46 protein-coding genes, 3 tRNA genes and 1 pseudogene (2 of these 50 only partly in view) are annotated in these 57,671 nt (G+C 70.4%); 15 read left to right on the plus strand and 35 right to left on the minus strand.

Annotated features, from left to right (window positions below; all coding sequences use genetic code 11):
* Nucleotides 1-557: the 5' end (the start) of an adenylate/guanylate cyclase domain-containing protein gene (locus CYJ26_RS03700; protein WP_024035872.1), read on the minus strand. The gene continues 616 nt to the left of window position 1, outside the view; 557 of the gene's 1,173 nt are visible here — the first part of the coding sequence; its start codon is at nt 555-557; its stop codon lies off the left edge, out of view.
* 90 nt (nt 558-647) lie between these two features.
* On the minus strand, nt 648-1,649 hold the full coding sequence (locus CYJ26_RS03705) for a biotin--[acetyl-CoA-carboxylase] ligase (protein ID WP_244902011.1): 1,002 nt from the start codon (nt 1,647-1,649) through the stop codon (nt 648-650).
* Nucleotides 1,650-1,715: 66 nt separating this feature from the next.
* On the opposite strand from CYJ26_RS03705, the gene CYJ26_RS03710 reads away from it, so the two are divergent.
* Together CYJ26_RS03710 and CYJ26_RS03715 are read left to right on the plus strand one after the other, a co-directional pair.
* A complete protein-coding gene (locus CYJ26_RS03710) occupies nt 1,716-2,429 on the plus strand; it encodes a Maf family protein (RefSeq protein ID WP_048683452.1) in 714 nt (237 codons plus the stop codon).
* Nucleotides 2,426-6,301, plus strand: a complete 3,876-nt coding sequence (locus CYJ26_RS03715) for a carboxyl transferase domain-containing protein (protein ID WP_101637969.1) — start codon at nt 2,426-2,428, stop codon at nt 6,299-6,301. The genes CYJ26_RS03710 and CYJ26_RS03715 overlap by 4 nt, the downstream gene beginning before the upstream one ends.
* On the opposite strand, the gene CYJ26_RS03720 is transcribed toward CYJ26_RS03715, so the two are convergent.
* From CYJ26_RS03720 to CYJ26_RS03745, 6 genes are all read right to left on the minus strand, one after another.
* A complete protein-coding gene (locus CYJ26_RS03720) occupies nt 6,275-6,913 on the minus strand; it encodes a MarR family winged helix-turn-helix transcriptional regulator (protein WP_244902012.1) in 639 nt (212 codons plus the stop codon). The two genes, CYJ26_RS03715 and CYJ26_RS03720, sit on opposite strands and share 27 nt — an antisense overlap.
* Before the next feature lie 233 nt (nt 6,914-7,146).
* Entirely contained in the window at nt 7,147-7,926 is a 780-nt protein-coding gene (locus tag CYJ26_RS03725; RefSeq protein WP_145990759.1) for a hotdog family protein, read from the minus strand.
* A gap of 31 nt (nt 7,927-7,957) precedes the next feature.
* On the minus strand, nt 7,958-8,128 hold the full coding sequence (gene rpmG / locus CYJ26_RS03730) for a 50S ribosomal protein L33 (protein WP_006548990.1): 171 nt from the start codon (nt 8,126-8,128) through the stop codon (nt 7,958-7,960).
* Between the two features lie 56 nt (nt 8,129-8,184).
* Nucleotides 8,185-8,258 (minus strand) — tRNA-Met (locus CYJ26_RS03735).
* 41 nt (nt 8,259-8,299) lie between these two features.
* Nucleotides 8,300-8,372: transfer RNA gene (locus CYJ26_RS03740), tRNA-Thr, on the minus strand.
* A gap of 125 nt (nt 8,373-8,497) precedes the next feature.
* Nucleotides 8,498-8,579: transfer RNA gene (locus CYJ26_RS03745), tRNA-Tyr, on the minus strand.
* 186 nt (nt 8,580-8,765) lie between these two features.
* On the opposite strand from CYJ26_RS03745, the gene CYJ26_RS03750 reads away from it, so the two are divergent.
* Entirely contained in the window at nt 8,766-9,263 is a 498-nt protein-coding gene (locus tag CYJ26_RS03750; protein WP_101637972.1) for a YajQ family cyclic di-GMP-binding protein, read from the plus strand.
* 115 nt (nt 9,264-9,378) lie between these two features.
* On the opposite strand, the gene htpX is transcribed toward CYJ26_RS03750, so the two are convergent.
* From htpX to ndhC, 17 genes are all read right to left on the minus strand, one after another.
* Entirely contained in the window at nt 9,379-10,242 is an 864-nt protein-coding gene (gene htpX, locus CYJ26_RS03755; RefSeq protein WP_006548988.1) for a zinc metalloprotease HtpX, read from the minus strand.
* 126 nt (nt 10,243-10,368) lie between these two features.
* Entirely contained in the window at nt 10,369-11,868 is a 1,500-nt protein-coding gene (locus CYJ26_RS03760; protein ID WP_101637973.1) for an FAD-dependent oxidoreductase, read from the minus strand.
* Nucleotides 11,869-12,002: 134 nt separating this feature from the next.
* On the minus strand, nt 12,003-13,109 hold the full coding sequence (locus CYJ26_RS03765) for a polyprenyl synthetase family protein (RefSeq protein ID WP_006548986.1): 1,107 nt from the start codon (nt 13,107-13,109) through the stop codon (nt 12,003-12,005).
* Nucleotides 13,106-14,668, minus strand: a complete 1,563-nt coding sequence (gene nuoN / locus CYJ26_RS03770; RefSeq protein ID WP_101637974.1) for an NADH-quinone oxidoreductase subunit NuoN — start codon at nt 14,666-14,668, stop codon at nt 13,106-13,108. The genes CYJ26_RS03765 and nuoN overlap by 4 nt, the downstream gene beginning before the upstream one ends.
* The gene (locus tag CYJ26_RS03775) at nt 14,665-16,221 is read right to left on the minus strand and encodes an NADH-quinone oxidoreductase subunit M (RefSeq protein ID WP_006548984.1); all 1,557 of its coding nucleotides are present in this window, start codon (nt 16,219-16,221) and stop codon (nt 14,665-14,667) included. Before CYJ26_RS03775 ends, nuoN begins: the two co-directional genes overlap by 4 nt.
* A gap of 16 nt (nt 16,222-16,237) precedes the next feature.
* Nucleotides 16,238-18,241, minus strand: a complete 2,004-nt coding sequence (gene nuoL / locus CYJ26_RS03780) for an NADH-quinone oxidoreductase subunit L (protein ID WP_006548983.1) — start codon at nt 18,239-18,241, stop codon at nt 16,238-16,240.
* Nucleotides 18,242-18,254: 13 nt separating this feature from the next.
* Nucleotides 18,255-18,560, minus strand: coding sequence for an NADH-quinone oxidoreductase subunit NuoK (gene nuoK, locus CYJ26_RS03785; protein WP_006548982.1), 306 nt, complete (start codon nt 18,558-18,560; stop codon nt 18,255-18,257).
* Complete coding sequence (locus CYJ26_RS03790) at nt 18,557-19,531, minus strand: NADH-quinone oxidoreductase subunit J (protein ID WP_101637975.1); 975 nt, start codon at nt 19,529-19,531, stop codon at nt 18,557-18,559. Before CYJ26_RS03790 ends, nuoK begins: the two co-directional genes overlap by 4 nt.
* Nucleotides 19,531-20,229, minus strand: a complete 699-nt coding sequence (gene nuoI / locus CYJ26_RS03795; protein WP_006549931.1) for an NADH-quinone oxidoreductase subunit NuoI — start codon at nt 20,227-20,229, stop codon at nt 19,531-19,533. The genes CYJ26_RS03790 and nuoI overlap by 1 nt, the downstream gene beginning before the upstream one ends.
* Nucleotides 20,222-21,625, minus strand: coding sequence for an NADH-quinone oxidoreductase subunit NuoH (nuoH, locus tag CYJ26_RS03800; RefSeq protein ID WP_101637976.1), 1,404 nt, complete (start codon nt 21,623-21,625; stop codon nt 20,222-20,224). Before nuoH ends, nuoI begins: the two co-directional genes overlap by 8 nt.
* Complete coding sequence (locus tag CYJ26_RS03805; RefSeq protein WP_101637977.1) at nt 21,622-24,348, minus strand: NADH-quinone oxidoreductase subunit G; 2,727 nt, start codon at nt 24,346-24,348, stop codon at nt 21,622-21,624. Before CYJ26_RS03805 ends, nuoH begins: the two co-directional genes overlap by 4 nt.
* A 3-nt stretch (nt 24,349-24,351) precedes the next feature.
* Nucleotides 24,352-25,626, minus strand: coding sequence for an NADH-quinone oxidoreductase subunit NuoF (nuoF, locus tag CYJ26_RS03810; protein ID WP_050765679.1), 1,275 nt, complete (start codon nt 25,624-25,626; stop codon nt 24,352-24,354).
* 80 nt (nt 25,627-25,706) lie between these two features.
* Nucleotides 25,707-26,429, minus strand: a complete 723-nt coding sequence (gene nuoE / locus CYJ26_RS03815; protein WP_034236816.1) for an NADH-quinone oxidoreductase subunit NuoE — start codon at nt 26,427-26,429, stop codon at nt 25,707-25,709.
* Complete coding sequence (locus tag CYJ26_RS03820) at nt 26,429-27,823, minus strand: NADH-quinone oxidoreductase subunit D (protein ID WP_006548976.1); 1,395 nt, start codon at nt 27,821-27,823, stop codon at nt 26,429-26,431. Before CYJ26_RS03820 ends, nuoE begins: the two co-directional genes overlap by 1 nt.
* The gene (locus tag CYJ26_RS03825; RefSeq protein ID WP_006548975.1) at nt 27,823-28,584 is read right to left on the minus strand and encodes an NADH-quinone oxidoreductase subunit C; all 762 of its coding nucleotides are present in this window, start codon (nt 28,582-28,584) and stop codon (nt 27,823-27,825) included. The genes CYJ26_RS03820 and CYJ26_RS03825 overlap by 1 nt, the downstream gene beginning before the upstream one ends.
* Entirely contained in the window at nt 28,581-29,174 is a 594-nt protein-coding gene (locus CYJ26_RS03830; RefSeq protein ID WP_048683524.1) for an NADH-quinone oxidoreductase subunit B, read from the minus strand. The genes CYJ26_RS03825 and CYJ26_RS03830 overlap by 4 nt, the downstream gene beginning before the upstream one ends.
* Before the next feature lie 81 nt (nt 29,175-29,255).
* On the minus strand, nt 29,256-29,615 hold the full coding sequence (gene ndhC / locus CYJ26_RS03835) for an NADH-quinone oxidoreductase subunit A (RefSeq protein ID WP_006548973.1): 360 nt from the start codon (nt 29,613-29,615) through the stop codon (nt 29,256-29,258).
* A gap of 288 nt (nt 29,616-29,903) precedes the next feature.
* Here ndhC and CYJ26_RS03840 point away from each other — a divergent pair, with 288 nt between their 5' ends.
* On the plus strand, nt 29,904-30,620 hold the full coding sequence (locus CYJ26_RS03840; RefSeq protein ID WP_006548972.1) for a demethylmenaquinone methyltransferase: 717 nt from the start codon (nt 29,904-29,906) through the stop codon (nt 30,618-30,620).
* Between the two features lies 1 nt (nt 30,621).
* Nucleotides 30,622-32,061: an isochorismate synthase gene (locus CYJ26_RS03845; RefSeq protein ID WP_081944984.1), complete on the plus strand. Its 1,440-nt coding sequence runs from the start codon at nt 30,622-30,624 to the stop codon at nt 32,059-32,061.
* Here the strand turns inward: CYJ26_RS03845 and CYJ26_RS03850 are convergent.
* The 4 genes from CYJ26_RS03850 to argF form a co-directional block, all read right to left on the minus strand.
* Nucleotides 32,058-33,845, minus strand: coding sequence for a trypsin-like peptidase domain-containing protein (locus CYJ26_RS03850; RefSeq protein WP_229083505.1), 1,788 nt, complete (start codon nt 33,843-33,845; stop codon nt 32,058-32,060). The genes CYJ26_RS03845 and CYJ26_RS03850 overlap by 4 nt on opposite strands.
* A gap of 95 nt (nt 33,846-33,940) precedes the next feature.
* A complete protein-coding gene (gene menD / locus CYJ26_RS03855) occupies nt 33,941-35,794 on the minus strand; it encodes a 2-succinyl-5-enolpyruvyl-6-hydroxy-3-cyclohexene-1-carboxylic-acid synthase (RefSeq protein WP_101637978.1) in 1,854 nt (617 codons plus the stop codon).
* Entirely contained in the window at nt 35,791-36,906 is a 1,116-nt protein-coding gene (locus CYJ26_RS03860; protein WP_024035459.1) for an o-succinylbenzoate synthase, read from the minus strand. The genes menD and CYJ26_RS03860 overlap by 4 nt, the downstream gene beginning before the upstream one ends.
* A gap of 48 nt (nt 36,907-36,954) precedes the next feature.
* On the minus strand, nt 36,955-37,950 hold the full coding sequence (gene argF / locus CYJ26_RS03865; RefSeq protein WP_034236865.1) for an ornithine carbamoyltransferase: 996 nt from the start codon (nt 37,948-37,950) through the stop codon (nt 36,955-36,957).
* Nucleotides 37,951-38,237: 287 nt separating this feature from the next.
* Between argF and CYJ26_RS03870 the strand changes: the two genes are divergently transcribed.
* From CYJ26_RS03870 to CYJ26_RS03895, 6 genes and pseudogenes are all read left to right on the plus strand, one after another.
* Nucleotides 38,238-39,536 (plus strand): ROK family transcriptional regulator, encoded by a 1,299-nt coding sequence (locus CYJ26_RS03870; RefSeq protein ID WP_244902013.1) that lies wholly within the window; start codon nt 38,238-38,240, stop codon nt 39,534-39,536.
* A 766-nt stretch (nt 39,537-40,302) separates the two neighbouring features.
* Nucleotides 40,303-42,504, plus strand: coding sequence for a 1,3-beta-galactosyl-N-acetylhexosamine phosphorylase (gnpA, locus tag CYJ26_RS03875; RefSeq protein ID WP_006548964.1), 2,202 nt, complete (start codon nt 40,303-40,305; stop codon nt 42,502-42,504).
* Nucleotides 42,505-42,542: 38 nt separating this feature from the next.
* Nucleotides 42,543-42,866 (plus strand): annotated as a pseudogene (locus CYJ26_RS03880) (carbohydrate ABC transporter permease); the annotation flags it as partial.
* A 53-nt stretch (nt 42,867-42,919) separates the two neighbouring features.
* On the plus strand, nt 42,920-44,356 hold the full coding sequence (locus CYJ26_RS03885; protein ID WP_006548962.1) for a phosphohexomutase domain-containing protein: 1,437 nt from the start codon (nt 42,920-42,922) through the stop codon (nt 44,354-44,356).
* A 23-nt stretch (nt 44,357-44,379) separates the two neighbouring features.
* Complete coding sequence (locus CYJ26_RS03890) at nt 44,380-45,210, plus strand: nucleotidyltransferase family protein (RefSeq protein WP_006548961.1); 831 nt, start codon at nt 44,380-44,382, stop codon at nt 45,208-45,210.
* Nucleotides 45,207-46,454 (plus strand): galactokinase family protein, encoded by a 1,248-nt coding sequence (locus CYJ26_RS03895; RefSeq protein ID WP_034236812.1) that lies wholly within the window; start codon nt 45,207-45,209, stop codon nt 46,452-46,454. The genes CYJ26_RS03890 and CYJ26_RS03895 overlap by 4 nt, the downstream gene beginning before the upstream one ends.
* Nucleotides 46,455-46,612: 158 nt before the next feature.
* Here the strand turns inward: CYJ26_RS03895 and CYJ26_RS03900 are convergent, their stop codons facing one another.
* Together CYJ26_RS03900 and CYJ26_RS03905 are read right to left on the minus strand one after the other, a co-directional pair.
* Entirely contained in the window at nt 46,613-48,181 is a 1,569-nt protein-coding gene (locus CYJ26_RS03900) for a Mur ligase family protein (protein ID WP_052039876.1), read from the minus strand.
* A gap of 87 nt (nt 48,182-48,268) precedes the next feature.
* Nucleotides 48,269-49,687 (minus strand): arginine deiminase, encoded by a 1,419-nt coding sequence (locus tag CYJ26_RS03905; RefSeq protein ID WP_239668753.1) that lies wholly within the window; start codon nt 49,685-49,687, stop codon nt 48,269-48,271.
* A 79-nt stretch (nt 49,688-49,766) separates the two neighbouring features.
* Here CYJ26_RS03905 and CYJ26_RS03910 point away from each other — a divergent pair, with 79 nt between their 5' ends.
* Nucleotides 49,767-50,942: a 1,4-dihydroxy-2-naphthoyl-CoA synthase gene (locus tag CYJ26_RS03910; RefSeq protein WP_006548956.1), complete on the plus strand. Its 1,176-nt coding sequence runs from the start codon at nt 49,767-49,769 to the stop codon at nt 50,940-50,942.
* Between the two features lie 177 nt (nt 50,943-51,119).
* The gene (locus tag CYJ26_RS03915) at nt 51,120-51,707 is read left to right on the plus strand and encodes a YagU family protein (RefSeq protein WP_101637979.1); all 588 of its coding nucleotides are present in this window, start codon (nt 51,120-51,122) and stop codon (nt 51,705-51,707) included.
* Nucleotides 51,708-51,929: 222 nt separating this feature from the next.
* Here the strand turns inward: CYJ26_RS03915 and CYJ26_RS03920 are convergent, their stop codons facing one another.
* Both CYJ26_RS03920 and CYJ26_RS11125 read right to left on the minus strand, forming a co-directional pair.
* Nucleotides 51,930-52,829 carry a 1,4-dihydroxy-2-naphthoate polyprenyltransferase gene (locus CYJ26_RS03920; protein WP_006548954.1) on the minus strand — a complete coding sequence of 300 codons (900 nt, stop codon included), beginning with the start codon at nt 52,827-52,829 and terminating at the stop codon, nt 51,930-51,932.
* Nucleotides 52,830-53,014: 185 nt separating this feature from the next.
* Complete coding sequence (locus CYJ26_RS11125; protein ID WP_276327959.1) at nt 53,015-54,466, minus strand: AMP-binding enzyme; 1,452 nt, start codon at nt 54,464-54,466, stop codon at nt 53,015-53,017.
* Nucleotides 54,467-54,618: 152 nt separating this feature from the next.
* Here CYJ26_RS11125 and CYJ26_RS03935 point away from each other — a divergent pair, with 152 nt between their 5' ends.
* Nucleotides 54,619-55,086 (plus strand): PLD nuclease N-terminal domain-containing protein, encoded by a 468-nt coding sequence (locus CYJ26_RS03935; RefSeq protein ID WP_006548952.1) that lies wholly within the window; start codon nt 54,619-54,621, stop codon nt 55,084-55,086.
* A gap of 756 nt (nt 55,087-55,842) precedes the next feature.
* On the opposite strand, the gene CYJ26_RS03940 is transcribed toward CYJ26_RS03935, so the two are convergent.
* Together CYJ26_RS03940 and CYJ26_RS03945 are read right to left on the minus strand one after the other, a co-directional pair.
* Nucleotides 55,843-56,646, minus strand: a complete 804-nt coding sequence (locus CYJ26_RS03940; protein WP_101637981.1) for a hypothetical protein — start codon at nt 56,644-56,646, stop codon at nt 55,843-55,845.
* A complete protein-coding gene (locus tag CYJ26_RS03945) occupies nt 56,643-57,329 on the minus strand; it encodes a histidine phosphatase family protein (protein ID WP_034236801.1) in 687 nt (228 codons plus the stop codon). Before CYJ26_RS03945 ends, CYJ26_RS03940 begins: the two co-directional genes overlap by 4 nt.
* A gap of 73 nt (nt 57,330-57,402) precedes the next feature.
* On the opposite strand from CYJ26_RS03945, the gene dapD reads away from it, so the two are divergent.
* Nucleotides 57,403-57,671: the start of a 2,3,4,5-tetrahydropyridine-2,6-dicarboxylate N-succinyltransferase gene (dapD, locus tag CYJ26_RS03950; RefSeq protein ID WP_006548949.1), read on the plus strand. Its footprint extends 715 nt past the window's final position; only the first 269 of its 984 coding nucleotides appear in the window; its start codon is at nt 57,403-57,405; its stop codon lies beyond the right edge, outside the window.

Raw genomic sequence — 57,671 nt, forward strand, 5'->3', positions numbered from 1 at the left:
CGCAGCGGCTCTAACAGCTCCTCGATCCGGTCCAGCGCCACGAGCCGGGCCGAGGTGTCATCAAGGTCGTAACGCTGGGCGACGTCGGAGACGAGGGTCTCCAGCTGCCACAAGACCAGGCGGTCCATCGTGTAGGACTGGGCACGCAGCATCTCCAGTGCGCTGGAGGTGGCCAGGCCGCCAACAGCCCCCTGGCCGCCGACGCATCCTGAACCGTCCTGCGAGGCCTGCCCACCCAGGCCAACCACCTCGGCCAGAGCCCGCAGTGCCTCGACGTCAGCCTCAGTGAAGCGCACGGCGTCCGGCTGGGCGTCAGCGAAGCCCATCGCCCTCCAGAAGCGGCGCGCCAGCTCCACGCCGGTCCCGGCCTCCTGAGCCACCTGCTGGAGCGTGAGGCTGGGCACGGCCCCGAGCAACCGCTTCTCGTGACCGCTGATCGTGTCCCAGGCGGCCGGGTGCGGCGCAGTTCCATCAACGCCAACACGGTCAGGGGCACAGGCACCGATGCCGGGTGAGGGCGTCTCCGGCAGGTCTGAGGTCTGCGGACGGGAAGGCATGCGGGGCCCGCCTCCTACGGGCTGGTGGGGCTCAGGCTGGTCAGTCACCACGCAACAGTAGCGCAGATCACATGAGAACGCTCACCCGGGCTACTCGCCCTCCCGAGCCTCCTCCACGTCACCGGCCTGGACCAGGACCTCGCCCTGCGCGCCTCGCAGCACGAGGCCAGGGCGCAGGTCGATCACCTCGCCACGCACCACCCCGGCGGGGGTGCGCACACGCACTCGCCGGCCCAGGCTCCAGCACACCTCGCGCAGCCGCCCACCCAGGCCCGCGTGCCGGCCCTGGCGGTCCGGGTCGCCGTCGTCCGCCTCCCACTGGTCCACGAGCCGCGCCAGGTGAGCGGCCAGGCGCTGCGCCACCTCCTCAACCTCCACCTGCCAGCCGGCAGCCGCCAGGGAGATCGCCCAGTCCACCGGCAGCTGCTCCGGGCGCTGACCCACGTTGAGCCCGATGCCCAGGACGACGGCGGGCGCTTGGTCCCGCTTCTGCGGGCGCCAGGCGTCATCCGCCTTCCCCAGTGCCTCGGCAGGCAGGACGAGCTCCGTGAGGACCCCGGCCACCTTGCGCGCCCGCCCCCAGCCAGGCACCTGGTCCAGGCCGGCACAGGTGCTCTCAGGCGCAGGAAGGAGGACGACGTCGTTCGGCCACTTCGTGGCGACCCTCCAGCCGCGCTGGGCCAGGCAGGCGTCCTCGGTCAAGGCGTCGTGGATCGCCAGGCCGGCCAGAAGCGGCAGCCAGGCCAGGCGGTCCAGGGGCACCACGGGCCGCAGCACGAAGGAGATGGTCAGCGCACCACGCGGCGGGGTGGTCCACACGTGTGCGCCTCGGCCTCGGCCCGCCGTCTGCTCCACGGCTCGCAGGCTGGACAGGTGCGGCCAGGCACGGGCCGCTCGCAGGTCCAGTAGGCCGTCCACGCCCGTCAGCGCCGAGCGCAGGTCGTCATTGGTTGACCCGGTGCGTGGGACCAGGACGTGACGAGGAGCGCGCGGCGCAGCCTCGTGCCCTGCCAGCCGCCCGGTCAGCTCCTGGACGGCAGTGCGCGCCGGGGCGTCAGGCTCATCCGGGTCAGTCGGGCAGGAGTGGTGCACACCCTGACCCTAGTGGCCCACCTTCACGCCGCCGAGGATGTCTCAGCCCCTCACTAGGCTGGGGCCGTGATTCTCCTCGCCTCGAAGTCAGCCGGTCGCCTCGCTACCCTGCGTGCCGCTGGGATCACCCCACGGGTCCAGGTCTCCGAGGTTGATGAGCCGGCGGTGCTCACCAAGCTCGCTGCCGCTGCCGCCCGGAGCGGGGCTCCTGCACCGGGTCCTGCCGAGCAGGTCCAGGCCCTGGCACGGGCCAAGGCTCACGCAGTCGCCTCCACGCTCAGCCCGGAGGACCTGGCCGGCGACCCGGCGCTGATCGTGGTGGGCTGCGACTCCATGCTGGAGATCGACGGCCAGGTGATCGGCAAGCCGCGCAGCCCGCAGGCAGCCCGCGAGCGCTGGCTGGCCATGCGCGGTCGCATCGGGGTGCTGCACACCGGTCACACCGTCATCCGTGGCCGTGACGGTGAGAGCGTGGAGGGCGTGTCCTCCACGATCGTCCACTTCGCCTTCCCCTCCGAGGCGGAGATCGAGGCCTACATCGCCACTCAGGAACCGCTGTGGTGCGCCGGCGCCTTCACGATCGACGGCCTGGGAGGAGCCTTTATCGAGGGGGTTGAGGGTGATCCGCATGGCGTGGTCGGGCTGTCCCTGCCGCTGCTGCGCCGCCTGGTCTGCGAGCTCGGCGTGACCTGGACGGACCTGTGGGACCTCGGCGCCGGCACGCCGGGCACGCAGCCGGCGGCCTTTGACGCACCGGCCTCGCGCGAGGCACGCCCGTGACTCGCCTGCTCGTGGCCGCGCGTGCCACCACGGCGGCGCGTGTGGCCCGCAGCGCCCGCCGGCACGGCCTGAGCCCCGTCGGGGTCTTCACCCAGACCGAACGTGACGCCCGCTGGCTGAGCCTGCTCGACGACGCCGCCGAGGTCCCCTCCTATGACGACGTCCCTGCCCTCCTGGCCGCCGCCAGGCAGACAGGGGCGAGCGTGCTCCACCCCGGAGTCGGCTTCGCTGCCGAGTCGGCCGCCCTGGCACGCGCCTGCCTGGAGGCAGGACTGACCTGGGTGGGCCCTAGCCCACAGGCACTGGAGCTGGTGACGGACAAGCTGGCCCTCTCACGCCGAGCCGCAGAGCTCTCGGTGCCGGTGCCACTCACACTCGGCCCGGTCACGAACCTGGAAGAGCTCGCCCAGGCCGCCACCCAGGTGGCGGGGCCCGCCATGCTCAAAACGGTCCACGGCGGGGGCGGTCGCGGAGTGCTCCCGCTGCCTGGGTCCAGCGCCGGCCAGCTGCGGAGAGCCTGGCAGAGCCTGGCGGGCCTGGGTCCCCTCCTTCTTCAGGCTGACGTCCCCAACGCCAGGCACATTGAGGTCCAGGCCCTGGCCGACGGCGCAGGCGGGGTGATGACCCTGGGCACGCGTGAGTGCTCGCTGCAGCGTCGGGCCCAGAAGATCATGGAGGAGGCTCCTGCGCCTTTCCTGGCTGAGGACCTGGTCCAGGAGCTGGAGGACTGGACGTGCCTGGTGCTGGGCTCGGCGGGGCTGCAGGGTGTGGCGACCTGCGAGTTCCTCCTACCCCACGCTGGCACGCCCGTGCTCCTGGAGGTCAACGCCCGCCTCCAGGTTGAGCACGCAGTGAGCGAGGAGGTCAGCGGCATGGACCTCGTGCGTGCCCAGCTGGTCCTGGCTCAGGGGGGCGACCTGGATGAGGTCCTGGCAACCTGCGGGGGAAGCCCGCTGCCCTCCAGCCGCGGCGCCGGAACGCGCCTGCGCGTGGACGGGCACGCCGTCGAAGCCCGCCTGTACGCCGAGGACCCAGACACGCTGCTGCCCTCCCAGGTGGCGCTACGCGCCCTCTCGATCCCTCTGTCAACGCCCGATGAGCGCGCCGAGGTGGCCTCGCACCGCCCACCGAGCCTGCCACGCCTGCGGGTGGAGCGAGGCACCTACCCAGGCGACGCGCCCCAACCCGCCTTTTCCGAGCCGCTTGCGCTGGTATCCGCCACCGCCGCTAGCCGCGAGGAGGCGCTGGCCACCCTGGACGCAGCGCTGGAGCAGGTTGAGGTCCAGGGACCGGCCACGCTGGTTCCTCTGCTGCGCCAGGCACTCGCCGATCCGGAGATGCGTGAGCCCATGGACTATCGCGTCACCACGCGCTGGGTCGAGGAGCACCTGCGCCCCGACGCCGCGGGCGCCGGCTTGCCGCAGGAGGCTCCTGAACCAGCCAAGGCGGCCCCCGCCCCTGCCGTACCCGTGACCGCGCTGCGCGCGCCCATGGCTGGAACCCTGGTCATGGCGGCCCGGCCCGGTCCCGTCAGTGCCGGCCAGAGCGTCGCGGTCATTGAGGCCATGAAGATGCGGCTTCCCGTGCCCGCCCCCGGCAGCGGGACGATCGAGCCGGCCGAGCCTGCCATGGAGGCCGGGCGCACCGTTCGAGCAGGCGAGGTCCTGGCCCGGCTGGTCCCGGACGGCCTGACCCGCGAGCGCGCGAGCGAGCCGGTGGCTGCCCTCTCCCCCACCACCGAGGCAGGATCGGCCGGCGCGCGGGTCACACCGGCGCCCCGACGCTATCGTCCCAGCGCCGCCGAGCGCGTGGCCGAGCTGGTTGACCCTGACAGCCTGCACCAGCTCGTGGACGAGGACGCCGTCCTTACTGCCTGGGCGCGGCTGGAGGGGCGTGAGGTCGCCGTATGGGCGCAGGACCCCAGCGTCCTGGGAGGCACCATCGGCCTGGCCGGGGCCCGGAGGGTGGCGCGGCTCATCGACCAGGCCGCCAGCCGCACCATTCCCGTCATCAGCCTGCTCGACGGCGGAGGGGCCCGCGTGCAGGAGGGTGTGGACGCGCTGGCCGGAGTCGGCCTCATCCTGGCAACCGAGACCCGCGCGCGCGGGCGCACCCTCCAACTCGGCCTGGTCCTGGGACCGGCGGCCGGAGGGGCGGCGTACGCCCCGGCGCTGACGGACCTGCTCGTCATGGTGGAGGGAGCTGGCGAGGTCTTCCTCACCGGTCCTGCGGTCCTGGCCTCCTCAACCGGCGAGCGCACGAACCCCGAGGCCCTGGGCGGCGCCGACCTCCATGCCCGCCGTGCTGGCACCGCGCACCTGACGGTCCCGGATGAGTCTGCCGCCTGGCAGGCTGCCCGGAGTCTGGTGAGCATGGCCCCGGTCGCCACCGACCGGGGACCGGCGCTGCCGCTGCGCACCGGGGGTGCCGGCACCCAGGTCACTCCTGGGGACCGGTTCACCGCCCGGACTGTCCCTGCCGACCTCGCCGAGCCCTATGACGTGCGCTCGCTGCTGCGGCGGCTGACGGACCGCGGGGAGCTGATCGAGCTGCGTGAGGCCTGGGCGCCGAATGTGGTGACCGCCCTGGCACGCGTGGAGGGGGTCCCGATCGGCGTCGTGGCGACCCAGCCCGCGGTCCTGGCCGGCTCGCTTGATCCTCTCTCCTCCCAGAAGCTCACCGAGCACCTTGAGCTGTGCTCCCGGCTGGGGCTACCACTGCTCACGATCGTGGACACCCCGGGGTTCCTGCCTGGGATCGAGGCTGAGGAAGCCGGAACGGTGCGGCAGGGAGCACGGGTGGTGGCCGCCTACGCCAGCTATGAGGCCCAGGCCGGTCCTCTGCTCACGCTGGTGACCCGCCGGGCTTATGGCGGCGCCTACGTCGGGCTCGGCTCCCGGGGACTGGCTGGTGGACGCACCGGAGTATGGCCCGGCGCGCGCATCGGCGTCATGGACGCCTCCAGCGCCGTCGACCTCATCCACCGGCGCCGGCTGCGCCAGGCGCGGCAGGATGGTGAGGACGTGCAGGAGCTGCGCCGCTCGCTGATTGAGGACACGCTGGAGGGCCAGACCGGGCAGAACGCTGTGTCCCGAGGATGGGTGGATGAGTTGGTCGCGCCGGAGCAGACCCGTTCCTGGATCGCTCGCTGCCTGGCCCACGCCGCTGATCGGTCCAGGCAGTCCAGCCATGACCCCTCCCTACCGGGAGACGCACTCCCTGGCACCCGTGACGACGTCGCCACTGATGACGACATCCCAGCCGGCACGGGCGCTGTGCTGAGGCTGACGGGTCCTGGCGGCCTGCGACACCTGGGCGACGGCTGGGTGGAGTGCACCTGCGGCTCGCGGCACTGGGGCATGAACGGAGCGGCTGGGCTCCTGGTCTGGCGAGCGGCACGCCCCGAGCCGGTCCGCAGGGGCAGCGCCGGCCAGGCGGTCCACGATGGCATCGAGGTCCTCCTTCAGCTGCGCGCCGGCTGGACCCACCAGGGCGGGACCTGGGGACTGCCAGGGGGCGCCGTTGCCGACGGGGAAACGGCCGCCGAGGCTGCCCTGCGTGAGTGCGAGGAGGAGGCCGGCCTGCCGGCGCGCGTGCTCCACCTGGGGACGGCACAGGTGCAGGAGCACGGTGCGTGGCGCTACTCCACCTTCGTTGCCCAGGCGCCGGCCGATCCGGCGTGGGACCGGCTGATTGCCGTCGACGGCGAGTCGACGCGGCTGGAGTGGGTCAGGCTGGAGCCCAGCGGCCAGTCCTGGCAGCAGCCGGGAGCTGGCAGCCTGCCGCTCCTGCCCGCGCTGGGCACCGTGTGGCCCGAGCTGGCTGGCCTGCTACCGGCTCCGGGATCACAGCTGCTCGTCGGGGTCGGCTAGCGCCGTCAGCATCGAGGTGAACTGCTCCAGCTCAGCGGGGTCGAGCCGCTCGATGAGGTGGCGACGCACGCCGTCGAGGTGGATCGGGGCCGCGGTGCGCAGGAAGTCCAAGCCAGCAGGCGTGAGGTGGCAGTTGACGCCGCGGCGGTCCGAGGAGCACGAGCTGCGCTCGACGTAGCCCTCCTTCTCCAACCGTCCCACCGTGTGGGTCAGACGCGAGCGGGAGTGGGAGACGTGGTCAGCCAGGGCGGACATCCTCAGGCTGTGGTCGGGAGCCTCGGACAGGCGCACGAGGATCTCGTACTCATACATGGAGATACCGGCGCCGGCCTCCAGCTCGTGGTTGAGGCTTGCGGTCACACCGATGGAGGCGGCCAGGAAGGCGCGCCACGCGGCCATCTCCTGGGCGTCGAGCAGGCGGGGTGAGCTCTGACCGCAGGAGCCGGCACTCTCTTGCCCGCAGGCCTGCGCCGGTGGGGCGCTTTCCTGGCCGCACGAGCCCGTCTCGGCCGCCTCCTGGCTCGGGGCGAGGTCCTGCCCGCAGCCGGTCACCGTCGCCGACCCAGCATCGCCCTGTGAGGCCCGCTCCGAGGTCCCGTGCGCGCTGGTCATGTCATACTCCTTCGCCTCAAGATCGTCCATGATTGAACGACCGTCCTTGTATATCACTGTCCGCGCACACACGCTGTGCGGTCGCTCACCACAACTGAGGACCTCGTGGCCGCGCGGGAGGGGATGACAGACCTGCGAGAGCCTACCCTATTGACAGGCAGACGTTATGGCCCGCCCGGTTCAGCATCAGCGCTGCCGTCTCGCCGTCACCTCGCGGCCGTTGCGAGGCCCGGTCAGGATCGACGGCGCAGCACCAGCCCGTCAGCCCCGTACAGGTCCCCATTGGGCGAGGCCCGCAGCTCAGCCGCGCCGTCGACGACGACCGGGGCGACCAGACGCGCGTCCAGGCCGTCCCGGGCCGGGACGAGCGCCAGGCTCAGGGCCGCCAGAAGCATTCCGTGCACCACCACGCCGTCATGGGCGGTGAGCCCGATCCCTCGCCCCGCTCCTGGCTCCAGATGAATCCTGTTGTCATCCCCACTCGCGCTCACCCAGGTCCACACGTCCTCATCGCGCACGAGGAGCCTGTGCCCCGCATCCCCCATCCGGCTCGGCACGGTGCCAGCGCGGGGCGAGACCTCCTGCAGCCGAGGCGAATCACCGTCCCGACGAGCCAGCCAGATCGTGGTCTGCCACCCACAGGCCGTCGCCGTGACCTCGGTGAGCTCCCACCCACCACGCCGGGCGGTCACCAGCCGTGGCTGCGCCGTCGACCGAGCCGGACCCGCCGCAGGCGGGCCAAGCCGCAGGCGCCGGTGGACCAGGCCGTCCCAGACGAGGCGGTCACTGCCGCGCAGATCACGGAGCAGCTCCAGGGCGGGACGCAGGTAGCTCACGGCGTCCCGCGCCGCGCGCTCCACCCCGCCTGGGGGCAGCGCCTCGTCCCCACAACGCCCTAGGACCGAAGAGATCACCTGCGCCAGCGCGCGATCACGAGGCGCCGGAACGCCCTCGCCACGGGCATGAGCATGACGAAACCCCGCCGACGCAGGGTCGGCGGGGTTCATGCTCATGCCCGGATGCTACCGGGTCGAGCCAGAAGACTCAGCGGGTCTCGCGGTGCTCCGTGTGCTTGCCGCAACGGGCGCAGAACTTCTTCAGCGTGAGCCGGTCGGGGGTGTTCCGACGGTTCTTCTTGGTGATGTAGTTACGCTCCTTGCACTCCGAGCAAGCCAGAGTGATCTTGGGGCGAACGTCGCTGGACTTGCTAGCCACGTGTCTCTCCTCTGATTGATCCTCGAGCCGGTGGGCGCCTTGCTCGAAACCTTGCGTAGCGGGGGAGGGACTCGAACCCTCGACCTCACGATTATGAGTCGTGCGCTCTAACCAGCTGAGCTACCTCGCCATATCAACACAATGGGGGCCGCTTGGCCCCCGCAGTGTCAGAGCCCCGAAAGGGAATCGAACCCTTGACCTTCTCCTTACCATGGAGACGCTCTGCCGACTGAGCTATCGGGGCAACGAGCGGAATCTTAAGCAGATCCGTTTTACTCTCGCAATCCGGCTCCGCGTGGCTTCGCTCACTGCGGCCCGCCCCCGTGAGGGCGGAGATCATCACCAAGCCTGTTGACCTGGCGATCATCGTGGCGGGTGAGGGATTCGAACCCCCGTAGCATTCCGCGGCTGATTTACAGTCAGCTCCCATTGGCCGCTCGGGCAACCCGCCTTGCTCCGCTCATCGATCAGGTGATCGCTGTTCGGTGCCGTGGAAGAATAGCAAGCCCGGTACCCGGGACGCCAATCGCACGCGTAGGACCCTGCTCACAGCCTGTCCGACGGCGGCCGCCGCCTTCGCCAGGTCAGCGGGCCTAGCGCCCGCGCTCACCTCGCCCACAGAAAGGACAGGACGGACATGGCCTCTGACTCCTCCTTTGACGTCGTCTCCAAGCTGGATCGCCAGGAGGTGGACAACGCCGTCAACCAGACCGCCAAGGAGATCTCCCAGCGCTATGACTTCCGCGGCGTGGACGCCGGCGTCGAGCTGGCAGGCGACACCATCACCCTGCAGGCCAACTCCGCCGAGCGGGTCCTGGCCGTGCTCGACGTCCTGCAGTCCAAGCTCTTCCGGCGCGGAGTCTCCCTCAAGGCCCTCGACCTAGGGGATAAGGAGCCCAAGCCCTCAGGCAAGATCTACAAGCTAGTGTGCCCGCTCAAGGAGGGCCTGACCCAGGAGGTCGCCAAGAAGGTCACCAAGGCCATCCGCGACGAGGGTCCCAAGGGCGTCAAGGCCACGATCCAGGGCGACGAGGTCCGCGTGTCCTCCAAGTCTCGTGACGACCTCCAGGCGGTGATCGTCCTGCTCAAGGAGCTCGACGTCGACGTCCCCCTCCAGTTCGTCAACTACCGCTGAGCTGCCCCCCCCGGTCTGCCTGCCGCAGGCCGGCGGTCCTGGCTGCCACAGGCCACGCGTGACACGGCTGCGGCCCCGGACACCACTGTGGTGTCCGGGGCCGCAGCCGTACGCGTCAGTAGCCCGCCATCTGCTCCAGGCGCGCGATGCGCTTGTCCATCGGAGGGTGCGTGGCAAACAGGCTGCGCAAGCGACCGAAGGGGTTGGCGATCATCATGGAGCTGACAGGCTCCAGCCGCGGCTCCTGAGCCATCGGCGCGGCCGCCACGCCGGTCTCCAGCTTGTGCAGCGCGCTGGCCAGCGCGAGCGGGTCACCGGTGAGGACGGCGCCGTCATGGTCGGCGTCGTACTCGCGGGTACGGGAGACGGCGAACTGAGTCAGCGTGGCAGCCAGTGGGGCCAGGATCGAGATGAGCAGCAGGACCAAGACGTTGGAGTCCCTCCGGTCCCGGCCTCCCCCGAACCACAGCACCATCTGCGCCACCGATGAGATAACGCCCGCGATCCCGGCGGCCACGGAGCCGGTGAGGATATCCCGGTTGTAGACGTGGGAGAGCTCATGGCCCAGCACGCCTCGCAGCTCGCGCTCGTTGAGCAGCTGCAGGATGCCCTGCGTGCAGCACACCGCGGCATGCTCAGGGTTGCGTCCCGTAGCGAAGGCGTTGGGGCTCATGGTCGGGGCCACGTACAGCCGCGGCATGGGCTGGCCGGCCTTGGTGGACAGCTCACGCACGACGGCGTACATCACCGGCTGCTGCTCGGGCGTGACCTCGATGGCCCCCATCGAGCGCACGGCCAGCTTGTCAGAGTTCCAGTATGTGTAGGCCGTCTGGGCCACGCCGATCGCCGGCATGATGAAGAGCCAGACGCTGGAGCCGGTGCCCTGGGCGAGCAGCCAGCCGATGAGCAGCAGGAGGCTCCACAGCCCGCCCATAAGCACGGCGGTCTTGAGCCCGTTGTGGTGGTCGGTACCGGTCATGGCGCGATTGTATGGACGCCACCTGGGAGTCCTCTGGGTCCGTCCCGCCTCCGCCAGCAAGACACGCCGCCACAGGTTTCAGACACACCCGCAGCACCGAGGCACGCCGCGAAGACGGGGCTGCGCTCAGCCCTGCGAGCCCTCCGACAGGCGGTGGGCCACACGCTCCGGGACCCGAGAAGGATCGGGCTGGCCGATGAGGTCGCAGGGCACCTGCTCCTGGCGGGAGATCGCCGTCATGGCCTCGCGGGAGACCACTTTGACGCGCTCGCGCGGCTTCAAGGCCCCGCCCGTGACCTCGACCTCGCCGTAGGCCTGGCCGAGCTCACGCTCGTAGGCGTCCAGCAGCTCCCAGCCCTCCCAGGTGGTGTAGGGCACCTGGCGGCCCTCAAGCAGCGCCAGTAGGGCGTCGTGCCCCACCTGCGACTCGTCGTCGGTCGTGGCGTGCAGCAGGCCGGCGTGGGCGTCCTCCACCAGGTGCGAGATGGTCTCCTGGGCGTCGGACTTGGTCGAGCCGATGAGGCCGACCGGCCCGCGGCGGATCCACCCGGTGGCGTAGACACCGGTGAGCGGGTTGCCGTCCTCCCCGATGACGCGCCCGCCCTCGTTGGGGATGACGTGACGGGCCTGGTCGAAGGGCAGCCCCTCGATCGGGCTGCCGGCGTAGCCAACGGCGCGGTAGACGGCCTGGGCGGGCCAGTCGCGGTACTCCCCCGTGCCGGAGACGGTGCCGTCCCCGTTCAGGCGGGTGCGCTCGGTGCGCAGGCCGCGCACGTGACCGTCCTCGTCCAGCAGCACCTCGTGGGGAGCCTGGAAGAGGTGGATGTGAATGGTGCGGGAGGCAGTCAGGTCCTCCGGCTCCTGCATGGCGTAGCCCTCCAGGGCCTTGACGACCTGACGCTGCTGGTTGGAGGAGCGCAGCGCCTCCTCGCTTCCGGCGTCGTACTCGAAGTCCTCCTCGTCAACGGTGACGTCGACGTCGGGCTGCTTGCCGAGCTCGCGCAGCTCCAGCGGGGTGAACTTGACCTGGGCCGGGCCACGGCGCCCGAAGACGTGCACGTCAGTGACCGGTGAGGTCTTGAGGACCTCGGCCACGTTGGCGGGGATCTCGGTGGTCATGAGGTCCTCAGGGTGCTTGGCCAGCACGCGCGCGATGTCCAGGCCCACGTTGCCCACGCCGATGACCGCCACCTCGCGGGCGGACAGGTCCCAGGTGCGCGGGTGGTCGGGGTGAGCGTCGTACCAGGACACGAAGTCGGCGCCGCCGTAGGACTCCGGGGCGTCGATGCCGGGGATGTCGAGGGGTGCGTCAGTGTCCGCGCCGGTGGAGAAGATGAGGGCGTCGTAGTGCTCGTGGAGCTCGGCCACCGAGATGTCGCGGCCGACCTCCACGTTGCCGATGAGCCGGATGTCCCCGCGCTGCAGGATCTTGTACAGCGCCACGATGATCTGCTTGATGCGCGGGTGGTCCGGGGCCACGCCGTAGCGCACCAGGCCGTAGGGAGCAGGCAGGCGCTCGAACAGGTCGATGCTCACGTCCAGCCCGGACTTGGACAGGATGTCGGAAGCGTAGATACCGGCGGGGCCGGCACCGATGACGGCTACTGACAGGGGACGTGTGCTCACGGTGACTTGGTTCCTGACCTCGGGTACGAATCTCGCCGGCGCCGCCTCAGGCCCCACTCAGGGCATGACGACGGCGCAGGCCATCGCACAGTCTACGGACCAAGGCCGTCCTTACCCAGGGGACGGGACGCACCTCACGCCGCGCGGTCAACCAGGAGCCGGGCGAACTGCTCCATCGCCTCGCGCACCTGCCCCACGCGCACGCGCGCGTCCGCCACGGCTGCCTCGGCCTGGGCCCCCTGGGTCCCGGCCGCCGCCAGACGCTCACGCGTACCGGTCACCACGGTCTCCTCCAGCCCACCCAGGACCGCCACGGCCTGGTCGGCCCAGGCCATCGCCATCTCGCGGGTGCGCGCCAGCACCGGGTGCTCGCGCAGGCGGGCGACGACGTCGCCGAGCACGGCGTCATCCTGGAGGTCGCCGCTGGACAGGGTCGACAGGATCGATTGCCCGGCGGCGTCGAGCTCGCCGGCAGCCAGCGCCTGGCGCAGGAGGAGGACCGGCATGGTCTCCACTCCCTCACGCAGGTCGGTGCCCGGTGTCTTCCCCGTCGTCTCGGAGTCGCTGGTCAGGTCGATGACGTCGTCGGCCAGCTGGAAGGCGACGCCGATCTTCTCGCCGAACTCCTCGACGATCCTCTCGGTCTCCTCTCCCGCCTCGGTGAGCATGGCGCCGTAGCGGGCCGAGACCGCAATGAGCGAGCCGGTCTTGTCCGCCAGGACCTGGATGTAGTGCGCCACGGGGTCCGTGCCGACCGGGCGGGGCAGGGTCTCGTGAAGCTGGCCCATGCACAGGCGCTCGAAGGTCTTGGCGTGCGCCAGCACCGCCTCCGGGCCCAGCGCCGCCACGAGTTGAGAGGCGCGCGCCACCAGGACGTCGCCGGTCAGGATCGCCGCGGAGTTGCCCCAGACCGTCTGGGCGCTGGGCGCACCCCGGCGCAGCGGGGCGTCGTCCATGACGTCGTCGTGGTAGAGCGTGGCGATATGCGTCAGTTCCACCGCCACACCGGCGTCGCGCACCTTCTCCCCAGTGGCCGTCTGCGGGTCGCCGAGCTGAGCGGTCAGGAGGGTCAGCACCGGCCGCAACCTCTTGCCGCCGGCCTCAGCCAGGTGCGAGGTGGGCGGGTTGATGGTCTCGTCGGCGTTGTTGACGACCTGGAGAAGCCTGGTCTCAACGGCCTCGAGGGCCGGAGAGATCCGGCCCTCGAGCTCAGGGGTATCCAGCGGGAACGTACCGATCACGGCACGAGCATAGCGGCGTTGCCCAGCGTGGCCAGCACCGTCTGGGGTACGACGCCCAGGGCGATGGTCAGCAGGACCGCCACACCGATCGCGGTCGAGGACAGGCCGTTGGAGGTCACCACGACCACGCGGTCCTGGGCCGGCTCACGGAAGAACATGAGCACAATGACCCGCATGTAGAAGAAGGCGGTCGCAGCCGAGGAGACAACCGCGGCGATGACGAGCCAGGTGGCCCCGCCACCGATACCGGCGACGAAGAGCTCGAACTTGGCAATGAAACCAGCCGTCAGCGGGATACCCGCGAAGGACAGCAGGAAGACCGTCAGCGACAGCGCCAGCCACGGCGAGCGCCGCCCCAGGCCGGTCAGGGCCTCCAGGTCGGTGGCCTCCGGGCCCGCGGCGCCGTCGTGGTCCACCCGCACGAGCGTGACCACGCCGAAGGCACCCACAGTCGCCACGCCGTAGGCCAGGGCGTAGAAGAGCAGCGCCCGGATACCGGCCTGGTTGAGCGCGACGATGCCGATGAGCATGTAGCCGGCGTGGGCGATCGCGGAGTAGGCGAGCATGCGCTTGATATCACCCTGGACGATACCCACGACCGTTCCCACGAACATGGTCAGGATCGAGACGGTCCACAGGAAGGGAGCCACGTCCCAGGACAGCGCGGCGCCCGCGACGTAGAAGAAGCGCAGCAGCGCCAGGAAGGCGGCCGCCTTGACGCCCGCGGCCATGAAGGCCGTCACCGGGGTCGGCGAGCCCTGGTAGACGTCCGGGCTCCAGGCGTGGAAGGGCGCGGCGGCGATCTTGAACAGCAGACCGACCGTCACCAGCGCCACACCGGCCAGCGCGAGCCAGTCCATGCCTTCCACCCCGCCGGCACCCAGCGCCTGGGCCACGGCGGAGTAGCTGACCTGGCCGGTCAAGCCGTAGAGGAAGGCCGAGCCCAGCAGCATGAAGGCCGAGGCGAAGGCGCCCAGCACGAAGTACTTCATGGCGGCCTCCTGGCTGAGCAGGCGGCGGTGACGCGCGGTGGCGGCCATGATGTACAGCGGCAGGGAGATGAGCTCCAGCATGACGAAGAGCGTGATGAAGTCGCTCGCCATCGGGAAGAGCATCATGCCGCCCAGCGAGAAGAGCATGAGCGGGAAGACCTCGGTACCCATCCAGCCGGCGTGGAGGGACTCGGCCTCCTCAGCGCTTCCGGGACGGTCCGCAGCCTGGGCCGCGAAGGCGCCGTCGCCGGCGCTGGTGCGGTCCGCCATGACCAGGATGGCCAGCAGACCGATGACGAGCATGACGCCCTGGGCCGCCACGCCGAAGGGGTCCTCGTTGAAGCCCGGCGTCAGCGCGCTTCCGGAGCCGTCGCGCACGGCGTCCCAGCGGGCTGCCAGGGCAACGGCCGATCCGACGATGGCCAGCACGCCCAGGCCCGTCTGGCAGGCCAGACGCGCCTTACGGGGCACGAAGGCCTCCAGGAGGATGCCGAGGACGGCTGCCCCCAGGATGACGATGACCGGTGAAAGTCCGGCCCAGGAGATGGTCGGGGCGGTGACGCTCACTTGGTGATCCCTTCGGAGAAGGTCGGGGCGACGACGGCGGAGGCGGCGACCGGGACGTCGGCCTGGCTCATCGTCGTGGAGACTTGGTCAGCCACGCTCTCCAGCGAGTCCGTCAGGAGCGCCGGCGCCAGTCCCAGGGCCAGCATGGCGGCGATGACGGGGACCAGGACGAGCTTCTCGCGTCCGTCCAGGTCCGTGCTGCCCACGCGGTCGGCAGCCGGAGCACCGGTGAAGACACGCTGGTAGGGCAGCAGCACGTAGACCGCGGCGATGATGACGCCGAGGACCGCGACCACGCCCAGGGCCACGGACTGGGAGAAGGTGCCAGTGAGCACCATCCACTCAGGAACGAAGCCGGAAAGGCCGGGCAGCGCGATGGAGGCCAGGCCCGAGACCAGCCAGGTGCCTGCCACGAGGGGCAGCACACGGGCCATCCCTCCCAGCTCACTGATCTGGACGGTTGAGGTGCGGCGGGCGAGGAAGCCGGTGACGAGGTAGAGACCGGCGATCGACAGGCCGTGGGCAACCATGTAGACCATGGCACCGGTGGCCGCCACCGAGGAGCCCGCGAAGATGCCCAGCACCATGAAGCCGAAGTGGCTGATCGAGGTGTAGGAGATAAGCCGGTAGAGGTTGTCCTGCCCGATGGCAGCCAGGCCTCCGTAGAGGATGCCGATGACGGCCAGAACCAGCACCACCGGAGCGGCCCAGCGCGAGGCCTCGGGGAAGAGCGGCAGGACCAGGGCGATCATGCCGTAGGTTCCGATCTTGTCCAGGACGCCGATCAGCAGCACGGAGGTGCCCGGAGTGGCCTGCTCGGCCGTGTCCGGCAGCCAGGTGTGCAGCGGAACCATCGGAGCCTTGATCGCGAAGGCGATGAAGAAGGACACGAAGATCCAGCGCGTCACCGTGGTCGAGGCGTTGATGTTGCCGACGAGGTTGTCCAGGAGGTAGGCACCCTCGCCACCGGGCCCGTAGACGTAGAGGGCGACGACACCGATCAGCATGACCAGTCCGCCAGCCAGGGAGTACAGCAAGAACTTCAGGGCCGCCCGACGGCGGTTCGGCCCGCCGAAGCGCCCGATGAGGAAGTACACCGGGATGAGCATGGCCTCGAAGCAGATGTAGAACAGCACGACGTCGCGCGCGGCGAAGATGACGACGACGAAGGCCTCCAGGACCAGGACCAGGCCCGTGAACAGTCCCTGGCGGTCGGCCGGGACCTCGCCCCAGGAGGCGAGCAGGACGATCGGGGTGAGGAAGGCGGCCAGCAGGAGCATCGCCAGGCCCAGGCCGTTGACTCCCAGGGCCCAGGACACGCCCATGGATGCGATCCAGGAGTGGGTCTCAGCGAGCTGGATGACCGAGCCCTGGGCGACGTCGAACTGCGTGGCAGCCCACACGCCCACGCCCAGCGTGGCCAGGGAGAACAGGAGCCCGACGGCGCGCGCCTGAGCCCGCAGCGGCGGGATGAGGGCGAGCAGGAGCGCTCCCGCGAGGGGAACGAGGACCATGACGGTCAGCACGGGAAAGCTTGCGGCAAGTGTCTGCATGTTATGGCGTGTCCTCTCAGAACCTGCTCGCCAGGACGGCGACGAGAGCAAGCACGGATCCGATCATCATGTACGAGGCGTAAGAGCGGACGTTGCCGGTCTCGCTGCGACGCACCAGCTGGCCCAGGCCAGCAGTGCCCTTGGCCAGGCCCTCGACCGCGCCGTCGACCACGTAGCGGTCCGAGGCGGAGGCGGCGATGACCAGGCCCTGGCCGGGGCGCATGGCCACGGCCTCGTTGATGGTGTCCTGGTACATGTCGTGGCGGGCCGCCTCGACCAGGACGTTTCCAGGCTGGACGACGGTGGGCACCTCGCGCCGGGCGTACATGAACCAGGCGGCAAGGGCACCGATGACGACCAGCGCCAGGGTCAGGCCCATGATGACCGGCACCGCGAGGACGGGCTCACCGTGCTCGGCGTGCCCGGTCACGGGCTCCAGCCAGGTGACGAAGGCGTCGTTCACGCTTAGCAGGCCACCCAGGGCGACGGAGAAGACGGACAGGATGATGAGCGGGGCGGTCATGAGCCAGCCCGACTCGTGCGGGTGGACCTCGCCCTCGATGTCCTTGTCCGTGGTCCACCGGGCCTGGCCGTGGAAGATCATGAAGAACAGGCGCGACATGTAGAAGGCGGTCAGCCCCGCGCCCACCAGCGCCACGGTCCCCAGGATCCAGGGGCGAGCGCCGTCGCCGATGAAGGCGGCCTCGATGATCTTGTCCTTGGACCAGAAGCCCGAGAAGGGCGGGATGCCCAGGATCGCGAGCCAGCCGATGCCCATGGTGACCCAGGTGATCTTCATGGCCTTGCGCAGGGCGCCAAAGCGGCGCATGTCCACCTGGTCGCTCATGGCGTGCATGACCGAGCCGGCACCCAGGAAGAGCTGGGCCTTGAAGAAGCCGTGGGTCAGCAGGTGGAAGATCGCGAAGGCGTAGCCGATCGGGCCCAGGCCCGCACCCAGCATCATGTAACCGATCTGGCTCATGGTGGAGGCGGCCAGGACCTTCTTCATGTCGTCCTTCGCCATACCGATGAGGGCACCGAGCACCAGCGTGATGGCGCCGATGACGGCGACGGCGAGCTGGGCGTCAGGAGCACCCTCGAAGACGGCTCCGGAGCGGACCATGAGGTAGACGCCGGCGGTCACCATGGTGGCAGCGTGGATGAGGGCGGAGACCGGGGTCGGACCGGCCATAGCGTCACCCAGCCAGGCCTGCAGCGGGAACTGCGCGGACTTACCACAGGCCGCCAGCAGCAGGAAGAAGCCCATGGCCGTCAGCCAGCCGGTGGACACCGCCCCGGCCTGCGCTGCGGACAGGACGTCGTTGAAGGCCACCGAGCCGACCTGGGAGACCATGGCCATCATGGCCAGCAGCAGGCCGACGTCACCGATACGGTTCATCACGAAGGCCTTCTTCGCGGCCGTGGCGTTCTCGCGGCTCTTGGCCTGCTGCGCCTGCGGGGCGTCGGCGTCGGCGGTGTTCCAGAAGCCGATGAGCAGGTAGGAGGCCAGACCCACGCCCTCCCAGCCGACGAACAGCACGATGTAGGAGCTGCCAAGCACGAGCGTGAGCATCGCGGCGACGAAGAGGTTGAGGTAGGCGAAGAAGCGGCGGCGGTCGCGGTCGTGCTCCATGTAGGCCACCGAGTACAGGTGGATAAGGAAGCCCACGAAGGTCACCAGCACCACGAAGGTCAGGGACAGCGGGTCCAGGCGCAGTCCGACGGTGACGTCAAGGTCACCAGCGCCGAACCAGCGCCACAGGTCGATCTCCAGGACCCTGGCGTCAGCCGGCAGGCCCAGGACCTGGACCAGCAGGGCGATGCCCAGGCAGGCGTCGACGGCGGCAGCCAGCAGACCGAGCAGGTGTCCCCAGCGGTCCGAGGCCCGTCCTGCCAGCAGCAAGATCGCGGCCGAGGCAGCCGGGACGGCGATGAGGAGCCAGGCCAGGCCGGCCAGGCCCGTTGCCGGCTCACCCGCGCCGACGACGGACTGCGCGGCGAGTGCGAGAGGAGTAGTCACGTCCTGTTCCCTCTCAGTTCTTGAGCAGGTTGACGTCGTCGACCGACGTGGACCTGCGGGTTCGGAAGATGGACACGACGATGCTCAGTCCCACCACGACCTCGGCGGCGGCGACCACCATGACGAAGAAGGCGAAGACCTGCCCGGTGAGGTTACCGTGCATGCGGGAGAAGGCCACGAGGACCAGGTTGACAGCGTTGAGCATGAGCTCAACACCCATGAGCTCAATGAGCGCGTTGCGGCGCAGGAGCACCGTGAGCGCGCCCAGGGTGAACAGCACCCCGGCCAGGATGACGTAGGCGGTGACGGGGAGAGTCACTTCTCCTCCTCCTTCTCCTCGGCGATGGCGGGGGCGGCCTCGTGCTCGTCCCCGGCCTCCAGCGCCGCGGGTGCGACCGGCTGGACGACGACGGGCGCGGCGGCGCCGGGCATCGAGGGCATGCCGGAGCGGGCGACGTCAGCGTCCTCGCGGCTGCGGATACGGCCGGCACGCTGGGCGGCGGCGTACTCGGGCGAGACCTCGGCAAGCTCCAGGCCCTGCCCGCGGGCTCGTAGCACGCGAGGAATCGACTCCTCGACGGTCTGGCCGGAGGCAGAGATCGCCGGGGCGGCGGCCGTGTTGGTCGAGGCGTAGACACCGCTCATGGGCTTCTGGCCCGGGTGGGCACCGCGCTCGGTGTAGGCGCGCATCTTGGCGTCCACGGTGGTGCGCTGAGTGACCTTGGCGCGGATGCGCTGGCGGTGGGTCAGGGTCAGGGCGCCGGTGGCCGCCACGATGAGCAGCAGGCCGGTCAGCTCCATGGCCACCACGTGCTGCCCGAAGAGCAGGGTGGCCAGGTCAGCCGGGGCGGCCCCCTGTCCCTGGTCCAGCCCGGCGGCGTCGGGGAACTGCGTGCGCCACACGACGCCGGCCACCAGCACTGCCAGCCCGAGGCCGAACAGGGCGATGATCCACTTCGTGGCCGTGGAGCCGGCCGAGCCGACGGGCTCGTCACCGCCCACACCCACGAGCATGACGACGAAGAGCACGAGGGTCATCACCGCGCCGGTGTAGACGACGATCTGCGTGATACCGAGGAAGGGCGCCTCGTTGGCGATGTAGAGGACCGCCAGGGCGATCATGATCGCGATCATGTTGACGGCGGCGCTCACCGCACGCTTGGCGGTGAGCAGGCCGATGCCGCAGACCACGGTGACCAGCGCGACGACGGCGAAGAGGATGGTCTCGCCGGTCGACACCGTGCCGGTCTCGGTCAAGGACGCTGGCAGGAGAGCGGTCAGGGTAGCCATCAGTGGACGGCCTCCTTCGCAAGGTCGGGTGCGGCCACGGGCTTGGCGGTCGCGAGCGTCGGGTCCTCAGGACGGTGGGCGCGCACCCAGTCGACCTGCGCCTGGGTCACGCCCGTGACGGCGCCACGGTAGTAGTCGCCGTCCTCGGTGCCCTCCACCATGGGGTGCGGTGCGTCCAGCCCGCCCTGCGGGACCGGCGCGAGCAGGTCCTGCTTCTCGTAGATGAGACCGCCACGGCTGGGACCGACGAGCTCGTCGATCTCGTGGGTCATCGTCAGCGCCCGGGTCGGGCAGGCCTCGATGCACATGCCGCAGAAGATGCAGCGCAGGTAGTTGATCTGGTAGACGCGCCCGTAGCGCTCGCCGGGCGAGTACTGGGCACCCGGGGCGTTGGAGGCGGCCTCGACGTAGATGGCGTCAGCCGGGCAGGCCCAGGCGCACAGCTCGCAGCCGATGCACCGCTCCAGGCCATCGTCGTAGCGGTTGAGCTGGTGACGACCGTGGTAGCGGGGCATGAGCACCGGACGGACGAAGGGGTACTGCTCGGTGACCGTGGGGCGGAAGATCGAGGAGATCGTCACCCCGTACCCGGCCACCGGCGCGAAGACGCGTCCCAGCGTGGAGGGGGCGTCGGCAAGCCACTGGTCGTGCTTGCTCTCCCCCTGCGGGTGGGAGGCGGGTGAGTTCTGGTCAGTCATCAGTTCCCTCCTGGACAGTCGTCTCAGTGCTGGGGGTTGACGTCGCGCCGCCGGCGAGCACCGGCGCGGCCGGCGCCCTGCGGGCACGTGGGGACAGGGGCAGGGACTGGCCCGGCAGCGGCGGGACGGGGAAGCCACCGGCGAAGGCGTCAGCCTCCTCGCCCGGTGCGACGACGTCGTCGTCCGCCACCTCGCGACCAGCCGGCGCGCCCTCGCTCTTGGCGGGCAGGAAGAACAGGATGAGCATCGCGACCAGGAAGACCAGCGCCAGGATGAGCAGCAGGCCCTGAGAGGAGACATCTGTGAAGGCCCGGTAGCCCTGGACCACGGCCACGAGCACGAACCAGGCCAGCGAGACCGGGATGAGGAACTTCCATCCCAGCTGCATGAAGTGGTCGTAGCGGATACGCACCAGCGTGCCTCGGGTGACGATCATGAAGAGCATGACGCACCACACCTTGGCGATGAACCACAGCATCGGCCACCAGCCGGTGTTGAAGCCGTCCCAGATGCTGGCCAGGATGAAGGAGCGCCAACCTCCCAGGAACAGGGTGACGCACACCGCCGAGACGTTGAACATGTTGATGTACTCGCCCAGGTAGTACCAGGCGAACTTCATCGAGGAGTACTCCACCATGTGGCCGGCCACGAGCTCGCCCTCAGCCTCGGGCAGGTCGAAGGGGAGGCGGTTGACCTCGCCGACCATGGAGACCACGTAGATGAGCAGGCTCGGGATCATCGCCAGACCCCACCACAGACGCTCCTGAGCGGAGACGATCCCGGAGGTGGACATCGTGCCCGAGGCCAGGAAGACCGTGAGGATGGACAGGCTCATGCTCAGCTCGTAGGAGATGACCTGAGCCGCGCTTCGCACCGCACCCAGCAGCGGGTAGGTGGAGTGGGAGGACCATCCACCCAGGATGAGGCCGTAGACCCCGAAGCCCGTGATCGCCAGGACGTAGAGGATGGCGACGGGGAAGTCGGTCAGCTGCAGGGGCGTGTAGTGGCCGAAGATGGACACCTCCGGCCCGAAGGGGATGACCGCGTAGATCATGAAGGAGCTGAAGGCCGTGATGAAGGGGGCCAGCAGGTAGATGAGCTTCTCAGCCCCTGAGAGCCAGAAGTCCTCCTTCATGATGAGCTTGGCAGCGTCGGCGATGAGCTGAGGCAGACCGAAGGGGCCGTTGACGTTCGGGCCGGGACGAGTCTGGATGCGTCCGAGCACCTTGCGCTCGGCCCAGATCGCGAGGATGACGCTGACGATGAGGAAGACCATGATGAACACGGCCTTGATGACGGACAGCCACCAGGTCTCCTCAGAGAAGTCCGCGGTCACACCTCCCGCCGTGGGCAGAGCCGTGGCAAGGCCCGAGGACAGCACAGTCGCGGAGTTCACCGGACCACCTCCGAGTGGCTTGAGGTAACTGCAAGGGAGAGGGAGACGGGGTCACCGTGGCCCGCGCCCAGGCTCTGACGCACGGTCGAGCCGGCCGAGCACTCCGGCAGCCACACCGTGCCGCCAGCCACACCGCCGACGACCGCCGGCAGCGTGATCTCGCCGGTGGCCGTGGAAACACTCACCAGCTCGCCGCCGGCCAGGCCCAGGCGCTGGGCGAGGTCCTCGCCCACACGCGCCACCGGACGCAGCGCCGTGGCGGCCAGGAAGGGCTCGCCGTCCTGGAGACGGCCGGCGTCAAGCATCGGCTTGTGGGTGGCTAGGACCGCATCCAGGCCCGAGACCGTGGAGCGGCCCTCGACGCTGACCTGCTCGGCCTGAGCCTCAGGAGCGTCGGTAGGAACGAAGGTGACCTCACCACGCGTGCCGGCGTACAGGCCCAGGCCGGCCAGCTCGCTGTGGAGGGTCTCCAGGGAGTCCACGCCCAGGTCCTCCCCCAGCTCCGCGGCCAGGGCGCCCAGGACCTGACGGTCGGTACGGGCGCGGGAGACGTAGGCCTGACCGAAGGGACGCACGCGCCCCTCCCAGTTGACGAAGGTGCCGTTCTTCTCCACGGCCGGAGCCACCGGCAGGACGACGTCGGCGTGCTCGCTGACCTCGCTGCGGCGCACCTCCAGCTGGATGGTGAATCCCGAGGCAGCCAGTGCCGCGCGCGCCAGACCGGGGTCCGGGAAGTCGCGCAGGTCGACGCCGCCGATCACCAGACCGCCGAGCTCGCCGTCGGTCAGAGCCGTGAGGATCTCCGTGGTGTCGCGGCCAGGCTCGGCCGGCAGGGCCGGACGGGCGTACAGGCCGGTGGTGGACACTCCCCAGGCCTCCTGGACCCGCTGGCGGGCGGCGGCGTCGGCCACCGGGAAGCCGCCGGGAAGCAGCCCCGGCAGCAGGCCGGCCTCGATGCCGCCACGCTCACCGGCGCGGCGCGGCACCCACGCCAGGCGGGCACCGGTGGCGGTGGCCAGGGCGTCGACGACGGACAGCAGGCCAGGAACCGCAGCGGCGCGCTCACCCACGAGGATCGTGGCGCCCTCGTTCTTCAGCGCCTCGACGAGCTCGGGGTGGGTCTGGCTGAGCGTGGCCACGGCGCGGGCCTCCTGGCCCGGGGCGGTCAGGATGAGCTCGGCCGAGAGCTTGCGCACCGAGCGCGAGGCGAGCGTGGTGAGGGTCGCGACCTTGAGGCCGCTTCCTCGCACGCCCTTGCGCAAGCGCAGGAAGAGCGATCCGCACTCGTCCTCGGGCTCCAGGGCCACGAGCAGGACCTGCCCGGCCTTCTCCAGGCTGGAGTAGGTCACCGCGCCGAGCCCGGTACCCGCCACGCGCTTGGCCAGGAAGGAGTCCTCCTCCTTGGAGTGGGGACGCACGCGCTGGTCGATGTCATTGGTGTGGGCGACGGTGCGCGCGAAGCGCGACCAGGCCCAGGCGTCCTCCAGCGTCAGGCGCCCGCCGGGCAGGAAGCCGACCCCGCCGTCGGCCTTGGCTGCCTCCAGGCCGCGGGCCGCGACGTCGAGGGCCTCGGACCAGCTGGTGGCAACCAGCTCGCCGGACTCCTCGTCACGCACGAGCGGCATGGTGAGGCGGTCAGGCTGGCAGGACCAGGCGAAGCCGAAGCGGTCCTTGTCCGTGATCCACTCCTCGTTGACCTGCGGGTCGTTGCCGGCCATGCGGCGCAGCACGACGCCGCGGCGCATGTCCACGCGCAGCGCGGAGCCGGAGGCGTCGTGCTCGGTCACCGAGTCGGTGGAGACCAGGTCCATCGGGCGGGAGCGGAAGCGGTAGCGGGCGCTTGTGAGCGCACCCACCGGGCAGATCTGGATGATATTGCCCGAGAAGTAGGAGGCGAAGGGACGTCCCGAGACGTCCAGGTCCTCACGGCCCGGTCCGTAGACGGCGCCGTCGACCACGCCCGGCTCGCCGGAGGGTCCGGCCAGGTCCGACTCCGGGGCCAGGTAGGCCTCGCCGCGGATGGTCTGGGTGGACACGCCCGCCAGGCCCTCAGGGTCGAAGAAGTCGAGCACCGTGGAGTCGAAGCGGCCGATCTGCTCGCCGTACAGCCCGCCGGTGACCTCGCCGCCCACGTGGCCGGCTCCACGGCCCTGCAGGGCGATGAAGGGGTCGCCCGCGATCTGGTCGGCGAAGCGCACGCAACGCTGGCACAGGACGCAGCGGTCGCGGTCCAGCAGGATGTTGCTGGTCAGGCGCAGCGGCTTGGGGAAGGTGCGCTTGACGTCGGTGAAGCGGCTGGTGGCCTGGGCGCCCGAGCCCATGAGCTCGATGGCCTGGTTCTGCAGCGGGCACTCACCGCCCTTGTCGCACACCGGGCAGTCCAGCGGGTGGTTGATGAGGAGGAATTCCATCGTGCCGGCCTGCGCCTTGGCGGCGACGGGGCTGGTGGCCTGGGTGGAGATCTCCATCCCCTCCATCGCCGTCATGGCGCAGGAGGGCTGGGGCTTGGGCATGGGGCGCACGACGCCGTCGCGGCCCGGCATGGCCACCTCCACCAGGCACTGGCGGCAGTTGGCCGACGGCGCGAGCAGCGGGTGGTCGCAGAAGCGCGGGATCCGAACGCCGATCTTCTCGGCGGCGCGGATGAGGAGCGTGCCCTTGGCGACCTCGACGGGGACGCCGTCGATCGTGATGTTGACCATGTCCACGTGGGTGTCAGTCATGTCTCACCGTGCACTTTCAACGATGGAGGAGGCCGCGTAGGGGAAGAGCACGTTGGCGGCCGTGGTGTAGCCGGCCTCGAATTCGGAGCGGAAGCGGGCGATGCCCGAGCGCACCGGCGTGGCCGCGGCGTCGCCGAGGGCGCAGAAGGAGCGGCCGGCGATGTTGCCCGCGATGTCCTCCAGCTTCTCGACGTCGCCCGGCAGGCCCTGACCGGCTTCCAGACGCAGCATGATCTGGCGCATCCAGTAGGTGCCCTCGCGGCAGGGGGTGCACTTACCGCAGGACTCGTGCTGGTAGAACTCGGTCCAGCGCGTGACCACGCGCACCACCGAGACGGTCTCGTCAAAGACCTGCAGGGCGCGGGTACCGAGCATCGAGCCCGCCGCACCCACCGACTCGTAGTCCAGCGGGACGTCAAGCTCCTCAGGGCCGAAGATCGGCACGGAGGAGCCACCGGGGACCCAGAACTTCAGCTCGTGGCCCTCGCGGACTCCACCGGCCATCTCGATGAGCTGGCGCATCGTGATCCCGAAGGGTGCCTCGAACTGGCCGGGGTGCTTGACGTGACCGGACACGGAGAAGATGCCGTGCCCCTTGGAGCGCTCGGTGCCCATCGCGTTGTACCAGTCGGCACCGCGGGCCAGGATCCCCGGCACCGAGGCGATGGTCTCGACGTTGTTGACCACGGTGGGGCGGGCGTACAGACCCGCCACGGCCGGGAAGGGGGGCTTGAGGCGCGGGTGGCCGCGACGTCCCTCCAGGGAGTCCAGCAGCGCCGTCTCCTCACCGCAGATGTAGGCGCCGGCACCGGCGTGGGCGGTGATACGCAGCGGCTGGTTGCCGTCCAGGCCGAAGCCGGTGTCCAGCAGGCCGGACCCGGTGGCCTCGCGCACGGCGTGCAGCAGGCGACGGTAGACGTGGGTGACCTCGCCGCGCAGGTAGACGAAGGCGTGGTCGCCACCGATGGCCCGGCAGGTGATCGCGATGCCCTCGATGAGGGCCTGCGGGTTGGCCATGATGGTCGGGATGTCCTTGCAGGTACCCGGCTCGGACTCGTCGGCGTTGACCACGAGGTAGCGGGGCTTGCCGTCAGGGGCAGGCAGGAAGGACCACTTCAGGCCCGTGGGGAAGCCGGCGCCGCCTCGTCCGCGCAGGTTGGAGGACTTGACGTAGTTGACCAGCTCCTCGGCGCTCATGGTCTTGGCCTTGGCCAGTCCCTCGTAGCCGCCGTTGGCGCGGTAGGCCTCCAGGGTCCAGGAGCGCTCCTTGTCCCACATGTCCGTCAGCACCGGGGTCAGGGTGCCAGGAGCGGTGAAGGCGGGAGCCTGCGCCTGCTCGGTAGGCGTGGCGTTGTCGCTCACTTGCTCTCCTCCTTCGGGGCGGTCCATCCGTTCTCACGCGCGATGCGCAGCCCGAGGAGGCTGGCCTCGCCAGCACCCACGCCCTCGTCGGCGCGGCCGTCCTCGAAGCCTGCCAGGACGCGCTCGTTCTCGCGGAAGGTCGGCAGGGTCTCGGGCCCGCGGGTGGGGGCCACGTCCTCGCCGCGCTCCAGGCGCGAGACCATGTCGACGGCGGAGGCCGGGGTCTGGTTGTCGAAGAACTCCCAGTTGACCATGACGACGGGGGCGTAGTCGCAGGCGGCGTTGCACTCGATGCGCTCCAGGCTGATCCGCCCGTCCTCGCTGGTCTCGTCGTTGCCCAGACCCGTGTGCTCGGCCACGGCCTGCCAGATCTCGTCACCACCCATGACGGCGCACAGGGCGTTGGTGCACACGCCCACGTGGTACTCGCCTGCGGGGTGGCGGCGGAACTGGCTGTAGAAAGTCGCCACCGCGGAGACCTCGGCCAGGGTCAGGCCCAGGGTCTCGGCGCACAGCGCGATGCCGCGCGGGGCGACGTAGCCGTCCTCGCTCTGGACCAGGTGCAGCATCGGGATGAGGGCGCTGCGCTCGTGCCCGGAGGGATAGCGAGACTTGATCTGCTCGATGTCGGCGCGAAGCCGGGCCTCGGTCTCAGGCGAGTAGGCGCCCTCGGAGGCTCCGGCCTGGCCGGTGCTGCCAGGAATCTGCTGGGTTGTCATCAGCGGTCCACGCCTCCCAGGACGGGGTCGATCGAGGCCAGGGAGGGAACGAGGTCGGCGATCATGCCGCCCTCACCCATCATGGCCAGGGACTGCAGGTTGGAGTAGGAGGGGTCACGGAAGTGGACCCGGTAGGGGCGGGTCCCGCCGTCGGAGACGGCGTGGACGCCCAGGACGCCCTTGGCGTGCTCGACCGTGGTGTAGACCTGTCCGGCCGGGACGTGGAAGCCCTGGGTCACCAGCTTGAAGTGGTGGATGAGGGACTCCATCGAGGTGCCCATGATCTCGCGCACGTGCTCCAGGGACTGGCCCTGGCCGTCGGTGGCGATGGCCATGCGGGCCGGCCAGGCGATGGTCGGGTCCGCGACCATGGTCGTGTTGGAGGGGTCGTCCCCGCGCGCAGAGATCTCGTCGAGGCGGTCCAGCGCCTGGGAGATGATCTTGAGGGACTGGAAGCACTCGTCGAAGCGGACGAGCTGACGGTTGTAGCAGTCCGAGCGGTCGTAGACCGGGACGTCGAAGTCGTAGGTCTCGTAGCCGCAGTAGGGCTTGATCTTGCGCATGTCCAGCGGGTAGCCAGCAGCGCGCAGGCACGGGCCCGTCAGTCCCAGGGCCAGGCCAGCGGCCAGGCTGATCTCCCCGGTGCCGATGAAACGCGACTTCAGCAGCGGGTTGGCCAGGAGCATGGCCTGCAGCTCCTGGATGTCGTTCTTGATGTCCGGCATGACCGAGCGGACGAACTCGCTGAAGCCCTCCGGCACGTCCTGGGCCAGGCCGCCGGGACGGATGTAGGCGTGGTTCATACGCAGGCCGGAGACCATCTCGAAGGCGCGCAGAATGTTCTCGCGCGCCCGGAAGGCGATGGTCAGCAGGGTCGTGCCGCCCAGCTCGTTACCACCGGTACCGATGGCGATGACGTGGGAGGAGATGCGGTTGAGCTCCATGAGGATCACGCGCATGACGGTGGCCTTCTCCGGCACGTCATCGGTGATGCCCAGCAGCTCCTCGACCGCCAGGGCGTAGCCGACCTCCTGGAAGAAGGGGGCCACGTAGTCCATACGGGTCACGAAGGTCTCGCCCTGGGTCCAGGTGCGGTACTCCATGTTCTTCTCGATACCCGTGTGCAGGTACCCGGTGCCCACGCGGACCTCGGTGACCTTCTCACCGTCGGTCTCCAGGACCAGACGGAGCACGCCGTGGGTCGAGGGGTGGACGGGACCCATGTTGACCACGACGCGGTCGTGCTCGAGGCGGTCGGCCTCGTCACGGGCGGCGATCTGCTCGGCGATCTCGTCCCAGTCCCCGCCCTCGGCGGTCCACTGGGGGGCGCCGGCGGCCAGAGCGTCGGTGGCCGGACCGGCGGCCCGGAACGTGGTGCTGTTCGCGCTAGTCATCAGCGGTACGACCTCCGGGTGTCAGCGGGCGGGGTGGTGGCGCCCTTGTACTCGACGGGGATGCCGCCGAGCGGGTAGTCCTTGCGCTGGGGGTGCCCGACCCAGTCGTCAGGCATGGCCGAGCGGGTGAGGTTCGGGTGACCGTCAAAGACGATGCCCATCAGGTCCCAGGTCTCGCGCTCGTGCCAGTCGTCACCGGGGTAGACCTCGACGATGGAGGGCACGTGCGGGTCCGACTCGGGGCAGGTGACCTCCAGGCGCAGCTGGCGCCCGCCGTGAGTCAGGGAGACGAGCTCGAAGCAGGCGTGCAGCTCTCGCCCGGAGTCGGCGGGGTAGTGGACCCCGGTGACCCCCAGGCACAGCTCGAAGCGCAGGTCCTGGTCATCACGCAGGGGCCGCACGACGTCGAGCAGGTGCTCCCGGGTGATGAACAGGGTGAGCTGGCCGTGCTCGATGACGACCTTCTCGATGGCCTCGGCCGGAGCGGTGCCAGCGGCCTGGAGGTCCTCGATGAGGATGTCGACGACCTCATCGAACCAGCCGCCGTAGGGGCGCGTAGCCGCCGGAGCCAGCGTCACGACACTCGTGGTGCCGCCGTAGCCGGTGGTGTCCCCGGCGTCGGAGGCACCAAAGTGACCGGTGTGGGTGGAGATGACCTCCAGGCGCAGCTCGGGGCGCACGGCCTGGCCGGCTACCTCGGGCACGGCCGGCGTGGCGGCGTCGACCTCGGAGCCCGGGTCGGGAAGGTTGGTGTCAGTCATGCGAGCTGGCCCTTCATCTCGTGGATCGGGGTGGCCTTGAGGGCAGCGGCCTCGACGGCGCGCGCGATCTCCTCACGGTGCTTGAAGACAGGACGACGCTCGATCTGACGGGTGAGCTCGAGCATGGCGTTGATGAGCATCTCCGGACGCGGCGGGCAACCGGGCAGGTAGATGTCCACCGGGACGATGTGGTCGCAGCCCTGCACGATCGCGTAGTTGTTGAAGATGCCGCCCGAGGAGGCGCAGGCGCCCATGGAGATGACCCACTTAGGCTCGGGCATGGCGTCGTAGACGTTGCGCACGATCGGCGCCATCTTGTGGGAGACGCGGCCCGAGACCAGCATGACGTCGGCGTGACGCGGCGAGGCGCGGAAGACCTCCCAACCGAAGCGCGAGAGGTCAAAGCGCGGGGCCGCCGTCGCCATCATCTCGATGGCACAGCAGGCCAGGCCCATGGTGACCGGCCACAGCGAGCGGGCCTGGGCCAGCGCGCTGAGCTTCTCGACGCTGGTGAGCAGGAACCCGGGGCCCTCGACGGACTCCTCGGCCTGCAGCTGCAGATCCCCCCGCTTGGAGGGGATGGTGAGCATCTTCTCCCGGTAGGCCTTGTACTCAGTCTTGTCCATGCTGCTTTCTGCCTTTGCTCGTACTGGTGGGGTCGCGGACCGGGCTCAGTCCCAGTCCAGCCCGCCGCGACGCCACTCCAGGACGTAGGGCACGGTGATGAGGGCGATGAAGACCAGGGCCGCGCTCAGGCCGAAGAAGCCGAGCTGGTGGAAGGCCGTGGCCCAGGGGTAGAGGAAGACGACCTCGACGTCGAAGATGATGAAGGTCATGCCAACCAGGTAGAAGGCGATGGGGAAGCGACCGGACTCCGTGTTGGAGGGCGTGGGGTCGATGCCGCACTCGTAGTTGGCGGTCTTGACCTTGTTCTTCCGGTTCGGGCTCACGATGGCGGACAGGGCGAGACCGCCGACGGCCACGACGAGCGCGACCGCCGCCATGATGAGGAGCGAGACGAAGGGGTTCATGCTTCGGACACCATCCCTTGGGAGAGCTGGTTGACGACCGCCCAGGACAGAGCGGACCTCGCCCGACTCTACTCACGCCGTCAGCCACTTCGAACCAGGGCCGGAGCGCTCCAGCCTTTCGGCGCGATGACGCCAGCCACCCACTCCCGCCGAGGTCAGCGGCCACAGGAAGGACCCTGGCATTTAGGCATAGTTTCCGTCACGAAATATCTCTCCTGTCTCCTGGCTCTCAGCCGACCGGCCCCTCCGTGACGTCGCAGCCGGGTCCCGGGCTGTCATGATGGGGTCATGAGCAGAGCCACCCTGGCCAAGGACCCCAGCGAGGTCGCCGGCATGTTCGACGCCGTCGCGCGCCGTTATGACCTGACCAATGACGTCATGAGCCTGTGGCAGGTGCGGATGTGGCGAGCCGTCACGCGCGCCGCCGTCGACGCCAGGCCAGGGACCAGGGTCCTTGACCTGGCGGCCGGAACCGGCACCTCCTCAGCCGAGTACGCGCGCGAGGGCGCCCAGGTCGTGGCCTGCGACTTCTCCACCGGCATGGTCGCTGAGGGCAAGCGCCGCCACCCCGAGATCACCTTCGTGGCCGGGGACGCCATGGCGCTGCCCTTCGCGGACGCCACCTTCGACGTCGTCACCATCTCCTACGGCCTGCGCAACGTCCAGGACACCGCCCTCGCCCTGCGCGAGATGGCGCGCGTGACCCGTCCTGGCGGCCGCCTGGTCATCGCTGAGTTCTCCACGCCCACGTGGGCGCCCTTCCGGGACCTGTACCGCTTCTACCTGGGCACGGCCCTACCGGCGGCCGGCCGCCTGGTCTCCTCCAACACCGAGGCCTACAGCTACCTCGGGGAGTCCATCCTCGCCTGGCCGGACCAGCAGACCCTGGCCGCCCTCATCCAGGACTGCGGCTGGAGCGAGGTGGGCTACAAGAACCTCTCGGGCGGGATCGTCGCCGTCCACCGGGCCACGCGCCCCGCCCAGGCGCCGGCCCCGAGGCCCTGAGATGCCCCAGCCCTGGCTCGAGGCCGCGCAGGTCCTTGACGGCTCAGCCGCTGCGCCGCACCTGAGCGTGCGGACCACGCCTCTAGCCCCCCGAGATGCCGCGCGCCTGGGCCTGGCCGCCACCGTGCCGCCCGCCCCCTCCGGTCAGGGCCCGCTCACCGCGGCGCCCCCCTCCCCCGCGCCCGACGCCCTGCTGCGCCTGGCCACCGGCCGCGAGGACGTCACCTCCTGGGTCCGTCACGGCCGCGGGCTCGTGGGCCTGGGCCGCACGCTGGAGCTGCGCGCCCGTGGCGCCAGCCGCATCGAGCAGATGCGAGCCGCCTGGCGCCAGGTGGTCTACGCCTCGTGGTGGTCCGACCCGCTCGTGCGGCCTGGCACCGGGCCTGTCGCCCTGGGCACGCTCACCTTCTCACCCGGCTCTGGCCAGGACTGCGTCCTGCTGGTCCCCCGCCTCCTCATCGGGTTGGACGACGACGGGGCCTGGCTGACCACCGCCGTCCTGCGGGGCGAGGAGCACCCTGACCCCGCTGAGGTCGTCGAGGAGCTCATCGCCGCCGCAGCCACCGCCCCATCTCAGGAGACGTCCGCCCAGGGCGCCCGCGCCGTCGTCGAGCCCGGCAGCCACGACCGCGACAGCTACCTCGACTGCCTGTCACGCGTGCAGGCGCGGATGCGCTCGGGTGAGGTGGCCAAGGTCGTCATCGCCCGCGACCTGCTGGTGCGCCCCGCAACCAGCCTGGGAACTCCTGAGCTGCTCGGGCGACTGGCCCAGGCCTATCCCTCATGCTGGACCTTCGCCGTGGACGGCATGGTGGGTGCCAGCCCTGAGCTGCTCGTGCGGCTGTCCGGGCGGCGCCTGACCTCCCGGGTCCTGGCGGGGACGGCGCGCCGCCACGCCACCGAGCCGGGCGCCCGCGAGCGCGAGGCCGCTCGTCTGGCGGCGTGGCTGGAGGGCTCACAGAAGAACAACCGGGAGCACGCCCTGGCCAGGGCCTCCGCCCTCAAGGCGCTGGAGCCCTTGTGCTCGGTGGTCCAGGCCCCACCTCGCCACGTCATCACGCTGCCCAATGTCCTGCACCTGGCCTCGGACGTCACCGGGGTGGTAGCCGGGGACACCGGTGCCCTGTCCCTGGTGGGCGCGCTGCACCCGACCGCAGCCGTCGGCGGCACCCCCACGCCGGCCGCGCTGGCGGTGATCGAGGCTGAGGAAGGCATGGACCGCGGCCGCTACGCCGGCCCGGTGGGCTGGGTGGACTGGCACGGCGAAGGCGAGTGGTGCATCGCCCTACGCTCGGGCCAGCTCTCCGGCGCCCCGGCCGGCCCCCAGGCCCCGGTGCGGGTCTTCGGAGGGGGCGGGATCATGCCCGACTCCGAGCCGGGCGACGAGCTGGCCGAGACCGAGGCGAAGATGCGCCCCATGCTCGCCGCCCTGGGCGCTTAGGAGTCCTCGCGCTCAGCCAGTGTCGCCTCGACCTGCTGCTCCTGGCCGGCCCGCACGATCGTGAGGGTGACGGTGTCCCCGGCCGAGTACTGACGCACGAATCCGGTCAGCGCCGCGGCCTGGCTCGTGGCCTTGCCGTCGATGGCGGTGATGAGGTCGCCCTCCTTCAGCCCTGCCTTCTCCGCCGGCGAGCCGGACTCGACCGAGCCGACCTGGGCGCCTGCGCGCGTGACGTCCCCGACCTGGGCCGCGCCGTCGCCGATCGAGACTCCCAGGTAGGCGTGAGTGGCCTTGCCGGACTCGATGAGCTGGTTGGCGACCTTGGTAGCGAGGTTGCCCGGGATGGCGAAGCCCAGTCCGATCGAGCCCGAGCTCTCAGAGACCTGGGCGATCGAGCTGGTGATGCCGATGACCTTGCCCGTCTCATCGAAGAGCGGGCCACCGGAGTTGCCCGGGTTGATCGCGGCGTCAATCTGGATGGCGTTGGTGTAGGTCTGCGAGGTCGTGGTGGTCTGCGGGCGCAGGAACTGCTCCAGCCCCTCCGGCAGCCCCGAGGACCCCTCGGACTGGGTCGGGGAGTCGTCGGACTCCTCCTGGGTGGTGACCACAGGACGGTTGACCGCCGAGACGATGCCGGTGGTCACGGTCGAGGACAGGCCGAGCGGGTTGCCGATCGCCATGACGTCCTGGCCGGTGACCACCTGGTCGGAGTCACCGAACTGTGCCACGGTGAGGTCCGAGGGGGCGTCGGTGAGCTTGATGACGGCCAGGTCCGTGGCCGGGTCGGTTCCGGTCAGCTCGGCGGCGTAGATCCGGCCGTCAGCCAACGTCACCTGGATCTGCGAGGCGCCCGCCACGACGTGGTTGTTCGTCACCACGTGCCCCTCGGAGTCGTAGATGACGCCGGAGCCCACGGCGGTGCCGGAGGCAGTCTTGACGGTGATCGAGACCACCGAGTTGGCTACGGCGTTGGTCACGGCCTCCCAGTCAGGTGCCGTCCCGGTCGAGGAGACGGTCTTGGTGGTCGAGCCGGTCGCCACGGACATCGGCGCCGAGGCCGTGGGAGAGCCGGAGGAGCCTGCGTAGTGCATGACGGCGGCGGTGCCTCCCGAGGCCAGCAGCGCCGCAGCCAGGGTCGCGGCGATGACGCCGCCCCAGCCCGGGCCACGACGGCGCCCACGCCGTCTGCCACTGGGCTGGGCGTGGGCGAAGGCGGTCTCGCCGTCGCCGCCGTCGCCTCCGGCTCCCCCGCCGTAGGGGGCGGTGGCGTAGACGCTGTCGGCAGCCGTGGCGGTGGCCGCGTAGCCGCCGGCCGAGGCCGCCTGGTAGCCCCCGGCCGCAGGAGCCGAGGTGGCTGAGGCGGCAAGGAAGGGAGACGGCGTGGAGGCCGCGGCCTGCGGGACCCCCGTGGTCTCAGCCGGCGCAGGCTCGGGCGTGGAGACGCTGGGGTAGGTGTACTGCGGCGTCGTGCCGGAGGCGTTGGGCGTGCCGGCGCCATAGCCTCCGTTCCATGAGCCGGCGGCCGAGGTCGGTCGGGTGAAGGAGTAGCCGGCCGGCGTCGCAGGAACCGAGGTGTAGGGGCTCATCGGCCGGGTCGGGGCCCCGGCCTGGGAGCCTGTGGCCGCTGCGGGAGCGGAGCCCGCGACGGGAGGCTGCGAGGTCGGCGCCGTGCCCAGGTCCTGGGTCGGCTGCGAGGCCGCGGCCGGTGCCTGCGGCTGGGTGGTCCCAGAGTCAGAGCCTCCAGGCTGAGACTGGCCAGCACCGGTGAGGTCGTTCGTGCTCATGAATCCTCCTTGGACGCACACCCTTCAACAAACGGCTTCAGCCAACACCCTCGTTCTGGAATGTGTCCGATGCTCTTCTGGAAGTTTTCTGTGAACTAGGCGCTGCGGAGGTAGACCACGCTGAGGCCGCGCACGCCCTGATCCAGGAGCCCGCGCAGCTCCTCCAACGTGGAGACCTCATGCACCCGAGCCCCCAGGGCCGCGGCCAGCGCCGGGATCCGCGCCGCCTGCGGCGTGGTGAAGAAACGCTCCATCTGGTCCGCAGGCGTGACCGCCGGGTACTCCAGGGTGGAGAAGATCGCCCCTCCGCGTGAGTCGAGGACCACCACCTGAAGGTCTGGCTCCTCCTCGCCCGCCCCGCGGCCCAGGCTCATCGCGTCGTGCAGGAAGGTCAGGTCCCCCACCAGCGCCCGCACCGGCTCACGCCAGGCGTGCCACACACCGGTCGCCGTCGCGAGCGTGCCGTCGATCCCTGCCAGCCCCCGGTTGGCCAGAGCCCGCGGCGCGGTGGCCGGGGCCGGCGCAGCCCAGCGGTCCAGCAGCCGGATGGACATGGACGAGCCGACGACCAGGCGGGGCACGGCGCCCTGCCCGGCGTCGCCGTCCTCGCCACCCCGCGGCAGACAGGACTCCCACACGGCCAGGGCAGCAGTCTCGGCGCTCAGCGTGCGCCGGTCACCTGGCACCGGCAGGCAGGCCACCGCCTCGTGCCACTGCGCCGACCACTGCGGCGGGGCAGGGCGCAGGCCGAGCCCGTGGGCCAGGCCCTGCGCCCCGGCCACCTCCAGCGGCCCGACGCCGGCCTGGGTCGGGCTCACCCAGGCCGCGGTCCCGGCCACGTCGCTCCAGCGCGCTGTCGAGGTCACGACGTCGACCGGCAGGTCCTGGCGGGCCAGCAGCGCACTGACCGGTCGGCTCAGGCTCGGGTGGCCCGCGACGACGACGTGCTGGGCCTGCGCCGCGAGCGCGGTGCCCTCAGGGCTGGCCAGCAGCTCGGCGTAGCGGGTCAGCGCCTGCCGGCCCCCGCGTGCACCGGAGGTGGGTTCAGCCAGCAAGGGCCAGCCGAGGTACTCGGCGAGCTCACGGGCGCGCGGTCCCACGCCATCGACGCTGTCTCCGGCTACGACCAGGCCCCGCTCGGTGGCCCCGTCCCCCTCCTGGCTCCGGCGTGCCGGTCGGGGCTGGTAGCCGCCGGTCCTGCGGGCCTGGGAGGACGGGGGCTTCGCGCTCGTCCCGCCCCACCGGCGGCTATCCTTACCCTCCGCCACAGCCGCCACGGCCGCCCGCAGGTAGTCGCAGGCCGCGCCGTCGTCCTCGGCCGGTAACGCCAGCGGCGGGCGGAAGCGGATATTGACCTGCGCCGGACCGGGGTCATTGGTCAGCCACCCGCGCGCGGCCTCGACGGCGCGGCGCAGCTGTCCACCAATGGCCGCTGCCCCACGCTCCTGGCCCAGGTCCGCGCTCAGGTCCGCGGGCAGGTCGACGACGGTGCGCACCGCGCGGCCGAAGATGCCGGTCTGCTCGGTGGTCTGGTTGGCCCCGGTGCCAACGAGCTCGTGAGGCCGGTCGGCGGAGATGACGAGCATGGGGACCCCGGCCGCGTCCGCCTCAGCCACGGCGGGGTGCAGGTTGGCGACGGCGGTGCCGGAGGTCGTGATGACGGCAGCCGGTCGACGCCAGTCATCCACCAGAGCGGCGCGGGCGATACCGAGCGCCACGAAGCCGGCGCTGCGCTCATCGACGACCACGCGCACGCGGACGAGCCCTGCCTGCTCGGCAGCAGCCAGGACCGGGACAAAGGGCGCGCTGCGCGAGCCTGGGGCCAGGACGACGTCATGCACGCCCAGCCGGATGAGGCTGAGGACCACCTGGAGCGCGGCGTGGACCGAGGCAGGCAGGGGCGCCGCGCTGCGGTCCGCGGCCGCCTGGGCCGGTCGCTGAGGCCTCACAGGGCCAGCCCCGCCACGGCTGTGGCCGGGTCCCGGCTCTCCTGGGCCCTGCGTGCGGCCAGGGCCCCCAGCATGTGGACCAGCCGCGCCTGCCAGCGCGAGGCCAGCTCGTCGTCAGCCATCGAGGCCGACAGCATGGTCTGGGAGACGTGGGCCGCTCGCACCGCCAGCTCGCCGCGGCGCGGGACCAGGGCGGGCACAGCAAGGTCGGACTCGAACAGGCTCACGGTGCCCAGCCCGCAGGCGCCGGCCAGCTCGGGCAGGGCGGAGGCCAGCCGCAGCCCCGCCGCGATGCCGATGGAGGTGTCTAGGGCCGAGGAGACGACGGCGGGCAGGCCCAGCCGCTCGGTCAGCGCCAGGGCACGGCGTACCCCGCCCAGCGGGGCGACCTTGACGATCGCGACATCGGCGGCCTCCAGCCTGGCCACGGCCAGCGGGTCCTCGGACAGGCGCACGGACTCGTCGGCAGCGATCGGGACGCTGACGGCCCTGCGCAACCGGGCCAGGTCCTCCACGTCCGCGCAGGGCTGCTCGGCATACTGCAGTCCCCCGGCGGCCTTGTTCATCACCGGCAAGGTGGCGCGGGCGGTCTCCAGGTCCCAGGCGGCGTTGACGTCGATGCGCACCTGTCCCTGCGCGCCCAGGGCCGCACGGACCGCCGCCAGGCGCTCCAGGTCCTCCGCGACGCCGTCGGCCGTGCCACTGACCTTGACCTTGGCGGTGGTGGCCGCCGACTGGGCCACGAGCTCGTAGGCCTGCTCAGCGGCCACAAGCGGGACAGTGACGTTGACCGGGACGCTCCTGCGGTGGGTCTCCAGGTCTGCCAGCCCGCTGACGGCCTGCTCCAGCCCGCTGGCCAGCCAGGGGGCGCTGGCTGCGGCGTCGTAGTTCCAGAAGGGTGCGACCTCTCCCCACCCGGCCGGCCCGTGCAGGGCGATGCCGTCGCGGCGCACGATGCCGCGGAAGGAGGTCCGCATCGGCAGGTCCCACACGACGACGCGGTCGATCCCCTCCAGCAGGCCGGTCGGGTCGGCACGGCGCAGCAGGTCGAGATCGAGCTCGCCGGCCGTACGCGCAGTCGCGTCAGCGCTGGGGAAGATCTGGCTCGTCATACCAGCCAGGATAGCCGCAGGCCCGGTCAGCGGCCGGGCTGGCCTGGCCTAGTCGCCCAGGGTGGCCACCATGACGGCCTTGATGGTGTGCATCCGGTTCTCGGCCTGGTCGAAGACGATCGAGCGCTCGGACTCGAAGACCTCCTCAGTCACCTCGACCCCGTCCATGCCGGTGGCCTGGTAGATCTCCTCACCGATGGCGGTCTGGCGGTTGTGGTAGGCGGGCAGGCAGTGCATGAAGCGGGCCTGGGGGCCGGCCAGCTCCATGAGGGAGGCGTTCACCTGGTAGTCGCGCAGCATGGCGATCCGCTCGTCCCACACCTCCTTGGGCTCGCCCATGGAGACCCAGATGTCGGTGTGGACAAAGTCGACGCCGGCCACGCCCTGCGGTACCGACTCCGTCACCGTGATCCGCGCACCAGTGCGCTCGGCCACCTGGTGGGCCTGGGCGATGCACTCCTCATCCGGCCACAGGGCCCGGGGGGCGACGATGCGCACGTCCGCACCGATCATGGCGCCGTTGACCAGCAGGGAGCGGCCCATGTTGAAGCGCGCGTCACCCACGTAGGCGTAGGAGATCTCGCCGGTGGGCTTGCCCGCGTGCTCGAGCATCGTCAGGCTGTCGCACAGCATCTGGGTGGGGTGCCACTGGTCCGTCAGGCCGTTCCACACCGGCACGCCGGATAGCTCTGCGAGCTGGACGACCTTGGCCTGCTCGTCCCCGCGGTACTCGATCCCGTCAAACATCCTGCCGAGCACCCGGGCGGTGTCCGCCACGGACTCCTTGTGCCCCATCTGGGAACCGGAGGGGTCGAGGTAGGTCGTCGAGGCGCCCTGGTCGGCCGCACCGACCTCGAAGGAGCAACGGGTGCGGGTGGAGGTCTTCTCAAAGACCAGGGCGATGTTGCGCCCGCGCAGGCGCTGGGTCTCGCGCCCGGCCTTCTTCTCCGCCTTGAGCTGGGCCGCCAGCTGGATGAAGGTCATCCACTCCTCGGGGGAGAAGTCGAGCTCGCGGAGGAAGGACCTCCCCTTCAGCCCGGCCAGGACGGTGGGGTCAGGTGCCGGCAGGCAGGCTGTGGGGCTGGCAGAGGTACTGGTCACGGGCGACCCTTTCAGTGGTGGGCTACAGCGCGTCGGAGGAACCGGCGGCTGACGACGCGTCCGGTACGAGCACCGGACGGTCCCTGGATCCAGTATGGCCCACGGCACCGGTGCGAGACAGGCTAGGGTGTGCCACGTCGTCGAGCCCCAGGCCGCGGTGGGCACAGGTGCCCGCCACCGCCGTCGTGAGACCACCCCTGCCCCGGTACCGTCAGCAGGAAGGAGCAAGCGTGCCAGTGGTCGGACGGACCCCGGTCGACGCTCTTGCTGCGCCCGGGTTCCCTGCAGCCTCCGGAGCCGGCGGCCCCAAGGCGCACGCAGACGTGCGTATCTCCAACATGTCCCTCATCCTGCGACACCTGCAGGCCGGGCCGCCGTGCTCGCGCACGGAGCTGGTCCGCCAGACCGGGCTGTCCAAGGCCACGGTCTCCACGCTCGTCGCCGAGCTGTGCGCACGGGGGCTGGTCAGCGAGGGCGCTCCAGACATGTCAGGCAACGTCGGTCGCCCCAGCACCGCGCTGCAGATCGCGGCGCAGGCGGTGGCCGGGGTGGGCGCCGAGATCGGCATCGACTCCCTGCTGCTGACCGTAGTGGACCTGGCAGGACGGGTCGTGACCCAGGAGTCCTGCCTTATTGCGGACCCCGCTCGCTCCTTTACCGCCGTCATCGACCAGCTCTCCGCCCTGCTGACGGCACAGCTGGAGAAGCTGCGCAGCCAGGGTGTGGCGGTGCTGGAGGTCGTCGTCGCGCAGACCGGCGCCCTGGACTACACCAGCGGCACCGTACGCTTCTCCTCCTCGCTCGGCTGGCACGACGCCCCGCTGCTGGAGGCCCTGCGCTCCGCTCTGGCGCGCGACCTTCCCGAGGACGCCGCCCTGCCGGAGCTGGCGATGGAGAACGATGCCAAGCTCGCGGCCCTGGCCGCCTACGGCGACTACGCCCGCAAGGGCGTGCGGCACCTGCTCTACCTCTCAGGCGGAGAGGGCGTGGGTGCGGGCATCATCGCTGACGGCCACCTGCTGCGCGGCTGGTACGGATCGACCGGCGAGGTTGGGCATATGCCGGTTGAGACGGACGGGCAGGTGTGCCGCTGCGGCCGGCGCGGGTGCTGGGAGACTCTCATCGGCCTGCACTCACTGACCGCGATCTACCCGCCGCAGGACCCGGTCCATGACGATGCCCGCTCCCTGGTGTCGCGTATCGCCATGCTGCGCGAGCGCTTTGACGCCGGGGACCAGGTCCTGATCGAGCGGCTGGCCCAGGCGCAGCACGACCTGGAGCGCGGCCTGGCGATCCTGGTTGACGTCCTCAACCCTCAGGTCATTGTCCTGTCAGGTTGGCTCGCCGCTTTCGATGACGTCCTCCTCGCCCCGACGGCCGCGTCGCTGGAAGCACGGCGCCTGGACGATCGTCCCGCGGTTCACCTCCTTGCCTCCCGGCTGGGCCCCTGGGCCCCGTCACTGGGAGCTGCCTTGGTCTCGCTCGAACCGGTCCTAGCCGATCCGACCGTCCTCCAGCCCCAGGACTGAGCCAGCCCAGGCCGCGTGCCAGGAGCGCCGGGGCGCGCCTCGCCGTCGTGCCCCCAACTTGCCCAAGGTCGTCGGTTCAGGCCGGCAACAGTCGGTTCGGGGCTCTCAACTTGCCCAAGGTCGTCGGTTCAGGCCGGCAACAGTCGGTTCGGTTGTGGCAAGCATGGGAATCGACGGTTAAGCACCTAAAGCGACAGATTGGAGCGGCCAGCCAGGCGAACCCAGGCCATCGGTTTAGGCCCCAAACAGTCAGTTTCGAGGTTCCGACACAACCCAGACCATCCGCCCCGGCGCTGATGAGCTCCACACTCACCCCCACTCCCATCGCTTCAGGCCCTCAACAGTCGGTTCGGTTGTGGCGAGCATGGGGATCGACGGTTAAGCACCTAAAGCGACGGATTGGAGGGGCCAGCCAGACGGACCCAGGCCATCGGTTTAGGCCCCAAACAGTCGATTCGGTTGTGGCAAGCATGGGAATCGACGGTTAAGCACCTAAAGCGACGGATTGGAGGGGCCAGCCAGACGGACCCAGGCCATCGGTTTAGGCCCCAAACAGTCGATTCGGTTGTGGCAAGCATGGGAATCGACGGTTAAGCACCTAAAGCGACGGATTGGAGGGGCCAGCCAGGTGGGCGTGGCCGGCTGAGGACCTCAACCGACCCAACAACCAAGCGGACACAGGCGAATTTGTCCTCCCCACTAGCGCGAGACGCGATCATGCTGTAGTTTGTTCGTAGTTCGAAATATTCAGCCCGAAGGAGTGCTGATGGCCCCTCAGGCCCTTGGACGCGACGACGCAGCCGGCGCCGGTCGCCTCACCCTCCCCATCCAGACCGGCATGGACGCCCAGGTGCGCGAGCTCATGGAGCGCCTGGGCGCGGACGCTGTGCGTAACTCGGACGGTACCGAGCTGCCCGAACTGGTCCACGAACTGGCCGCCAAGGTCTACTCCACCTACTTCGTCGGACGTGGGGACAACGCCTGGGCTGACGCCCACCCGGACGAGGCCACGCGGATCTTCCTGTCCTCTGACCGCGTGGTCGCCACCGACGAGAGCCCGCTGGCCATTGACCTGACCGCCTCCTGGTTCGCCGAGCAGGTCCGCCCGGACGTCACCTGTGACACCGCCCGCTGGTGGCAGGCCTACGACCGTACCGTCGGTGAGCCCCTGTCCCCCGCCGCCTGGCGCCTGGAGGAGGACGGCCACACGGTCACGGTCCTGGAGCCGCAGGCCGGCCACGCCTACACGGTCAGCTACCTGGCCACCCAGACCTGGGACCCCACCCAGATGTACAACTACCTCACCAACGGCTGGGACCAAGACCCCACGCGCGTGAAGGAGAAGCCCTTCGACGTGCGGCACGAGGCCACTTGGGCGCACGTGCGCGCCCACCTCGACGGCTGGCTCCGGGACCACCCCGAGGTCGACGTCGTCCGCTTCACCACCTTCTTCTACCACTTCACCCTCGTCTACGGCCCGGACGCCAAGGAACGCTTCGTCGACTGGTTCGGCTACTCCGCCTCGGTCTCGGTGCCGGCACTGGAGGCCTTCGAGGCCGAGTACGGCTACCGGCTCACCCCCGAGGACTTCGTCGACGCCGGCTACTACAACTCCCCCTTCCGCGTTCCGACCCGCGCCTTCCGCGACTGGATCAGCTTCCAGCACCGCTTCGTCACCTCCCGCGTGCGCGAGCTGACCGACGCCGTCCACGCCGCCGGCAAGGAGGCGATGATGTTCCTGGGGGACAACTGGATCGGCACCGAGCCCTACGGCGAGCACTTCGCCGACGCCGGCCTGGACGCCGTCGTGGGCTCCGTGGGCTCGGGCGCGACCTGCCGCATGATCGCCGACATCCCCCACGTGCGCTACACCGAGGGCCGCTTCCTGCCCTACTTCTTCCCCGACGTCTTCCACCCGGATGGGGACCCGGTGGCCGAGGCCAACGAGTCCTGGCTCCAGGCACGCCGCGCGATCGTGCGCTCCCCACTGGACCGCATCGGTTACGGCGGCTACCTGTCCCTGGCGGTGGAGCACCCTGACTTCATCGACCGCGTGGAGGAGATCGTCGCGCAGTTCCGCTCGCTGCACACCTGCAGCGGCGGCCAGCGCCCGCTCGCGGCTCCCTTCAAGGTTGCCGTCATCAGCTCCTGGGGCCGCCTGCGCTCGTGGATGACCCACATGGTGGCCCACGCCCTGTGGTATCGCCAGACCTACTCCTACATCGGCGTGCTGGAGGCGTTGTCCGGCCTGCCGCTGGAGGTCAGCTTCCTGTCCTTCGACGACCTGCGCGAGGGCGTGCCCAGCGACGTCGCCGTCCTCATCAACGCCGGAGGTACAGGCACGGCCTTCTCCGGCGGGCGCGAGTGGGACGACCCGGCCCTGGTCGAGGCCGTCAACGCCTTCATCGCCCGCGGCGGCGGCTTCATCGGCGTGGGCGCCCCCTCCGATCACCCCCGCGACGGCGTCACCTTCCAGCTGGCTGACGCGCTGGGCGTGGACCGCGAGACCGGCTGGGGCCTGAGCACCAACCGGCCCCTGGAGGTCCAGCCGGACCACTTCATCACCGCAGACCTCACCGCCAGCTTCGACGACGGCGAAGGCACCCCCGACGTCGTCGTCACCGGGCACCGTACCCAGGTCCTCGACGCCGCCGACGGCCAGGTCCGCCTGGCAGCCAGCCACTTCGGGGCCGGCCGCACCGTCTACGCCACCGGCCTGCCCTACAACGCGGACAACTCCCGGTTGCTGCACCGCGCCATCTTCTGGGCTGCCGGGGCGGAGTCGGACTTCGAGCGTTGGGCCGCCGTCGACCCGCGCGTCGAGGTCGCCACCTACCCAGGAGGACAGCTCCTGGCCTTCAATAACACCCTGGAGCCGGTGACCACCCAGGTCCACACGCCCAGGGGTCCGCGCACCATCCACCTAGAGGCAGGAGGTCAGCAGTGGCTTCTCGGCGACGACGCCTGAGATCCCGCCACCCACTACCCATCGGCCGGGCCGGGCACGCCGCCCGCATCGACGGCGCCGGCGAGTTCCGCATCTTCTTCACCATGGTGCTGCCCATCCTGGCGCCGGCCATGGTGACCATCTTCCTGTTCATCTTCGTGGCGACCTGGAACAACTTCCTGCTGCCGCTGATGATGGTGACCAACAACGTCGCCCTCAAGCCCGTCACCCTGGGCCTGTACGGCATGATGTCCTACTTTGACCCGACCTACGGCGCCGTCCTCCAGGGAGCGCTGCTCGGGGTCCTGCCGCTGGTGATCCTCTTCCTCATCCTCCAGCGCTACTGGAAGGCCGGCCTGACCGCCGGCGCCGTCAAGGGCTGAGCACCACCCAGCCTCCTAGTTGCACACCCTCCCACCTGCCACAGAAGGTAGTCATGATCCACTTCGGAACCGGCGGCTGGCGAGCCGTCATCGGCGACGAGTTCACCCGCGCCAACGTCCGTCTCCTGGCTCAGGGCCTGGCCAACCGCATCCTGGCCGAGACCTCCCCCGGCGCCCGGCCCGGCCGCGTCGTCATCGGTTACGACCGACGCTTCCTCTCCGACACCGCCGCCTGGTGGGCCACCGAGGTCCTGGCAGGCAACGGCGTGCCGGTCACCGTCATCGACCGTCCCACCCCCACCCCCACCACGATGTGGACCGTGGGCAACCTGGGGGCCGCCTACGGCATGGCCGTCACCGCCTCCCACAACCCCGCCCTGTACAACGGCATCAAGGTCTTCCTGCCCGGGGGCCGTGACGCGGACCTGGAGTTCACTGAGTCCCTCACCCAGCAGGTCAACGCCCTGGGCGAGGAGGACGTCAAGGCCCTGGAGCCCCACGAGGTCCGCGGCAGCGAGCTGGTGACCATCCAGCACTCCATCAACTGGTACCTGGACGCCATCCTGGACAAGCTCGACGTCGAGACGATCCGTCACGCCCACCTCCACCTCGTCCTGGACCCCATGTTCGGCGTGGCCCAGACCAGCCTGCAGACGATCCTGCTCACGGCCCGCTGCCAGGTTGACGTCATCAACGAGCGCCATGACCCGCTCTTCGGCGGCCGCATGCCTTCGCCGGCTAAGGGGACCCTGGCGGCCCTCCAGCACGCCGTCGTCGAGCGCGGGGCGGACCTGGGCATCGCTACCGACGGCGACGCAGACCGGCTGGGGATCATCGATGACGAGGGGCACTACCTCACCCCCAACCAGGTCCTGGTCCTCCTCTACGACTACCTGCTCACCCGCAAGGGCTGGAGCGGCCCGGCGGTGCGCAATATGTCCACCACCCACCTGCTGGACCGCGTGGCCAAGGCTCACGGCCAGGTCTGCTACGAGGTGCCGGTGGGCTTTAAGTGGATCAGCGCCAAGATGGCCGAGACTGACGCCGTCATCGGCGGCGAGTCCTCGGGCGGCCTGACCGTGCGCGGCCACATCCCAGGCAAGGACGGCGTCTACGCAGGCTCCCTGCTCGTGGAGGCGGTGGCGGCCTCCGGCAAGAAGCTCTCCGAGCTCTACGCCGACCTGGTCTCCCGCTACGGCGAGCTGGTCATGGTCGAGGAGGCTTACGGCTTCACCGCCACCCGCCGCGCTGAGCTCACGGAGCAGATCTTCACCCATCACGACCTGCCGGACTTTACGGCCCTGGGTCTGCAGACCGACCACGTCAGCTGGGCCGACGGTTGCAAGGTGTACTTCAAGGGCGATGGCTGGGTGACGATCCGCTTCTCCGGCACCGAGCCCCTGCTGCGCGTCTTCGCCGAGATGCCCGACGGCGAGCTGGCGCAGCGCACGGCCGACGCCGTCGCCTCCCACTACGGGCTCGGCCAGTAGCCCCCCCAACTCAGGAGATTCCCATGACTGAGGCTCACACCACCCCTGCCACGCAGGTACGCACCGCCGTCGTCCTGGCACGCGGTCTCGGCACCCGCATGCGCGCCGAGACCGGCGCCCAGGCCGCTCTCTCCCCCGCCCAGGCCGCCGCGGCCGCCAGCGGTTACAAGGCCCTCATGCCCATCGGCGAGCACCTGCTCGTCGACTACAGCCTGTCCGCCCTGGCCGACGCCGGGATCAGCCGGGTCGTGCTCGTCGTCGGCCCCGAGCACGAGGCCTTCGACGCCCACATCGCTGACCTCGCCCCCATGCGGCTGAGCATCGAGCTGGCCGTCCAGAGCGAGCCTCGAGGCACCGCCGACGCCGTCGCCTGCGCCGAGCAGGTGGTGGGTGAGGAGCCCTTCCTCATGGTCAACGGGGACAACTACTACCCGACCCACGGACTGCGGGCCCTGGCCGAGCACGAGGGCAACGCCCTGCTCGGATTCGACCGGGCCGCACTGGTGGCGGGCTCCAACATCCCGGCTGAGCGGGTGGCGGCCTTCGCCCTGGTGCGCGAGGCCGACGGGCTGCTGACCGAGATCGTGGAGAAGCCCGCCCCCGAGGTGGTCGATGCCGCCGGCGAGCACGCACTGGTGTCCATGAACGCCTTCGTCTTCACCCCCGAGATCTTCCAGGCCTGCTCCCGGATCGCCCCCTCGCCCCGCGGCGAGCTGGAGATCGTCGACGCCGTGCGGGCCCTGGCCAGCCCGGTCAGCGTCCTGCCCGTCCAGGGCGCGGTCCTGGACCTCTCGCGCCGCGAGGACGTCGCTGACGTCCAAGCGCGCCTGGCGCACGCGGAGGTGGCACTGTGAGCGCAGTCGGTACACGCGGCGCCTGGCGGGTGCCCGGCCGCATCGAGTTCCTCGGCAAGCACACCGACTACGCCGGCGGGAACGTGCTGGTCGGCGCCGTGGACCGGGGCGTGAGCGCCGTGGCCGAGCAGGTCGACGGCGCAGCGGGCTTCCTCTCAGCCACCACCACGGCCGGGGGCGAGCCCGTCAGCCTGCAGGCAGGCATGGACCACGGCCTTGCGGCCGGTCACTGGGGACGCTACCTGCAGACGGTGCTCGACCGCCTGACGGCGAACTTCGGGCCCAGCGTGCCCGCGCACCTGACCATCACCTCCGACCTACCCCCCGCCTCGGGGATGAGCTCCTCCTCTGCCCTCATCTGCGCCAGCGCCCTGGCTCTGGCCGACCTCAACGGCTGGAGCTCCACCGAGCTGTGGAGACGCAACATCCCCGACCGCCTGTCCCTGGCCGGGTACCTCGCCGGGGTCGAGGCGGGGCGCCCGTGGCGCGAGCTGCTGGGCGCCGAGGGCGTGGGCACCCAGGGTGGCTCCGAGGACCACACGGGCATGCTCTGCGGTGAGGCCGACACCCTCCTGCTGGCCCGCTTCGCCCCCATGGAGATCCGCGAGCGCGTCGCCTTCCCCGAGGACTGGGCCATCGTCGTCGGCGTCAGCGGCGTGCTGGCGGAGAAGACGGGAGCGGCCCTGGCCAACTACAACCGTGGCCCGCTCACGCTGCGCTCGGTCCTGGCCCGGTGGAATAAGTCCACCGGGCGCCAGGACGCCTTCCTGGCCTCGGCCGTGGCCTGCCTCATCGGCGAGGCCACCGGCGAGGAGGCGGCCGGGTCGCCCGAGCTGCACCGCCTGCTCGACCTGACTGAGCCGGGCTACGAGCGTGGCCGCGTGGAGCAGTTCCTCATCGAGTCCCTCGTCCTGGTACCGGCCGGGGCCCAGGCGGTGGCCGCCGGCGACGCCGGCGCCGTCGGCGAGGTCCTCGCTCGCTCCCACGCGCTGGCGGACTCCCGGCTGCTCAACCAGGTCCCGGCGACCAACGCCATGGTGTCCCTGGCCCGCGACCTCGGGGCGATCGGCGCCAGCGCCTTCGGAGCCGGCTGGGGTGGCTCGGTCTACGCCGTCGTCCCGGCTCCGGGCGCCGAGGACTTTGCCACGGCCTGGCTGGAGCGTTACCAGCGCGAGGCCGGTGGCCCGGCCGCGGCGACGACGATCGTCACCCGGCCAGGCGCCAGCGCCAGCCGCCTGGGCTGAGCCGCGGCCTGGCAGTAGCGGGGGCGGGGTGAGGAGCCTTTGGCTACCATCCGCGTCGCTCGTTCCTCGCGCCGCTCCCGCCAGACCCGCCACGCCTGCAGGCCCATCACCCCGCCCCCACTCAGACCTCACCGCCGTCTGGCGAGGGCTTGGGCGGCTCAGCCCAGCAGCCGGCGCAGCACGACGGCGTCGCCCTCGTAGGGCTGCTTGACGCCGTTGACGACGTTGTAAACCTCGTCGCCCTTACCGATGACGAGGATGACGTTGCGTCGTCCCGGGTACTCACGTGCCTGGGCCACGGCCGCCTCGATGGCCTTGGCCCGGGGCATGACGATCTGGGTGGAGGCCTCGGTGTCCGTGACGTAGCCGCGCATCTGGCGGGCGATCTGGGTGGCGTTCTCCCGGTCCTGATCGTCCTCGGTGAAGATGAAGGAGTCCACGCGTCCATTGGCGGCGGTGACAATGCCCTGGCGTCGGTTGACCGCCTTGCCCCCGGTCGAGCCTGACACCAGGATGATCCGCGGGTTCTCACGACCGTAGACCCGTTCGACCTCGTCGAGCAGGGAGGAGGTCGACAGGTGGTTGTGCGCGAAGTCGACATAGCCGACCACGCCGTCAGCGCTCACGAGCCGCTCCATCCGCCCCGAGACCTGAACCTGCTCAAGCGCGCGCAGCTGCGGGGAGCCGGCAGGTGATCCCAGGGACAGGGCCACGGCGACTGCTGCTGCGGCGTTGTCCTGGTTGAAGGCGCCGGCCAGGCGCAGCCGCATCGGCTGGTCAGCGGAGCCGGCGACCTCCTGACCGTGGTAGCGCAGGGTGAAGCCCTCGCCCTCCTGGGTGAGGATGAGGTCCCCGTCCTCACGCGAGACGGTGAGCGTCCTCGCCCCTGCCAGCCGCGCCTCCTCGGTCAGCAGGCCGTGATAGTCCGTGTCCGCGTTGAGCACGAGCTGCCTGCTGTGACGGATGAGCTCACGCTTGCAGAAGAAGTAATCCTCAAAGGTGGGGTGCTCGACGAGACTGATGTGGTCCTGACCGATGTTGAGGAAGACCCCCACGTCAAAGGTGAGGCCGAAGACCCGCTTGAGCTTGTAGGCCTGGGAGGAGACCTCCATGACCAGGTGCGTCATGCCAGCGTCCAGGGCCTGGCGCATCATGCGCAGGGAGTCAGCTGACTCGGGGGTCGTGAGCACCGCGGGAGTGAAGGTCCGCCCGTCCAGGCACAGGTGATTAGAGGAGAACATCGCGCTGCGCCCACCGGTGACCTGGCTCAGGACCGCGTGGACCAGGTGCGCCGTTGTCGTCTTGCCCTTGGTCCCCGTGATCCCGACGATGGTCAGCTCGCGCTCCGGGTGACCGTAGAGCTCGGCGGCCAGGAGGCTCATCGCCTCCAGGGCGTCAGTGACGATAAGGCCGGGGCAGGTGGTCAGCGAGCTGTACTCCCGCTCAGCGACGTAGGCCACCATGCCCTGCTCCTGGGCCGGGAGGAGGTAGTCCTCCTTGAAGCGGCCCTTGACCACGAGCAGCGCTCCCGGGGTGATCATCCGGGTGTCATAGACCACCGAGCTCAGCCAGAGCTCGGGCAGGTGATCGGGGTCCACGAACCACCCGTCGGTGGTGACGACCTCGCGCAGGATCCCCGCCTCATAGAGAACCCGGGCAGCCTGGGCCAGGCTCAGCTGCCGCTGGTCAGCGCCAGTGTGCTCAGCTCCGCCACCAGTGTGTCTCACGTGTCCTCCTGGCCTGGGTCCGCAGTATCCGCGGGCGAGCCTATGCCGTGGTCACTACCCGTCCCAAGCCGAGCGCCAGCAGGTGCGTCACACCGGGTCGCGGGTGACGGGGCAGGTCATGCAGTGGGCGCCGCCCCGCCCCCGCACGAGCTCGACCCCCGGGGTCTCCAGCACCTCGACGCCGGCACGGCGCAGGACGTCGTTGGCGGCCTGGTTGTGGGCATAGCCGATGACCCGTCCAGGAGCCAGGGCGACGACGTTGCATGAGTCGCGCGCCAGCTCGCGCAGCGCCTCGGCCTCGTCCGACATGTCCGGGCTGATGACGGTGAAGGAGTCGATCCCCGCGGCCCTGGCCAGGACCCTGTCCATCTCGGCGCCGTCATGGACCGTCACCCGCAGCGAGGAGCGGCCGGCGCTGCGCGCCTTGGTGGAGCCGTGGCTGGCCCCTGGCTCGATCTCGACGGTGGTGACCTCCTTGAAGCCCTCGAAGCGCAGGTAGGTGTCCGGGGCGACCATCGTCATGAGGGTGTCCAGGTGCATGACGGCGTCCAGCTCGGTGTAGAAGGCACGGTCGGGCATGTGCACGCCGATGACCCGGTCAGCCACGCCGTCGTCAAAGAGCCTAGTGGCCAGGCGCTCGACCCCAGCGGCGCTGGAGCGGTGGGACAGGCCGATCACGAGGCTGCGGTTGCCCAGGACCTGGAAGTCACCACCCTCGACCGTGGCCATCGAGGCCCCGTGCTCCTCGCTCCACAACAGGCCACGCCCGGCGAAGGCTGGGTGGTAGCGGTAGACGGCCTCATAGTTGACCGCCTCGCGGCGCCGGGGAGCCAGGGCCATGGTGTTGACGTGCTTGCCCCCGTAGAGCCAGGCCGAGGTGTCGCGGGTGAACAGGTGGTTGGGCAGCGGGGTGATGACGAACTGGCCCTCCAGGGTGGACAGGAAGGTGGTGTCGAACAGCGTGCGCGCATCCGCGGGGCTGAGTCTCTCGCGCAGCTCGGCGCGCGTGATGCCGGCCAGCAGCACCTCGGCCAGCTCAGCGTCAGGCAGGGACTGGAGGAAGTCTGTGAGGACCTGCGAGGTGGATACACCCACAGTCTGGGGACCGACTGTCTGCGCAAGGACGAGCTCGCGGGCCTGCGGGTAGGCCAGGGACTCGGTCAGCAGCTCGCGGAAGTCGTGGACGAGGACGCCCTCGGCCCGCAGGATCGCAGTCAGGGCGTCGTGCTCAGCCTGGGCCCGGTCGATATTGAGGGCGTCGTCGAAGAGAAGGGAGGGGGCGTTGATCGGCGTCAGGCGCGCGATCTCGCAACCTGGACGGTGGACGATCACCTCGCGCAGGCGCCCGGTCTCGGAGTCGACCCGGCCACCGCCGTCGCGCACGGGGATGAAGGAACGGTCCTTCCCCGCGCTGCGCCCACCAGCCAGGTCGGCTGGGACGGCGCCGTGACGGTCGTCCTGGTGCGGGCCGCCAGCAGGCCCGTGCGCGTCCTTGTGCTGCCCCATGCCCACAGGGTATCGAGGCCGCCTCCTGCGCGAGGGCCTTTGCCAGCCGCAGCCGCGCCCCTGACCTAGGCTGTGGCGCATGAGCGAGTCCTTCCCCGTGCCTGCGCGCGTGTCCGAGATCTTCGATCCCTCCCGCTGGCGTGAGGTCGAGGGCTTCCGTCACGCCCACCACCCTGCCGGCGCCCCGGGCGAGCCTGGCCCTTCGGCCAGCCACGACGTCGTCCTGACTGACGTCACCTACCACCGCGGCTGCCAGCGCGATGCCTCCGGCCGCTGGCTGCGTGACCTCCCCGTGGTGCGGGTGGCGATTGACCGCCCCGAGCTGCGCAACGCCTTCCGGCCGCGCACAGTCGATGAGCTCTACCGCGTGCTCGACCACGCGAGGATGAGCGGTGACGTGGGCGCCGTCATCCTCACCGGCAACGGCCCCTCCCCCAAGGACGGGGGCTGGGGCTTTAGCTCCGGCGGGGACCAGCGCATCCGCGGCCGCGACGGCTACCATTACGAGAGGAGCGACGACGCGCCGGGGGCTGGTGAGCGCGAGACTCACCCAGGCGACGGCGTCGATCCTGGCTCGGTCTCGGACGCTGTCCCCGCCTCAGCCTCCGTCCCCGCCTCAGCCTCCGTCCCCGCCTCAGGTGACCAGGACTCCCACGACGCCGAGGTGGCTGCACGCCAGGCTCGTATCGACGCCGCGCGGGCGGGCCGGCTGCACATCCTGGAGGTCCAGCGGCTCATTCGCACCATGCCCAAGGTCGTCATCGCGGCGGTCTCAGGGTGGGCCGCAGGCGGCGGGCACTCCCTCAACGTGGTGTGCGACCTGTCCATCGCCTCGCGCGAGCACGCGCGCTTCAAGCAGACCGACGCCAACGTCGGCTCCTTCGACGCCGGCTACGGCTCGGCGCTTCTGGCTCGCCAGGTGGGGGACAAACGGGCGCGAGAGATCTTCTTCCTCGCCCGTACCTATGACGCAGTGGAGGCTGAGCGCTGGGGCGTGGTCAACGAGGTGGTGGACCACGCCGCACTGGAGGACAAGGCGCTGGAGTACGCCGCGATTGTGGCCAGCAAGTCTCCCCAGGCCATCCGGATGCTCAAGCTCGCCTTCAACCTGGCCGACGACGGCCTGGCGGGCCAGCAGGTCTTCGCCGGAGAGGCGACGCGCCTGGCCTATATGACCGACGAGGCGGTTGAGGGCCGTGACGCCTTCCTCCAGCGCCGCGAGCCGGACTGGTCGGCCTTCCCCTACTACTTCTAGGGCGCCCCCCTTATGACTAACGATTGACATATCTCACGCACGCCTCACGTGGACGCCGCGGGCCGGCAGTGTCATGGTGGTAACGACCACGAGGGCGTGCGCCCGACGGTCTCCCGGCCCGCCGGTGGCGCCCTCCTTCCCCAGACGGCGCCGCCGTCCCGTGCCCGGAGGTCTCCCATGCCCACCTGGATCACCCGCCTGCTCGGCTCAACCGAGCCCAACCGCCGTCGTCTCGGAACGGCCGCGCTCGTCGGCCTGATCGGCGGCGTCTTCTCCGCCATCGTCAAGTTCGGCTGGGAGGTTCCCTTCCCGCCCCGCACCCCTGGGCTGCGCTCGGACACCAACCCGCCCCAGGCCATGCTGGAGTGGTTCGGCATGAGCCCGGAGACCTCGCACGCGACGGTCACCTTCTCCAACAACCCGCTGCCGATCTACTCCTTCATCGTCCACTTCAGCTTCGCAATCGTCTTCGGCCTCATCTACTGCATCGCCGCGGAGTACTTCCCCAAGATCAAGCTGTGGCAGGGCGCCGTCTTCGGCATCTCCGTCTACGTCTTCGCCCACGTGATCTTCATGCCGATCATGGGCTGGGCCCCCAACCCCTTCCCGTGGATCGAGGGCGCTCAGACCTGGTCCGAGCACTTCTCTGAGTTCTTCGGCCACATCGTGTGGATGTGGTCCATCGAGATCGTGCGACGCGACCTGCGCAACCGCATCACCCACGAGCCTGACGCCGAGGTCGCCCTGGAGGCGGCCACTCACTGACCCATCAGGGGCCGGGCGGCAGCGCAGGCCTGTCCTCGGGGCTGCCGCCCGGCTGAGCCCACCCGCCACCGCACAGCACACGAGCCGGTGGGCGCACTGTCGGCGTCAGCACACCCACCACTGTGGCAGCGTGCTTCGCTAGTTAAAGCGTGCTTCGAACTCGTGGCAGCATGTTTTCAGCTGCTAGAAGCACGCCGCCTTGCTGTGAGCGCGCGAGACCGGTCAGGCCGCGGTCACGGCCAGCAGGCCCAGCGCCATGACGACGCCGTAGACGAGCTCGTACAGACCAGCGTCCCGCAGTGCCGGAATGAGGGCACGCCCCTGCGCGCCGCCGCGCACGGGGAGGCTCACACGATGGGCCGCGAGCGCTAGCACCGCCGCCACGACGATCAGTATGAGCGCTCCTCCCAGCGCATTGCCGTCCCGGCTCTCGCTCCAGCGCGCCCAGGTCAGCGCCGCGATCCCCAGCAGGACGGGCAGGCGCACCATGAGGACAAAGGCCGAGCGCGCCCGCGCCTGGCCCAGGCGCACGGCCAGGGTCCGCTTGCCGTGAGCCGGGTCAGTGTTGATGTCACGCAGGTTGTTGACCATGAGCAGCGAGCAGGCGATGAGGCCGATGCCGCAGGCAGACAGCCAGACCCACCCTGGCACCAGGCCACCCTGGACGTAGACGGTCCCGCTGGTGGCCACCAGTCCGAAGAAGACGAAGACGAAAACCTCGCCCAGCCCGGCGTAGCCGTAGGGGTGGGAGCCTCCGGTATAGAACCAGGCCGCCGCCACCGCCGCGATACCGACCCCGACCAGCCACCACTGGCCAGACAGTGCCAGCAGGGCCAGGCCGAGTAGGCCCGCCAGGGCGAAGCAGCCGAAGGCGGCGTACTTGACCACAGCCGGACGTACCTGGCCAGAGGCAGTCAGACGCGGTGGGCCGGTGCGATCGTCGTCGGTGCCCCGCACGCCGTCGGAGTAGTCATTGGCCAGGTTCGAGCCGATCTGGAGGGCCAGGGCCACGCCGCCAGCCAGGAGCGTGCGCGGCAGGGAGAAGGTTCCCAGCGCCCCCGCGGCTCCCGCCCCGAGGATGACCGGCGCCAGGGCTGCCGGGAGAGTACGCAGCCGCACCACCTCGGCCCAGCTCGTAGCGCGCGGGCCCTCCGCCTCCGGCGCACTGGGGCGCGACGTGGACGGGGGAACAGGACCATCGTAAGCGGACACGCTTCTCCTTCAGACTAGGGCCCCACGAGCCTACCGCGGAAGCGCCCAGAGACTGAGACGAGCCCCGGACTGGGATACCTGCCAGGCGTCCTGACCTACCCCACCAGGCGCGCGCGGGCCAGGGCAGCCACCGCCCGCCGGTCGACCTTGCCCGGGCCCCGCTCGGCAAGCCGGTCGACGACCAGGACGTGCTTGGGCGCGTGGGCGCCGTCGAGCCTGGCACGCGCAGCCGCCCGCAGGCCCTCAGCATCGAGGGACTGGCCGGGGCTCGCCACGACCACGGCGACCACGGCAGCGCCCCACTGGGCGTCAGGCACGGCGACGACGCAGCACTGGGCGACCCCCGCCAGGCGGGCTACCACTTCCTCCACCACCCGCGGCTCCACCTTGACGCCGCCGGTGACGATGACGTCATCCAGGCGTCCCAGCACCGTCAGGACGCCGTCGTCGAGCCTGCCCCGGTCCGAGGTCAGCAGCTCGGCCCGACCGTCCAGGCCAGGGCGAAGCAGCGAGGACCCCTCCCAGCAGGCCTCGGCCAGGACCGGACCGGCCAGGACGATCCGGCCGACGCCGTCGCCATCAGGGTCCAGCAGGCGCACGCTGACCCCGTCCAGCGGCCGGCCGTCATAGACGCAGCCACCACCGGTCTCGCTCATGCCGTAGGTGCGCACCACCCTCAGCCCCGCCGAGAGCGCACGCTCATACAGGGCAGGATCCGTGGCCGCTCCTCCCACGAGGACGGCCGCCGCACGGGCCAGGGCAGCCACGGCACGCGGGTCCTCCAGGCAGCGCAGCAGCTGGGTGGGGACGAGCGAGGTGTAGACCGGCGCCGGTCCGCGCTGGCTGAGAACCTCCTCCAGCCCCTCAGCCAGCGCCTGGGTGCTGAAACCCGCGTGAGTGTCGACGACGACGGGCGGGTACCCGGCCAGGGCAGAGCGCACGAGCACCTGCAGGCCGGCCACATGATGCGCCGGCAGGGCCAGGACCCAGCGGCCTGGGCCGTCCAGGCGCGCGTAGGTTGCCCGCGCCGAGGAGATCAGGGCGGCGACGCTCATGGCCACGAGGCTTCCTCTGCCGCTGGAGGAGCCGGAGGTTCGCAGGATGAGGTCGGCGCTCGGTGGCACGCCCTGCGCCTGCACGCGCTCCAGGCGCTCGCGCAGTGCGGCGCGGTCCTCCCCCGGGGCCACGGGGACGAGGAGGGTCGAGGGCGCGCTCGGCTGAGAGGGCGAGGCCGCCGGTGCGCCGTGGCCCTCGGCGTCGTCAGAGGTACGCCGAGTGTCCGCGCTGCCGGGCGCCGTGGCCGGGAGCGACGTAGCCAGGAGCGAGGAGATCGCCTGGAAGAGCTCGGCTACCTGCGCCGGCGAGGTCCCACCTGGGACCATGTGGATCCGGGTACCGCCGGGGAGTGCGCTGCCGCGAGCTCGCGGGGAGTCAGAGGGCGCGGGGTCGGGGGCGCCCGGGAAGGTGGCGCCCGGGAAGGTGGCGCCCGGGAAGGTGACGCCCGGGAAGGTGACGCCCGGGAAGGTGGGGCGCAGGGGATCAGACACGGCACCAGGGTGGCACACCTGGCTGCTTGCGCACTCCGCTCGTGGAGCCTGGCGGCCCTCCGGCGCTGGCCGTGGATCCTGGCTACCCACCGGCTCGGCCATAGAGCCTGGCGGCCCGCTGGCCTGCCCGGCTTCTACTAGGGTGGGGCCCCATGAAGGCGCTCCTCCCGGTCCTCGCGCTGGCACTGACCCTGTACGCGCTCATCGACTGCGCGCGCACACCTGATGAGGACATGCCTGCCCGAATGCCCAAGATGATGTGGATCATCCTCATCGTCATGGTGGCCGTCGTTGGTCCGGTGGCCTGGATCATCGTCAGTCGGGTCAAGGCAGCCGAGGAGCGAGGCGGCTACGTCGAGCCCACCGTCTGGTCCTCTCAGGAGGGCACCTCCTTCAGACGTCCCCAGCGTCCGCGTCCCGCCGCCCCGGATGACGACCCGGAGTTCCTACGCCGCCTGGACGAGGATCTGCGCCGCCAGCGCCATGACGCCGACTCCGGCTCACAGGGCGCAACGACGCAGGACCACCAAGGCGGTTCCCAGGGCTCCTCCGAGGACGAGTCAAACCCGCCTGGTGGCGAGGGCGATCAGGGCGAGGACACGCGGGGCCACGAGCGCTAGGCGAAGGCGATCTCTCCCCGGTGAGGTGAGACGGTGAAGGCGCTGGTCTGGGGATCGCAAGGGTAGGTCGTTCTCGCCTGTCTGCGTCGGTGTCCGGTCACGTGAGCCGGTGCCAGGACGCAGTGCCCGCGCTCGCTCCCCCATCACGCCGGCCGGCCCAGACTGCACTGGCGTGGCCCCGCCGATCGCTATCCCATCCCGCCCTCCGCTCTCCTTCCGCACCACCCGCTACCCCATTCCGCCCATCGCTACCCCGCAGCGCAGCCAGGCCCCACTTCCACCGCTACCCCATTCCGCCCTCCGCTATCCGTCCACGCCCTCCGCTACCCCGCAGCACGCGCCACGGGATAGCGACGGTGACCAAGAGATAGCGACAGCCACGAAGGGGTAGCGAAAGACCCCGCTTGGCAGCAGGGTCCGCAAGAAGACAGCAGCCAGTCCCCAAGGCGAGGGTGGTGAAGACGGGCGCAGAGCTGGAGGCAGGGGAAGAAAAGCGGAGAAGGAAGAGGAAACACGGACCGGCAGTCACAAGGCCAGAGCGCAGAGCCGGAGCGCGGGCGATATGGCGAAGGAAGAGAGGGAAGACATGGGCCCGGCACAGGGCTGTGGACCAGGGCCAGGCCCAGGGCCGGGAGCGTGGGAGAAGCGGAGAGGAAAAGAGAAGGGAACGAGAGGAGGGAAAGGAGGGACAAGCGAGGGAGGACGCGAGAAAGACAGGCCGGGGGAAGACCGAGGACGGCCTGGAGCAGAGAACCGTCAGGGGCGCAGGGCGGGCGGCGTGTAGCGAGGCCAGGCGCTGGTGTCGACGTCATAGCCGTAGGCGGCCGCGTGCAGGAACCAGTCCCCGGGCAGCCAGGTGCGTCCGAGCACCTGGGGGTGATCAGGCATATAACGCGCCGCCCACAGGATGAGGATGAGCTCGGCCCACTGCGCCCGCAGCTTCCATCGCGCCGATCCGGAGGCATTGGCCGCCGCCATGACGATCTCCCCCGTAGCAGTGAGCTGCACCTCCTGCACGTCGCGGTAGGCGATCGGCATGATCCCCTCCCCCGTTCCCAGGTAGATGCCGTGGGTCGAGACCGTCAGGCGCGCGTCTGCCAGGTGCCGCCAGCGCTCGACGGCATCCGCCTGCGCCGCCTTCTTGCGCCGGGAATTGAGATAGGCCTGACCGCCGAAGAAGGCCGCCGTCAGCGCCAGGCCCACGGGCCCACCAGCCAGGAAGAAACCGCGCGAGGGGTTGTAGGTGGCGTCCCCCCGACGCCACATAAGCATCTCAGCGTCGCAGGTCGCCAGCATGACCTCGTCACCGGCGAAGGCTCGGCGCACCGGGTCGACGACGGGCGAGACCGGGTTAGGACGCCGGCCCGCGCACAGCGCCGTGAGCACGCCCGCGGTGTTCCACCACACGAAGTCCTGCCCCGTCCAGGGACGGCGCGGAGCAGGCCGGGGCCTGCCCGCCGATCCCGAGACTGACGCTGAGGCCGAGGAACGCTCCAGACTGGAGGCGGAGGCCGGGACGACCTCGCCACCAGGCTCCTGCGGCACCGGCCCCTGGGTCACGCCCGGGCCTCCTGGCCGATCTTCGCCGCCGCCGCTGAGGACCCAGGAACCATGTCCTCAGCCCGCCGCAGCAGGTCGCCGGCCGGTTCCCAGTAGGACAGCCCCACCAGGGTGGCACCGTCGAAGGTCAGGGAGGTCAGTGAGGCCAGGGAGCACTGGCGCTTCCTGGGGTCGTGAAGCAGCGGCCGCCCCTCCAGCCACAGGCGCGTAGCCCACACCGGCAGCTGGTGTGACACCAGCAGGGCCTCGTGACCCTCGAAGCGTGTGCGCGCCTCACGCACGGCGGCCGTCATGCGGGCCACGAGCTCGGTATAGGGCTCTCCCCACGAGGGTCGCGCAGGGTTGAGGTAGTAGCGCCAGTGCTCAGGGCGGGCCAGGACCCACCGGTTGCGGTTGACGGCCACACCCTCGAAGTGGTTGTCCGCCTCAATAAGGCGCTCGTCCGTGTCCGCCTGCAGACCGAAGGCAGCAGCAGTGGGCGCTCCGGTCTCGACCGCACGCTCCAGCGGGGACGTGACCACGCCGGCAATGTCATGGCCGGCGGCGGACAGCACATCCGCCACCTGGGCCGCCATCTCCCGGCCGAGGTCTGACAGGTGGTAGCCCGGCATGCGCCCGTACAGGACGCCCTCGGGGTTGTGGACCTCACCGTGTCGCATGAGGTGAATCGTGGTGCGCGCCATGACGCGATTCTCGCACGATCAGATCTCAGGAAAGGATCCGCAGACGGGACCTGAGTCCCCTATCCTGTGATCCATGACAACTCGCAGCGCTTGGGGCCTCGGCCTGGCCACCGTGACCGACGACGGACACACCCTCGACGTGTGGTACCCGAAGCCGATCCTGGGAGACGAGCCTGAGGACGGCGACGCCGACCTCCTGGCTCGCCTGACCGCGATGGAGGCACGCGACGAAGCCCGCGGCGTCCACACCACCGTTGTACGCACCTGGGCGGACCTGGATGACGCCCCTCAGACGGTCGCCGGTGCCTACCTGCGCCTGCACGTCCTGTCCCACCGCCTGGC

Source organism: Actinomyces urogenitalis (assembly GCF_002861525.1).
Lineage (GTDB): Bacteria > Actinomycetota > Actinomycetes > Actinomycetales > Actinomycetaceae > Actinomyces > Actinomyces urogenitalis.

Excerpts from the sequence above, each read along its gene's own strand:
- CYJ26_RS03720 (WP_244902012.1), bottom strand. The coding sequence starts at position 6,913 with ATGACCAGCGCGCACGGGACCTCGGAGCGGGCCTCACAGGGCGATGCT.
- CYJ26_RS03725 (WP_145990759.1), bottom strand. The coding sequence starts at position 7,926 with ATGAGCATGAACCCCGCCGACCCTGCGTCGGCGGGGTTTCGTCATGCT.
- CYJ26_RS03750 (WP_101637972.1), top strand. The coding sequence starts at position 8,766 with ATGGCCTCTGACTCCTCCTTTGACGTCGTCTCCAAGCTGGATCGCCAG.
- htpX (WP_006548988.1), bottom strand. The coding sequence starts at position 10,242 with ATGACCGGTACCGACCACCACAACGGGCTCAAGACCGCCGTGCTTATG.
- CYJ26_RS03775 (WP_006548984.1), bottom strand. The coding sequence starts at position 16,221 with ATGCAGACACTTGCCGCAAGCTTTCCCGTGCTGACCGTCATGGTCCTC.
- CYJ26_RS03790 (WP_101637975.1), bottom strand. The coding sequence starts at position 19,531 with ATGGCTACCCTGACCGCTCTCCTGCCAGCGTCCTTGACCGAGACCGGC.
- nuoI (WP_006549931.1), bottom strand. The coding sequence starts at position 20,229 with ATGACTGACCAGAACTCACCCGCCTCCCACCCGCAGGGGGAGAGCAAG.
- CYJ26_RS03805 (WP_101637977.1), bottom strand. The coding sequence starts at position 24,348 with ATGACTGACACCCACGTGGACATGGTCAACATCACGATCGACGGCGTC.
- nuoF (WP_050765679.1), bottom strand. The coding sequence starts at position 25,626 with ATGTGGGACAAGGAGCGCTCCTGGACCCTGGAGGCCTACCGCGCCAAC.
- nuoE (WP_034236816.1), bottom strand. The coding sequence starts at position 26,429 with ATGACAACCCAGCAGATTCCTGGCAGCACCGGCCAGGCCGGAGCCTCC.
- CYJ26_RS03820 (WP_006548976.1), bottom strand. The coding sequence starts at position 27,823 with ATGACTAGCGCGAACAGCACCACGTTCCGGGCCGCCGGTCCGGCCACC.
- CYJ26_RS03825 (WP_006548975.1), bottom strand. The coding sequence starts at position 28,584 with ATGACTGACACCAACCTTCCCGACCCGGGCTCCGAGGTCGACGCCGCC.
- CYJ26_RS03830 (WP_048683524.1), bottom strand. The coding sequence starts at position 29,174 with ATGCTCACCATCCCCTCCAAGCGGGGGGATCTGCAGCTGCAGGCCGAG.
- ndhC (WP_006548973.1), bottom strand. The coding sequence starts at position 29,615 with ATGAACCCCTTCGTCTCGCTCCTCATCATGGCGGCGGTCGCGCTCGTC.
- CYJ26_RS03840 (WP_006548972.1), top strand. The coding sequence starts at position 29,904 with ATGAGCAGAGCCACCCTGGCCAAGGACCCCAGCGAGGTCGCCGGCATG.
- CYJ26_RS03845 (WP_081944984.1), top strand. The coding sequence starts at position 30,622 with ATGCCCCAGCCCTGGCTCGAGGCCGCGCAGGTCCTTGACGGCTCAGCC.
- CYJ26_RS03850 (WP_229083505.1), bottom strand. The coding sequence starts at position 33,845 with ATGAGCACGAACGACCTCACCGGTGCTGGCCAGTCTCAGCCTGGAGGC.
- CYJ26_RS03860 (WP_024035459.1), bottom strand. The coding sequence starts at position 36,906 with ATGACGAGCCAGATCTTCCCCAGCGCTGACGCGACTGCGCGTACGGCC.
- gnpA (WP_006548964.1), top strand. The coding sequence starts at position 40,303 with ATGGCCCCTCAGGCCCTTGGACGCGACGACGCAGCCGGCGCCGGTCGC.
- CYJ26_RS03885 (WP_006548962.1), top strand. The coding sequence starts at position 42,920 with ATGATCCACTTCGGAACCGGCGGCTGGCGAGCCGTCATCGGCGACGAG.
- CYJ26_RS03890 (WP_006548961.1), top strand. The coding sequence starts at position 44,380 with ATGACTGAGGCTCACACCACCCCTGCCACGCAGGTACGCACCGCCGTC.
- CYJ26_RS03905 (WP_239668753.1), bottom strand. The coding sequence starts at position 49,687 with ATGGGGCAGCACAAGGACGCGCACGGGCCTGCTGGCGGCCCGCACCAG.
- CYJ26_RS03910 (WP_006548956.1), top strand. The coding sequence starts at position 49,767 with ATGAGCGAGTCCTTCCCCGTGCCTGCGCGCGTGTCCGAGATCTTCGAT.
- CYJ26_RS03915 (WP_101637979.1), top strand. The coding sequence starts at position 51,120 with ATGCCCACCTGGATCACCCGCCTGCTCGGCTCAACCGAGCCCAACCGC.
- CYJ26_RS03935 (WP_006548952.1), top strand. The coding sequence starts at position 54,619 with ATGAAGGCGCTCCTCCCGGTCCTCGCGCTGGCACTGACCCTGTACGCG.
- CYJ26_RS03945 (WP_034236801.1), bottom strand. The coding sequence starts at position 57,329 with ATGGCGCGCACCACGATTCACCTCATGCGACACGGTGAGGTCCACAAC.